The sequence below is a fragment of the Streptomyces viridochromogenes DSM 40736 genome (assembly GCF_000158955.1).
GTDB classification, from domain to species: domain Bacteria; phylum Actinomycetota; class Actinomycetes; order Streptomycetales; family Streptomycetaceae; genus Streptomyces; species Streptomyces venetus.
This window is the reverse complement of record NZ_GG657757.1, coordinates 1,981,630-2,029,654: the sequence shown is the minus strand read 5'-3', so window position 1 is coordinate 2,029,654 and position 48,025 is coordinate 1,981,630. Positions and strand designations below refer to the sequence as shown.

Sequence of the window (48,025 nt, the reverse complement as noted above, 5' to 3'; positions counted from 1 at the left end):
GCGCACATCCTGTCCGTGGCGGACGGTGTGGTCGTGCCCTGCGCGGGCGGCACCGGCACGCTGACGCCGTTCGCCCGGCAGGGCAAGGAGGGCGCCGTCATCGCCGCCAACTTCCCCGTCGTCTCCGGCATGGGCGGCAGCCCCGGCACCCTCGCCGCCGACGCCACCGAGGCCAAGCGCCTCGGCGCCACCGAACTACGGCTGTACCACGCCGGGCTCGCGTCCGACGGCGACCTGCAAACGGTCCGCTCCGCCCTCGCCGGGCGCTGAGGCGGCGGGCCGCGCCGCCGTCGCCGGGGTCCTTGCAGGGGGCTGAGGCGGTGGGCCGCGCCGTCGTCGCCGGGGTCCTTGCAGGGGGCTGATGTGCCGACGTGGCGTCGCAGGGCCGGGTGCGCTTGGCTGTTGTGTCGCGCTGGGGTGGTGGGTTGGCGTTGCCGGGCGGGGCGGTTTGGGTCTTTGCCGGGGGCTGATGTGGTGGGGTGGCGTCGCCGGGCGAGGGCGGTACGGACCTTGCAGAGGGCTGATGTGGTGGCGTGGTGGCGCCTGTCGGGGATGAATCCGGCCCTTGTGTCGCGCTTGGGCGTGGGTGCTTGTCGCCGGGCGGTGTGCGCTTGACTCTTGTGTCGCCGAGGCGCTGGGTCGGCATCGCCGGTCGGGGGCGGTTTGGGGGCTTGCAGGGAGCTGATGCAGGGGGGTGGCGTCGAGGGTGGGGGATGGTTCGGCCCTCGCAGGGGGGCCGATGCGGCGGGGTGTCCTCACCAGCCGGCGGTGGCCCCCGCCCTCGACGGGCGCTGAAGCAGCACTGCCGCCGTCACCAGCAGGGCCGCGCCCAGCGCCACCAGCACCAGCCGGTGGCTCACCAGCTCGACCAGGGCCGCACCGATGGCCAGCCCGAGCACGTTCGGCGTGTACACCATCGTGTGGGCCGTGGCGGTGACGCGGCCCAGCAGCGGGCCCGGCGTCTCGCGCTGCACCGAGGTCAGCGTCGCGATCAGCACCGCGGGCAGGCCCGCGCCGATCGCCGCGCCGCACACCAGCGCCGACGGGTCGGACGGCACCGCCCGCAGGGCCACCGCGACGGCCAGCAGCGCGATGCCGTACGCCGCGAAGCGCCGCTCGCCCAGCCGCCGCAGGGCGGTGCCGGAGAGCAGGCCGACCGCCACCGACCCCGCGCCCTGCACGGCGTACAGCACACCGGCGTACGCGGGGGAGTGCCCGAGGTCGTCGACCACGGCGTAGACCAGCGCCCCGTTCCCTCCGGCGCACAGCATGGTGGCGCCGCCCGCCACGACCAGGGGGCGCAAGCCCGGGTGCGCCCACAGGTGGCGGGCGCCCTCGGCGGTCTGTCGACGACGGCCCCCGGTCGGCCGCACAGGCCTCTCCTCCCGCACCCGCAGCACCGCGTACATCCCCGTGGCCAGCACGAACGTCCCCGCGTCCAGCAGGGCGACGCTCGCACCGCCGTACGCCGCGTACAGGCCCGCGCCCGCCAGCGGGGCCAGGAGCTTCATGCCCTCGGTGGCCGTCATCCGCAGGCCGTTGAAGTCGCCCAGCAGGGCCGGGTCGACGGCGGCCGAGACGAGGGCCGACTCGGCCGCGTCATGGACGACGCCCGCCGCGCCGTACACGAACAGCACCCCGTACAGCAGCCACAGCTCGCCCGCCGAGTCGACACCCACGAGGGTGAGCAGGAGGGCGGCGAGAAGCACGTTCACGCCGATCAGCACCGGCTTGCGGCGGTGCCTGTCGGCGACGGTGCCCAGCAGCGGCCCTGCCAGGGCCGGCAGCCACATGGCGAGCATGCACAGCGCGGCCAGGCCGTCCGAGCCGGTGAGGTCCTTCACCCACACGCCGGACGCCAGCCACAGGGCCGAGGTGCCGAAGCCGGAGACCACCGCGCCGGAGAGGTAGAGGCCCGCGTCGCGGTCGCGCAGGACGCGCAGGAGAGGCCAGGTCGTCTTGGTCGTCATGCCTGGCCATCGTGGGACTAAGGACCGTGCGGAGGGATCGGGAGGGTGCCTTAGTTCCAGCCGGAATGATCAATCCCACTGTGAGGCGAGCATTTCCCCGAGCTTGCCGAAGCTCTGGACCCAGCCTTCCTCGTGGAGGGCCCGCCGCCGCTCCGTGGCGAAGTCGCCCTGGTCGAGGGTGAGATGAGACTCTCTGACGTCGGTGTCGTACAGCGACAGCGTCACCACCGTCTCCCGGTCCTCGGGGTCGGGATCTTCCCAGCGGAAGGTGTACGACAGGCCCACCGGGGGATCGACGTCGATGTATTCGCCCACCAGGTAGAACAGCTCGCCTTCCGGTGGCTGCATCGCGATCCGGTAGGCACCGCCCGGGCGGAGGTCGATCTCCACACTCGGGGTGCTGAACCCGTCCGGGCCCCACCAGCGGGCCACTTCCACGGGGTCGGTCAGTTCTCGGAACACGCGCACGGGCTCATCCGCCAGCTCGAGCTCCAGATGCAGTCTCAGCTCGCCGTCCTGTGTCATCACGCACCACCTGACACTGAAGGTGCCTGGAACAACTCCTCTGTGCATTTTAGGTGGGCCGACCATGGGCCACGATTCCGAAGCGATGAGTTCCGCGGCCGGTGTCGGTCTACCTCCCAGGAACGGAACCAGGAGGAGCAGCCCGATGACCGACACGACCCCGACCCCGACCCCGACACCGACCTCGACCCCGGCACCGACTCTGGACCTCGGACCGCAGGCGGCGGTCGTCGCACGCCTGGCGGAACGCGTCACCGACGAGCAGCTGGCGGACCCGACCCCCTGCCCCGAGTACGCGGTACGCAACATCCTGGGCCACCTGGCCGGGCTGGCCGTCGCCTTCCGTGACGCCGGCCGCAAGGACCTGGGCGCCACGACCGACACCAGCCCGGGCTCCACCCTGCCCGAGCTGGGGGCCGACTGGCGCGAGGAGCTGCCCAAGGTGCTCGACGAGATGGCCGAGGCCTGGCGGGACCCGGCCGCCTGGACGGGCATGACCCGCGCCGGAGGGGTGGACCTGCCCGGCGAGATCGGGGGCCTCGTCGCCACCGACGAGCTGGTCATCCACGGCTGGGACCTGGCCCGCGCGACCGGCCAGTCCTACACCCCCGACCCGGCTGCCCTCCAGGCCTGCCACAGCTTCCTCGAGGCATCCGTGGACGATCCCGGCCGCGACGGCATCTTCGGCCCGGTCGTGACCGTCGAGCCCGACGCGTCCCTGCTGGCCCGGGCCGTGGGGCTCAGCGGACGGAATCCGGGGTGGACCCCCAGGTCGTAGAAAGCGATTGCTGTTTCCTCTGTCGAAAGCATTGACGAAACACACGCGCCCTCCTACCGTCATCGCGTCGTACTTCGTACGTCATATATGAGACGCGATACGCGAGATCCGATACGCGATCCACCGAGACGCGAGATCCGAGAGGCGCGCATGACCTCTGTGCCCACGCCGATCCCCTCCCGCACGCAGTACGTGCTGGAGGGGATCAAACACCGCATCCTCACCGGGCAGTTGACGCCGGGCCAGGCCCTGGTCGAGACCGAGCTCGCCGCGCAGTTCGGGGTGTCGAAGACGCCCGTGCGCGAGGCGCTCAAGACCCTCGCCGGTACCGGGCTGGTCGTGATGAGCCAGTACAAGGGCGTCACGGTGCGCATGGTGGACGCGGACATGGCGCGCGAGGTCTACGACGTGCGGCTGCTGCTGGAACCCGAGGCACTGAAGCGCGCGGTGCGGCGCGGTGCCTCCCTGGACGCCGCCCGGTCCGCGCTGACCAGGGCGGACGAGGCCACGGACACCGCCGAACGCTCCCTCGCCAACCGGGAGTTCCACCGCGCCCTGTACCTGCCGTGCGGCAACCCGCTGCTCGGCCGGATGCTCGACGAGGTCCGCGACCAGGCCGCCCTGGTCTCCGCCGTCGCCTGGGCCGCCTCGCCCTCCTGGGAGCGGGAGGCCGGCGAGCACCGCGAGATCCTCCGGCTCGCCCTCGACGGCGACGCCGACGGCGCGGCCCGCGCCCTCCACTCCCACATCGCGTCCTTCGTGCGGCGCGCGTTCCCCGAGGCAGGACTGGAACAGGAAGGTCAGGAATGAGCAGCGTGGCGTTCGAGACCCAGCGGGCGGCCCTGGCCGACGTTGTGGCGATCCCGGTGACCCCGTTCGCCGAGGACGGCTCCGTCGCGCAGGACACCTACCGGGCCCTGCTGCGCCGTCTGCTCGACGGCGGCATCACGACCCTCACCCCGAACGGCAACACCGGCGAGTTCTACGCCCTGACGCCCGAGGAGCGCCGGCTCGTCACCGAGCTGACCGTCGACGAGACCGGGGACCGGGCCGCCGTCCTGGTCGGGGTCGGGCACGACGTCCCGACGGCCGTCGCCTCCGCCCGGCACGCCCGCGAGCTCGGCGCCCAGATGGTGATGGTCCACCAGCCCGTCCACCCCTACGTCTCGCAGGACGGCTGGGTCGACTACCACCGCGCGATCGCCGAGGCCGTGCCCGAGCTGGGCGTCGTCCCGTACCTCCGCAACCCGCAGCTCACCGGGGCCCGGCTCGCCGAACTCGCCGACCACTGCCCGAACGTCATCGGCGTGAAGTACGCCGTGCCGGACGCCGCCAAGTTCGCGGCCTTCGCCCGGGACGCGGGTCTTGAGCGGTTCGTGTGGGTGGCCGGGCTCGCCGAGCCGTACGCCCCCTCCTACTTCTCCGCGGGCGCCACCGGCTTCACCTCCGGGCTGGTCAACGTCGCCCCGGCCGTCTCCCTGAACATGATCGAAGCGCTGCGCTCCGGCGACTACCCGGCCGCCATGAAGGTCTGGGAGCAGATCCGCCGCTTCGAGGAACTGCGCGCCGAGAGCGGCTCCGCCAACAACGTCACCGTCGTCAAGGAGGCCCTCGCCTCCCTCGGACTGTGCCGCCGCGAGGTCCGCCCGCCGAGCAAGCCGCTGCCTCAGAGCGAGCGGGCCGAGGTCGCCGCCATCGCCGCCGGGTGGTCGATATGACCGACCGGAAACGTCCCGAGGACCTCAGAAGCCACCAGTGGTACGGCACCGAAGGCCTGCGCACCTTCAGCCACCGTGCCCGCACCCGCCAGCTCGGTTACCTCCCCGAGGAGCACCTCGGCAAGCCGGTCATCGCGATCCTCAACACCTGGTCCGACATCAACCCGTGCCACGTCCATCTGCGGGACCGCGCCCAGGCCGTGAAGCGGGGGGTGTGGCAGGCGGGGGGCTTCCCGCTGGAGTTCCCGGTCTCCACGCTCAGCGAGACCTTCCAGAAGCCGACCCCGATGCTCTACCGCAACATGCTCGCGATGGAGACGGAGGAGCTGCTGCGGTCCTACCCCGTCGACGGGGCCGTGCTGATGGGCGGCTGCGACAAGTCCACGCCCGCCCTGCTGATGGGCGCCGCGAGCGCGGACCTGCCGGCGGTGTTCGTGCCGGCCGGGCCGATGCTGCCGGGGCACTGGCGCAACGAGGTGCTCGGGTCCGGCACCGACATGTGGAAGTACTGGGACGACAAGCGGGCCGGCGTCATCGGCGACTGCGAGATGCAGGAGCTGGAGAGCGGCCTGGCCCGCTCGCCCGGCCACTGCATGACGATGGGCACGGCCTCCACGCTGACCGCCGCCGCCGAGGCGCTCGGCGTCACCGTCCCGGGCGCCTCCAGCATCCCGGCCGTGGACTCCGGGCACGACCGGATGGCCGCCGCCGCGGGTCTCAGGATCGTCGAACTGGTCCACAAGGACCGCAAGTTGAGCGACATCCTCAACCCCGAGGCCTTCGAGGACGCCGTGACGACCGTGCTCGGGCTCGGCGGCTCCACCAACGCCGTGATCCACCTGATCGCCATGGCGGGCCGCGCGGGCGTCCGGCTCACCCTCGACGACTTCGACCGCATCGCGCGGACGGTCCCGGTGCTGGCCAACGTACGGCCCGGCGGACAGACCTACCTGATGGAAGACTTCCACTTCGCGGGCGGCCTGCCCGGGTTCCTCTCCCGGATCACGGACCTGCTCCACCTGGACCGGCCGACCGTCTCGTACGACACCCTGCGGGAGCAGCTCGACGGCGCCCAGGTCCATGACGACGACGTCATCCGGCCCCGGGACAACCCGGTAGCGCAGGAGGGCGGGGTCGCCGTGCTGCGCGGCAACCTCTGCCCGGACGGCGCCGTCATCAAGCACATCGCCGCCGAGCGGCACCTGCTCAAGCACACCGGACCCGCCGTCGTCTTCGACGACTACAAGACGATGCAGCGCACCATCAACGACCCGTCGCTCGGCATCACCCCCGAGCACGTGCTCGTGCTCCGGAACGCCGGCCCCAAGGGCGGCCCGGGCATGCCCGAGTACGGGATGCTGCCGCTGCCCGACTACCTGCTCAAGCAGGGCGTCCGCGACATGGTCCGGATCTCCGACGCCCGGATGAGCGGCACGAGTTACGGCGCGTGCGTGCTGCACGTCGCCCCCGAGTCGTACGTCGGCGGACCGCTCGCCCTGGTCCGCACCGGGGACTCCATCACCCTCGACGTCGAGGCACGCACCCTCCATCTCCACGTGGACGACGAGGAGCTGGAGCGGCGCGGGGCGGACTGGACGCCGCCGCCCACCCGGTACGAGCGCGGCTACGGCGCGCTCTACAACGAGCAGATCACGCAGGCCGACACCGGCTGCGACTTCGAGTTCCTCGCCCGCCCGGGCCGGGTCGCCGACCCCTACGCGGGCTGAACCACCGCACCACGCGCCACCGCACCGCCACGCGCCACCGCACCGCCACGCGCCACCGCACCGCCACGCGCCACCGCACCGCCACGCGCCACCCGCACGACCTGGAGGCCGTCGCCGCCAGGTTCCACGGCACCACCGCGCCGCCTCGGCGCGCCCACGCTCTCAGCGCTACCCGGCACGACCCGGCGCCACCCGGCACGACCCCGCACACCGAGAAAGCGCTTCCTGCGCCCGCACCGAAGCACGACGTACCACGACGTACTGAGAACGGAGAACAGTCATGGCCCAAGCCGCAGCCGTGGCGAAACCGCCCGCGCCACCCCGGCGGCGCCGTGCCTCCGCCACACCGCGCAGGCTCCCGTACCTGCTGATAGCGCCGGCCGCCCTGCTCATGCTGGGCTTCATCGCCTACCCGGTCATCAGCGTCTTCTACTACAGCCTGCAGAACTACAACCCCACCAAGCCGTGGCGGAACGGCTACGCGGGCTTCGACAACTTCGTCCACGCCTTCACCAAGGACCCGGTCTTCTGGGACACGCTGGTCTTCAGCGCCAAGTGGGTCGTCGTCGAGGTCGGCCTCCAGCTGCTGTTCGGCCTCGCGCTGGCGCTCATCGTCAACCAGACCTTCGTGGGCCGGGGCCTCGGCCGCGCCATGGTCTTCTCCCCGTGGGCCGTCTCCGGCGTGCTGACCTCCGCGATCTGGGTGCTGCTCTACAACTCCCAGACGGGCATCACCCGTTACCTCGCGGACATGGGCATCGGCTCCTACGGCACGAGCTGGCTGTCGGACACCTCCACGGTGTTCCCGGCGGCGGTCGTGGCCGACCTGTGGCGCGGTGTGCCGTTCTTCGCGATCCTCATCCTCGCCGACCTCCAGTCCGTCTCCAAGGACCTGTACGAGGCCGCCGAGGTCGACGGGGCCGGCCGCCTCCAGCAGTTCTGGCACATCACGCTGCCCCACCTGAAGGACGCGATCATCCTGTCGACACTGCTGCGGGCCGTGTGGGAGTTCAACAACGTCGACCTGCTCTACACCCTGACCGGCGGCGGCCCCGCGGGCGAGACGACCACCCTGCCGCTGTACATCGCCAACACCTCCGTCGACGCCCACAACTTCGGCTACGCCTCGGCCCTGACCACCGTGGCGTTCGTGATCCTGCTCTTCTGCTCGATGGTCTATCTGCGGCTGAGCAAGTTCGGAGGCGAGAACAAGTGAGCGTCAAGGAAGCCACCAAGGCGGCGCCCGCTCCCGTGCGCGTCACCCCCGAACCGCCCCGGCCCCCGAAGAAGAACCGCGCCTGGGACGAGGCCCCCCGCTGGCAGATCTACCTGCCCCTGGGCATCTACCTGCTCTTCACCCTCATCCCCTTCTACTGGATCCTGCTCTTCTCGCTGCGCCCGGCCGGCTCGACCTCGCTCGTGCCCTGGCCGATCACCTTCGAGCACTTCGAGAAGGTGTGGACGGAGCGCAGCTTCGGCACCTACTTCGCCAACAGCGTCCTCGTCGGCGTCGCCACCCTGCTCATGACGACGCTCGTCGCGCTGGCCGGCGGCTACGCCCTCGCCCGGTTCGACTTCAAGATCAAGCGCGGGTTCATGCTGGCGCTGCTGTGCTCCCAGTTCGTGCCGGGCGCGCTGCTGCTGGTGCCGCTGTTCGAGATCTTCGCCGAGCTGAAGATGATCAACTCGCTCGGCAGTGTCATCCTCGCCGAGACGGTCTTCCAGCTGCCGCTGTCGATGATCCTGATCAGCAACTTCATCAAGAACGTGCCGTACTCCCTGGAAGAGGCGGCCTGGGTCGACGGCTGCAACCGCATGACCGCCTTCCGGATCGTGGTGCTGCCGCTGCTGCGGCCCGGCCTGATCGCCGTCGGCTCGTTCGCCTTCGTCCACTCCTGGAACCACTTCCTGTTCGCCCTGATGTTCCTGAACAACCAGGACAAGCAGACGATCCCCGTCGGCCTCAACTCCCTGATGAGCGCCGACAGCGTCGACCTGGGCGCGCTCGCCGCGGGCGGCATCATCGCGGCCGTGCCGGTCGTGATCGTGTTCGCCTTCATCCAGAAGTGGCTGATCACCGGGTTCAGCGCGGGGGCGGTGAAGGGATGAGAACACTCCAGGTGGCACTGGCGGGCCTGCTGCTGGGGGTCCTGAGCCTCCCCGCCCAGGCCGAGACCCGCGACCTCGGCCGCGACACCCTCCCGGCGAACGACGGCTGGGCCGCCCACGGTTCGGGCACCACCGGAGGCGCCGCCGCCGAGGCCGCACACGTCCACACCGTCACCGACCGCGCCGGACTGGTCCGCGCCCTCGACGGCGGCTGGACCCCCGCCCTGCACGGACGGATCGACAGCGCCGCGGCGGGCGACCGGGCGGTGGCCCGCGGCGCGGGAGCGGGGAGGATCCGGTGACCGGTCGCATCATCGACGCCATGAGCGCACCCCTGAGCACCCCCCTGCCCGTCGTCCTCGCCGGCGCCCGCGGGCACGGCCGGTGGCACGTCGAGAACATCCGCCGCCTGCAGAAGAAGGGCATCGTGCGGCTGGCCGGCGTCTGCGAGCTGACGCCGCTGACCGAGGAGGAACTCGGCGACCTGGGCGCCCCCGAGCAGTCCGCCGACTTCGGCGCCCTGCTGGACTCCACCGGCGCCCGGATCGCCGTGATCTGCACCCCGATCCCGACCCACACCGATCTCGCGCTCACCGCGGCCGAGCGGGGCGTGCACCTCCTCCTGGAGAAGCCGCCCGCCCCCTCGTACGCGGAGTTCCGCCGCATGGCCGACGGGGTCGCCGCCGCCGGTGTCGTCTGCCAGATCGGCTTCCAGTCGCTGGGGTCGCACGCCCTGCCGGCCGTCCGCGAACTCATCGACCGGGGCGCGATCGGCCGGCTGGTCGGGCTCGGCGGGGCCGGTGCCTGGGTACGGGACGAGGACTACTTCCGGCGGGCGCCCTGGGCGGGCAAACGGCGGCTGAACGGCGTCGACGTGATCGACGGGGCGCTGACCAACCCGCTCGCCCACGCCGTCGCCACCGCCCTCGCCCTGGGTGGCAGCACCCGCGCCGAGGACGTCACCGGCATCGAGACCGAACTGCTGCGCGCCAACGCCATCGAGTCCGACGACACCTCCTGCGTCCGGATCACCACCGCGCAGGGCCACCCGGTCACCGTCGCCGCCACCCTGTGCGCCGAGGAGGCGGACGAGCCGTACGTCCTGGTGCACGGCAGCACCGGCCGGATCACCTTCTGGTACAAGCAGGACCGCGTGCTGCTCCAGCGCGCGGGCCACGGCCCTCAGGAGTCCGACCACGGCCGCACCGACCTGCTGGAGAACCTCGTCGCGCACCTCACCACCGGCGCGGACCTGCTGGTCCCGCCGGACGAGACCGGGGCCTTCATGAAGGTCGTGGAGGCCATCCGCACCGCTCCCGACCCGGCGCCGCTGCCGGACACCGCCTGGCGCCGGATCCCCGAGGAGAACCGCCGGGTCGTGCCCGGCATCGACGGACTCGTCGCGGCCGCCGCCGACACCCTCTCCCTCTACTCCGAACTCGGCGCCCCCTGGGCCCCGGAGCATCTGTCGAACGAGGTGAGCACCCGATGACCGGCAACGACACCGCGGTCCTGCGCGTCGCCGGCCGGCCGGTCGGCCGGTACGTCACCCGGCCCGAGCTGCCGGCCCGGCTCTCCCCGCGGCCGTACCTGCACCCCGTCACCACCCTGACCGGTACGGCGGTCACCGAGCTGAGCCCCGCCGACCACGCACACCACCTCGGCGTCGGTGTCGCCGTTCCCGACGTCGAGGGGCACAACTTCTGGGGCGGGCGCACCTACGTCCGCGACCGGGGCCCGACCGAGCTGGACAACCACGGCTCCCAGCGGCACGTCGCGTTCCAGCTGCGCGACCCGGACGGCTTCGTGGAGGAGCTGCGCTGGGTGGCCGCGGGCGGTGAGCTGCTGCGTGAGCGCCGTACCGTCGCGGCCACCGAACTCACCGACCAGGCCTGGGCGCTGGACCTCACCTTCTCCGTCACCAACGTCACCAGGATCCCGCTGTCGATCGGCAGCCCCGCGACCAACGGGCGCCCGGGCGCGGCCTACGGCGGCTTCTTCTGGCGGGCCCGCAAGGAGTCCTTCCCGCCGGAGGTCTTCACGGCCGCGGAGGAGGGCGAGGAGCGGATCCACGGCCGCCCCGCCGACTGGCTCGCCCTCCGGGGCGGCACCTGGACGCTGGTCTTCGCCGGCGCCACCGAACAGACCCGCCGCGACCCGTGGTTCGTGCGCACCGGGGAGTACCCGGGGGTCGGCTCCTCACTGGCGCACGCCGAGCGGCTGCCGCTCCCGCCCGGCGAGACGGTCGTGCGCCGGGTCGTCACCGTCGTCGCCGACGGCCGTCTCGACCGGGACGCCGCGGCCGCCCTCGTCCGCAAGGCGGTGAGCCCGTGACCGAGGAGACCTACCGCAACCCGATCCTCGACGCGGACTGGTCCGACCCTGACGTCGTCCGGGCCGGCGACGATTTCTACCTGACCGCCTCCAGCTTCGGCCGCACCCCCGGCCTGCCCCTGCTCCACTCCCGGGACCTGGTCAACTGGACCCTGGTCGGTCACGCCCTCGAACGGCTGGAACCGGCCGAGGAGTTCGCTGGGCCCCGCCACGACTGCGGCGTCTGGGCCCCGTCCCTCCGGTATCACGACGAGCGTTTCTGGATCTTCTGGGGCGACCCCGACCAGGGCATCTTCCAGGTCAACGCCCCGCAGATCAGGGGCCCGTGGACCCGCCCGCACCTGCTGAAGGCCGGCAAGGGCCTGATCGACCCCTGCCCGCTGTGGGACGAGGAGACCGGCGAGGCCTATCTGGTCCACGCCTGGGCCAAGTCCCGCTCGGGCGTCAAGAACCGCCTCACCGGCCACCGCATGCACCCCGACGGCACCGAACTCCTCGACGAGGGCAAGGTGATCGTCGACGCCGACCGCATCCCCGGTTGGTTCACCCTCGAAGGGCCCAAGCTCTACCGGCACGACGGCTGGTTCTGGATATTCGCCCCCGCCGGCGGCGTGGAGACCGGCTGGCAGGGCGCCTTCCGCTCCCGCGGCTTCTTCGGGCCGTACGAGGAGCGGATCGTCCTGGAGCAGAAGGACACCGACGTCAACGGTCCCCACCAGGGCGGCTGGGTGCGCACCCCGTCCGGCGAGGACTGGTTCCTGCACTTCCAGCAGCGCGGCGCCTACGGCCGGGTCGTGCACCTCCAGCCGATGCGCTGGGGCGCGGACGATTGGCCGGTGCTCGGGGACGACGGCGCCCCCGTCGCCGTACACCGGCGGCCCGCGCTGCCGCCGCAGCCGCCGGCGGCGCCCGCCACCGACGACGACTTCCCCGGCGGACGCTACGGACGCCAGTGGCAGTGGACCGCCAACCCGGGCGACGGCTGGGCCACCCAGCACTCCGGGGACGGACTGCGGCTGACCTGCGTCCGCTCGGCCGAAGCGCACGACCTGCGCAAACTGCCGAACGTGCTCACCCAGCGGATGCCCGGCAAGCCCTGCACGGTCGAGGTGGAGCTGCGGCTCGACAGCGACGAGCCCGGGGCCAGGGCCGGGCTCGCGGTTCTCGGGGACGCGTTCGGCTGGATCGGGCTCCAGCGGGGACCGGACGGGACCGCGCACCTCGTGCACCGGTTCGCCGAAGGGGTCGCGGACGCCGAGCGCGACGCCGCACACCCCCGGCTCGCGACCGACGGCCGGGCCCGGCTGCGGATCGAGATCGGCGCGGGCGCGCGCTGCCGTTTCTCGGCCGACACCGGTGACGGTTTCCGGCCGTCGGGCCCCGTCTTCACCGCCACCCCGTGGCGCTGGGTCGGCGCCCTGCTGGGCCTCGTCGCTCTCGCACCCGCCGGTCAGGGCCACGCCGGGGCGGCGACCTTCACCCGGTTCCGGATCAGCGCCTCGTAACGCACTCCAGTCGTAAGCCTGTTGGGAGCCGCAATGACGCACCTCCGCAGCAAGCGCTTGTCAAGACCGGGGCACGGCAAGGTCGTGGCCACCGTGCTCGGTCTCGTCGCCGCGCTGGGTCTCGGGGCGATCGGGGAGGCCCAGGCCGCCCCGCCCGCGCAGGCCGCGCCCGCCGCGGACCGCTGGACCGATCGCCCGCACGGCTTCGCCTCCCTCGCAGGCGGCACCACCGGCGGGGCGGGCGGCAAGATCGTCACCGTCACCGATCAGGCCGCGCTGGCGAAGTACGCGGCGGCCGAAGAGCCCTACGTCATCCGCGTCAAGGGCTCTGTGGAGATGGACCCGTTCGGCACGGAGATACCCGTCGCCTCCGACAAGACCATCATCGGCGTGAGCGACTCCGCCGAGATCGTGCACGGCGGCTTCACCCTCGACCCCGGCACGCACAACGTCGTCATCCGCAACCTCACCATCCGCGACACGGCCATCGAGGGCAACTGGGACTGCAAGGACACCGACTTCGACGGCATCCGGCTGGACACCGCCCACCACGTGTGGATCGACCACATCCGGTTCTCGCGCATCTGCGACGGCCAGCTCGACATCCGCAAGGACAGCGAGTACGTCACCGTCTCCTACAACCAGTTCACGAACAACAACAAGACCTTCGGCATCGGCTGGACGCCCAACGTCAGGACGCAGATCACCGTCGACCACAACTGGTTCCGCGGCACCAAGCAGCGCAACCCGTCCGCCGACAACTGCGCCTACGCGCACCTCTACAACAACTACCTGTCCTCGCAGCTGTCCGACGGCGACCCCGTGTGGACGTACGGCAACTGGTCGCGCGGCCGGACGAAGATGGTCATCGAGAACAGCTACTACGACGGAGTCCAGCACCCCTACCAGGCCGACACCACCGCCGAGCTGGTGCAGCGCGGCTCCGTCCTCAGGAACACCTCCGGCCGGCACGACGCGTGGGGCGCCGCGTTCGACCCGCGAGAGTTCTACGACTACCGGCTCGACCCGGCCGCCGCCGTGCCCGCGCTGGTGAAGCGCTTCTCGGGCCCGCAGAAGCGCATCGGCGGCCCGGTCGTGCTGCACGTCCCGGGCGCCTACCCGACCGTGCAGTCCGCCGTGGACGCGGTGCCCGACGGCAACGACACCCCCGTGGAGATCGCCGTCGCGCCGGGCACGTACCGCGAGAAGGTGTACATCCCCGCGAGCAAGCCGAACCTCCTCCTGCGGGGCACCGGACGCGACCGCTCCGACACCGTCGTCGTCTACGACACGCCCGCCGAGTACGGGGGTTCGACCGGGAGCGCCACCGTCCGCATCGCGGCGAACGACGTCACCGCACGCAACCTCACCTTCAGCAACGACTTCGACGAGGCCGCGCACGAGCTGAAGGGCGAGCAGGCGCTGGCGATGAAGACGACCGGCGACCGCATCGTCTTCGAGGACACCGCGTTCCTGGGCAACCAGGACACGCTCATGACCGACAGCCCCAAGCTCACCACCGTCAGCCGGGTCTACGTCCGCGACTCCTCCATCGAGGGCGACGTCGACTTCCTCTACGGCCGGGCCACGACGGTGATCGAGCGGTCGGTCATCCGGGCGCTGAGCCGGGGCTCGGACACCAACAACGGCTACATCACCGCCGCCTCGACGTGGACCGGGAACCCGCACGGGTTCCTCATCACCAGGTCGAAGATCGTGAGCGACGCGCCGGCGGGCTCCTTCCACCTCGGGCGGCCCTGGCACCCCGGGGGTGAACCCGACGCCGTCGCCCAGGTGCTGATCCGGGACACCGAGCTGCCGGCCGCGATCAAGTCCGCGCCGTGGACCGACATGAGCGGCTTCTCGTGGAAGGACGCGCGGTTCGCCGAGTACCGCAACCACGGTCCGGGCGCGACGGTCACCGCCGACCGTCCGCAGCTGAGCGACGAGGAGGCGCGGTCCCAGACCGTCGCCGCCTACCTCAAGGGCACGGACCACTGGGCTCCGTACGCCCGCCACCACTGACTACCCCCACCGTCACAGCCAGTTGGATCCAGAAGAAGAGAGCCGACCGATGAAGATCAGCATTCGCAGAAGCAGGCGCGCCGCCACGGCCGTCGCCCTGGGGGCCGCGCTCGCCCTGACCGCCACCGCCTGCGGTGACGACGGCAGCGGCGCCGGCGGGGACAAGGGCGCCGAGGGCAGCGGCAAGGGAAAGATCGTCTTCTGGGACAACAACGGCGGTGTCCGCACCGACATCTGGAAGGAGATCATCGCCGACTTCGAGAAGGCCAACCCGGACATCAAGGTCGAGTACGTCGGGATCGCCGCCACCGAGTACCAGTCCAAGGTGGACACCGCCCTCCAGGGCGGCGGCCTGCCGGACGTCGGGGGTGTGGGCGCGGCGATGCTCGCCGGGTTCGCCGCGCAGGGCGCGCTGGAACCGCTGGACGAGCGGCTCGCGGGGTCCTCGCTCGACGGCAAGCTCAACAAGGACATGGTCGAGTCGCTGAAGGCGGCCGGCGGGGGCGACGACAAGCTGTACTCGATCCCGACCTCCGCGAACAACGGTGTGCTGTACTACCGCACCGACCTGTTCAAGAAGGCGGGCCTCGAGGAGCCGACGACGTGGGAGCGGTTCTACGAGGCCGCGGACAAACTCACGAACCAGGGCAAGAACGAGTTCGGGTACACCATTCGCGGTGGCACGGGATCCATCGCCCAGGCGCTGGACGCCATGTACGGGCAGTCCGGGATCACCTCGTTCTGGAACTCCAGTGGTGAGAAGACCACGGTGAACGATCCGAAGAACGTGGCGGCGCTGGAGAAGTACGCGGCGCTGTACAAGAAGGTCACGCCCGCGGCCGACCTCAACAACGACTTCACGAAGATGGTCGCGCAGTGGGACTCCGGCACGATCGGGATGCTGAACCACAATCTCGGCTCGTACCAGGACCATGTGAAGGCGCTCGGGGTCGACAAGTTCCGCGGTATTCCGCAGCCGACCGGGCCCGGGGGGAAGCGGGTCCAGGTCTCCAACCCGGTGGACGGGCTGGGGCTGTTCAAGAGCGGCAAGAACAAGGAAGCCGCGTGGAAGTTCATCGAGTTCGCCACGTCCAAGGCGGAGAACTCGAAGTTCAACGAGACGGCGGGGCAGGTGCCGGCGAACACGGACGCGGCCGGGGATGCGTGGATCTCGAAGGCCGAGCCGACGAAGCTGGCCGCTGACGCGTTGTCGGACGGGTCCACCACGATCGTGCAGCTGCCGTACTACCTGCCCGACTGGAACACGATTTCCAAGGCAGACAATGAGCCGAACTTCCAGAAGGTGCTGCTCGGGAAGATGAGCGCGAAGGAATTTCTGGACGCGTTGGCTGAGCAGCTGAACAGCGCGCAGGCGGAGTGGGATCAGCAGAACGGTTAGTTCGGGTTGCTGGATTTCGCCGTGGGGCGGCCTGTGGATTGCAGGGTGCGGGCCGTCCCGTGGCTTGTCGCGCCCACGCGGCGGAGCCGCATATCAATACTGCCCCGCGCCCCTGAGGGAACCACCATCCGCATGTCAGAAAGGAACACGCGTGTCTCTCAGCCGAAGACAGGTCGCAGTCGCCGCTGTCGCTGCCGTGCCCCTCGCGTTCTCCGCCAGCGGTGCCGCACAAGCCGCCAGTCGCCGAAGTCGCACCCTCTACATCGCCGGTGATTCCACCGCCGCCCAGAAATACGCCGACGCCGCGCCCGAGACCGGGTGGGGTATGGCTCTTCCGTTCTTTCTGCGTGAGGGGCTTTCGGTCGCCAACCATGCCGTGAACGGGCGTAGTTCCAAGAGCTTCGTCGACGAGGGTCGCCTCGATGTGATTCTCTCCGCGATCAGGCCCGGGGACTTCCTGCTCGTGCAGTTCGCCCACAACGACGAGAAGGCGGAGGACCCCACCCGGTACACCGAGCCCTGGTCGACGTACCAGCAGTATCTGCGGACGTACCTCGACGGGGCCCGGGCGCGTGGGGCGCGGCCGGTGCTGGCGACCTCCGTGGAGCGGCGGCGGTTCGACACCGCCGGCAAGGCCCTGCCGACGCACGGTGAGTATCCGGCGGCCATGCGGGCGCTGGCCGCCGAGGAGCGGGTCGCGCTGCTCGATGTCCAGGCCCTGTCGCTCGCCCTGTGGCAGCGGCTCGGGGTCGAGGAGACGAAGAAGTACTTCAACTGGACCGCGACCGAGCAGGACAACACGCACTTCAATCCGCCGGGCGCGATCGCCGTGGCCCGGCTGGTGGGCCAGGAGCTGCTCAAAGCCCGGGTGCTGGGGCCGCGCGATGTGCGCCGGCTGGATGCGGCGATTCCGGAGTCCTGGATCACCTGGCCGGAAGCCGCCTCGTAACACCCCCGACGATGAAGGAAGAGAGCCGCACCATGAACGTTCGTAAGTGTCATGATCATGCCATTCAGCGGAGAGTCGCTGTCGTGGTCGGATGCGCCGCGCTCGTGCTGTCCCTGAGCGGCACCGGCGCGCAGGCCCAGCCCCGGGACGTGGCGCGCCAGACCCTCGGGGCCGGCGACGGGTGGGGTGCGTACGGCACCGGCACCACCGGCGGTGCCGCGGCCGATGCCGCGCACGTCTACACCGTCACCTCCTGGGAGCAGTTCAAGGCCGCACTGAAGGACGGCGGGTCCGCACCGAAGATCATCAAGGTGAAGGGGATGATCGACGCGGTCTCCCAGGGGTGCGAGGCGTTCGAGGCCGAGGGGTACGACTTCCAGAAGTACCTCGCCGCCTACGACCCGGCCGTCTGGGGGCACGACAAGCCGGTCAGCGGTGAGCAGGAGGAACTGCGGGCCGCGTCCGCCGCCCAGCAGGACAAGACGATCAAGGCCGCCGTGCCCGCCAACACCACCGTCATCGGTGTGGGGAAGGACTCGGGGATCCTCGGCGGCAGCCTCCAGATCAAGGGCGTCGACAACGTCATCGTCCGCAACCTCACCGTCGAGGCCCCGATCGACTGCTTCCCGCAGTGGGATCCGACCGACGACAACAAGACCGGTGCCTGGAACAGCGAGTACGACGGTGTCGTGGTCTACGGCTCCACCCATGTGTGGGTCGACCACAACACGCTGACCGACGGCCGTCACCCCGACAGCGCGTTGCCGTCCTACTTCGGCAAGACCTTTCAGCGGCACGACGGGCTGCTCGACGTCGTGCGCGGCTCCACCTACGTGACCGTGTCGTGGAACTCGTTCGACGACCACGACAAGACCATGCTGATCGGCAACAGCGACAGTGCCACCGCCGACGACACGGGCAAGCTGAAGGTCACCCTGCACCACAACCGCTTCGAGGGCATCGTGGAGCGGGCGCCCCGGGTGCGGTTCGGCCAGGTCGACTCCTACAACAACCACTTCGTGGTCACCAAGGCCCAGAAGTGGGGTTACGTCTACGGCGTCGGCAAGGAGTCCCGGCTCGTCGCCGAGCACAACGCGTTCACGCTGGCGCAGGGCATCAGCCCGGCGAAGATCCTCAAGAAGTGGAGCGAGGCGCCGGTCACCGCGGGAGCCAACCTCGTCAACGGCAAGGCCGTCGACCTGATCGCCGTGCACAACGCGGAGATCCCGGAGGAGACGCTCCAGTCGGGTGCCGGCTGGACACCGACCCTGCGGGCGCACGTCGACCCGGCGAAGGCCGTCCCGGGACTCGTCGACGCCCGCGCGGGCGCCGGCCGCGTGCGCTGACCCTGCCCTGAGCCGGCCGGGGCGGCCCGCATCGCACCCCTGCCCCGGGGTGCGTCCGCCCCGGCTTCTCCCCATCCGCACCGGCCGCACCGCGAAGGAGCGGCCGCATGCTCGCGCAGCCCGTGCCGGAGAACCGGCCCCGACTCGACGCCGAACAGGCCGCGTCGCACACCCGGGACACCTGCCTCGGCGACTGGAGGCCCTGGGCGTGGCCGGGGCTCGGCCACGTCTTCGTCCGCGAGACGCAGGACGAGGTCTTCAGCTGGCTCGACGACGTCCTGTGAGGCTCACCGCCGTACCGGCTTGACGCCCTCCAGGGTCGGCACCACCGGCTTGACGGTGCCGTCCGCCGCGAACTCCATGCGGTCGACGGTGGTCTCCCGGTGCATGCCGTCGCCGCCCGGCAGACCCGGGCCGTTGAGGGCGAAGCGGTGGTAGACCATGTACCAGTCGTCGGTGCCGGGAGTGTTCACCACCGAGTGGTGACCGGTGCCGAGGATGCCGTACTCGGGTCGCTTCTCCAGGATCGTCCCGCGCTTGGTCCACGGGCCGAGCGGGGACGGGCCCGTCGCGTACGCCACGTGGTAGTTCTCGCTGCGGGTGTCGTCCTCCGACCACATGAAGTAGTACGTGCCCTTCCGCTTGATCACGAAGGAGCCCTCGCGGAAGTTGTCCGGGGTGATGTCCTTCACCTTCGACGCGTCGAAGGACACCATGTCGTCGCCCAGCGGCACCACGTAGCCGTGCCCGTTGCCCCAGTACAGGTACGCCTGGCCGTCGTCGTCCGTGAAGACCGCCGGGTCGATCATCTGGCCCTTCAGCGAACCGCCCTTGGCGACGAGCGGCTTGCCGAGCGCGTCCTTGAAGGGGCCTGCGGGGGAGTCGGCCACCGCCACGCCGATCTGCTGCTCGGCGCAGAAGTAGAAGTAGTACTTGCCGTTCCGCTCGGCGATCGCGGGTGCCCAGGCGTACTTGTCGGCCCAGCTCACGTCCGGCCCGAGGTCGAGGATGACGCCGTGGTCCTTCCAGTTCACCAGGTCCTTCGACGAGTACGCCTTGAACTTGGTGCCGCTCCAGCCCTGGAAGCCGTCCGTCGTCGGGTAGATCCAGTATCTGCCGTTCAGGTAGTGGACGTCGGGGTCGGCGTTCAGGCCCGGCAGCAAGGGGCTGCGGGTGCGGACCGCCTCGACCGTCCAGGTGCGCCTGGTGCCGTCGGCGGCTGTCACCGTGTACTTCTGCGGCGTGCGGAAGTCGCGGCGCGTGCCGGACCTCGGGCTGAGCTTCGCACCCTCACCGACCCACAGCTTCGGGGCCAGGCCGCGCGGATCGGCGTCCGGCTCCATCGGCAGGACGACCTTCGAGGCGCTCTCCGTGACGATCGAGTAGCCCTTCTGGTGCCGGGCCGTCGCGTCCACCACCGAGGTGGAGGTGCTCGGGTAGGCCGCCAGCAGCCGGTCGTACTCCTGCTGCGTCACCGGGAGGACCGTGCCGTGCCGGGGGCTGGCCGGGAGCTGGTAGTTCGTGGACGGCGTCCACGTGCCCGAGGCGAGGTCGGTGGTCTCGAACGGCACGTAGCCGCGACCGCCGTACTCGTCGATGAACAGGTACCACTTCTTCTCGGTGTTCGACTTGAACACCGTCGGGCCCTCGCCGCGGTCCATCGCGCCCTTGCCGATGCAGTCGGCCACGAAGTCGTACTTCGTCGAGGTCAGCGAGGCCGACTTCTCGCCGGTGATGAACTTCGAGCAGGGGCTGGAGGAGCTGGGGTCCCGCTCGTCCTTGGTGTAGCGGTAGTAGTCGTCCTTGTACTTCACGACCGTGGAGTCGATGACCGAGTAGCCGGGGTCGTTCCACACCTTGGGCTCGCTGAAGGTCCGGAAGTCCTTCGTGGTCGCGTACATCATCTTGTTGTACGTGTCGCCCTTGTGGTCCGGGTCGTCGTCGGCGTACAGCTTCGACGCCCAGAAGACGACGTACTCGCCGAGCTTGTCGTCCCAGTAGGCCTCCGGGGCCCAGGTGTTGCCCGCGCTGTCGGGGGAGACCTTCACCAGGCGCTGGTCGGTCCAGTGGACGAGGTCCGTGGACTCCCAGACCATGATCGACTTGCTGCCGTGCCGCTGGACCTGGTCCCAGCTGCCGCTGGAGTTCTGGTACATCCGCAGGTCGGTGGCGATCAGGTAGAACTTGTCGCCCTCGGGGGAACGGATCACGAACGGGTCGCGCAGGCCCTTCTCGCCGGTCGTCGACGTCAGCACCGGCTTGCCGGCGTTCAGCTCACGCCAGTGCAGGGCGTCGTTGCCCCGGCTGAGGGCGTAGCGGATCTGCTCGCCGTCGGCCGTGCCCTCGCCCGTGAAGTAGGCGAAGAGATAGCCGGCGTACTTGGAATGCTTCACGGGTGGTGCTCCGGGGTCCGCGGTGCTGGGCGGCGCTGTGAGAAGGGTCAGGAGGAGCCCCGTCAGGGCCAGGAACGGAAGCAGGAGCGTGCGGGGGCGCATGACACTTCCTGTCGGAGTCTGGGGGATTCTGTTGGATAGCGGCTCTCGGAGTTTCACCGGGCGGGGACAGGGCGTCAACGGGTGTGCATGAGGCCCGTGGTTCCGAAAGTTTCGGATCCACGGGCGGGGGAGCGGCAACCCTTTCCCGGCGCGGCGGCGACCGGCTCCAGGACCATCGGCTCGACGATGAACCAGGGCCTGTCCGACGGCGTTCCGGGACTGAAGGGCGGCCGCCTCGGGTGCCGTGGAGGATCAGGCCGCCGACGGCCCGACCGCGGCCGGGCGGGTAGGTGCCCGAGTGCGACCACACCTCGTCCGCCGGCTGCGGGCCGGGCCGGTCGCCCGTGACCTCGTGCACCGAGGTGGGCGCGGCGGGCAGCCTCGCCGGCAGCCGCAGCGCACGGCGGGCCGGACCGCCGCGGCTGCGATGCCCGTCAGGCACACACGGCGACGCCCCCGCCGGTGCGATGCGGCGGGGGCGTCCCGCGAACCGGCCGAGGGGGGCTCGGCCAGTGCGTTCGACCGCCCGGAGAGGGGCTCCGGAAGGTCGTGGTGCCGGGTGGTCCGACTGGGGGCCCGGACATCCGGCGTCCGGCCGTCCCGAGGGGGGTTACGGGACCGGCCGGAGCTCAGGCGGCGTGCGGCCTCACTGGTAGCTGATGTCGGAGGCCTTGAAGTTGCAGGTCTTGCCGTCGGGGCCGGGCGGGGTCAGCTCCTTGGGCTCCTTGCCCGTGTTGTTGCCCTCGAAGCGCACACACGTCTTGATCTTCTTCTTGCTGTCGCCGTGTACACGGATCTTCGACAGCGTGGCGGTGTCGCCGTAGTTCTGGTTGACGCCGACGATCGCGTTCATCGGCGCCGTCACGTCGATGTCGTTCAGCACGATCGTGCGCTTGTACTGCGTCGAGCAGTTGCCGCAGGAGCGCACCAGCTTGCCGGCGTTCTCCACCTGGAAGCCCGAGACGTTCAGCGTGCCGGCGCCGTTGAACTGCAGCACCTTGTCGTCGGCGTTCTTCGCGCCGCCGCCGATCACCTTGTACACCGCGGACGACGACTTGCCCTTGAAGCTGGCCGCGTCCTCGCCGACGTCCAGCCACCACACGTTCTGGATCGTGCAACTGCCCTTGCAGTGCACGCCGTCCGCGGCCGGGCTGCCGATGATGACGTTCTTGAGGGTCGCGCCGTCGGCCAGCTCGAAGAGGGGGTCCTGGCCCTCGTCCTGGTTGTCCTTGCCGAGCGCGCCGGTGCCGTAGAACATCTTCATGCCGCCGTCGCGGACACCGGAGACCGGGATGGTCTTCGACACGGGCTCGCTGCCCGTGTCGGAGGGCCAGGAGGACGCGGCGCTGGCGGTGGACAGCATCGACGTGGTGACGATCGCGGCTCCCGCGATGCCGAACGCCGACAGCCCGGAGATCACCGCCCGCCGCCTGGTGACCCGACGGCGATGGCGGACGCGCTGTTCTGCTGGTGCAGTCATGTACCGATTCCTCAGATGGGGGGTGGTTCTTGCGCGTACTGGTCGCCACCGGTGAGGAAGGGGTTGCCGCGCCTTCAAGGTTTTTTCACGCCAGTGCGTCAGGGCTCGTCGACGGCGCCCCTACCCGCTGGAGGCCGGCACGCATCCGTGTCCACCGCACCGCGGCCCCGCGACGCGCGCGAGCCGGCCGCGGCCGAACGGCCGAACCACCGCGACCGGGCCGCCGCTGAGCGGTCAGCCGTTCCCGGCGTCGTCCACCGCGGCGAAGCCGCCCCCCACGGACAGCCGGTCGGAGCCCGCGGCGGCCGTCACCGTGTAGCGGTCCGCGCCCGCGTCCCGCCCGCCGCGGGCGTGGTCGAACTGCCCCGCGAACACCCACTCGCCCGCCGGGACCGTACGGCCCTCCTTGAGGGTCCAGGTGTAGACGAGGAAGCCGTCCCGCTCGTCGACCGTGAGGGTGAAGTCCTGCTCGGGCAGGGAACGCCAGGCGCCCGCGTCGGAGACCCCGCCGGTCTGGGCGACCCGCAACCGCACGGACAGCGCGGTCAGTTCCTCACGGGTCTTGAGGGTGATGTTGCTCTGCGCCCAGAAGTCGTTGCTGTGCGGGTCGACCGAGCCGTCCGACCACAGCGGCCCGTCCTCGGTGGCGGCGGGCGGCCGTACGGAGACGGAGCTGCTCGGCTGCCGCGAAGGCGGCCGGCCGGACTCGCGGTGCTCCGGTGCGCGGCTCGGCGTCGGATCCGCGGGCGGCACGGGAGCCCGGCTCGACGCCTCCGGTGACGGCGTGGGCGTGGCCTCCGGTGTCGGCGACGTCGCCACCTCCTGCTGCGGCGGGGGCGGCCTCCTCCTTCACGGCGGAGGCGACCGCGTACCCGCCCACCGCCAGCACACCGGGCCACCGCGGCCGTCGCACCCGTCACCCGGAGCCAGCCGAACACCGGCGGACGCGTGAACCGGTGGCCGGAACCGGCCGGGCCGGCCATGCCGCGCTCGACCCGGGCCAGGATGCGCTCCCGGTCGGGCTCGTGCGCCCCGGCCGCCTCGTGCAGCCGGGTGTGCAGTTCCTCCCGCACCTCTCGCGGCATGGTCATCGGTCCCTCCCTCCGCCCTCACCGGTGCGCACGCCCTCCACGGCGGGTGAGCAACGGGGCGCGCCCAGCGCCGCGTGCATGCGCTGCGGTACCCCCGGTGTGCCCAGCAACCGCTGGAGTTCGGCCATTCCCTTCGAGGTCTGGCTCTTCACCGTACCCACCGAGACGCCGAGGGCGAGCGCGGTGTCCTTCTCCGAGAGGTCGAAGGCGTGCCGCAGCACCACACAGGCCCGCTTGCGGAACGGCAGCCTGCGCAGGGCCTCCTGGACGTCGACCACGCCCGCGACGTCCGGGTTCTCGGTGTTCTCCTCGCGCTGCGACCAGAACAGGGCGATGCGCCGTCGCTCGCGCACCGCGCTGCGGATGCGGGTGCGGGCCAGGTTGGCGACCACCCCGCGGGCGTACGCCGCCGGATGGTCGGCCGCGCGCACCCGGTCCCAGCGGTGCCACAGCGCCAGTAACGCGTCCGCCGCCAGGTCGTCGGCGGTGTCCGACTCGCCCGTCAGCAGATAGGCGAGGCGGGACAGTTCGGCGTAGTGGCGCTCGAAGAAGGCGTGGAACTCCACGGAGGCGGCGTCGTCGACGACAGTGCCCACGGGCGACCTCTCCTCGCAGCGGCTTCGGGCACTCCCGGGCGGGGGCCCCTGTGAGTGTCATGTAGATGACATGTGAGTATCCGGGGGAGGCCCGGACGAGATCGGGAAGCGTAGCAGCGATCGTCAGGATGGTTCGTACGGAGCTTCGAACAGCGGTTGGCGGGCCGGGCTCTGATTCCGTAACACGAAGAAAACCTGAACGTGGTTCAACGCGAGGACAATCCAGCCAGCATCCGCACACCGATCACCCCGGCACCGAGGAGCACGCGTCATGTCCGAACCGCAGCAGGTGACCGACCGGCCGCCCACCGCACCACCCCCGGTGAACAGCGTCGACCGGTTCTTCAAGATCTCCGAGCGGGGCTCCACCCTCGGCCGGGAGATCCGCGGCGGCTTCGCCACGTTCTTCACGATGGCCTACATCCTTGTCCTGAATCCCCTCATCCTGGGCAGTGCGAAGGACAAGTTCGGGCACCAGCTGGACGCCGTCCAGCTCACCACCGCCACCGCCCTGGTGGCCGCGGTCATGACGATCATCATGGGCGTGGCCGGCAACCTGCCGCTCGCGCTCGCCGCCGGACTCGGTCTCAACGCCGTGGTCGCCTTCCAGATCGCCCCGCTGATGAGCTGGGACGACGCGATGGGCCTGATCGTCCTCGAAGGCCTGCTGATCTGCGTACTGGTGGTGACCGGTCTGCGCGAGGCCGTCATGCACGCCATACCCCAGCCGCTCAAGCAGGCGATCAGCGTCGGCATCGGCCTGTTCATCGCCTTCATCGGCTTCGTCGACGCCGGGTTCGTCAGCCGCATCCCCGACGCCGCGAACACCACCGTGCCCGTTCAGCTGGGCGGCACGGGCACGCTCGCCGGGTGGCCGATTCTCGTCTTCTGCCTGGGCGTCCTGCTGACGATCGGCCTGCTCGCGCGCAAGGTCAAGGGCGCCATCCTGATCAGCATCGTCTCCATGACGGCGGTGGCGATAGTGATCAACTCCATGGCCGACATCAAGTCCTGGGGCCTGACCACACCGTCCTGGCCCGACAAGCTGGTCGACACCCCCGACTTCGGCCTCATCGGCCACTTCGACCTGTTCGGGGCGTTCAGCGCCCCCGGCGTCGGGATCATCACCGTCGTCCTGCTGGTCTTCACCCTGATCCTGTCCGACTTCTTCGACACCATGGGCACCGTCGTCGGCATCAGCGCCGAGGCGGGCCTGCTCGACGAGGAGGGCAAGGTCCCGAACCTCGGCCGGGTACTGCTGATCGACGGTGCCGCGGCGGTCGCGGGCGGCGCCGCCTCCGCCTCCTCGGCGACCTCCTACATCGAGTCGGCGGCCGGCGTCGGCGAGGGCTCGCGCACCGGCTTCTCCAACCTCGTCACCGGCGGCCTCTTCGGCCTCGCGCTGTTCCTGACCCCGCTGCTCACCATCGTGCCGCTGCAAGCCGCCGCCCCGGCCCTGGTCGCCGTCGGCTTCCTGATGATGACCCAGGTCAAGCACATCGACTGGGACCGGTACGACATCGCCATCCCCGCCTTCCTGACCATCGCCGTGATGCCGTTCACCTACTCGATCACCAACGGCATCGGCGCGGGATTCCTCGCGTACGTCGTCATCAAGACCGTGCTCGGCAAGGCCAAGGAGGTCCACTGGCTGCTGTGGGGGACCTCGGCGCTGTTCCTCGTCTACTTCGCGATCGACCCGATCGAGCAGCTGCTCGGCGCCAAGTGACGCCGGACGGCCGTACGGAGACATAGGGCAACGGGCCGCCCCCGGGGGGAAGGGGGCGGCCCGTCACGTGTACAGACGGCTTTGACGCGGCCGGGGTTCAGTCCTTCAGCGCCGCTTCCATCATCGCCCTGGCCACCGGCGCCGCGAGCCCGTTGCCGCTGACCTCCGAACGGGCCGCGTTCGACTGCTCGACCATGACCGCCACGGCGACCTCCTTGCCCGAGGAGCCGGACTTCCCGTACGAGGTGAACCAGGCGTACGGCACCTGGCTGTTGTTCTCGCCGTGCTGCGCCGTACCCGTCTTGCCGCCCACGGTCGCGCCCGGGACCTTGGCGTTCGTGCCCGTGCCCTGTTCCACGACCGTCTGCATCGCGGACTGGAGCTGCTCGGCCGTCGAGGAGCTGACGATCTCCTTCGAGTCCGCCTTGTCGTCGTAGTCCTGCAACACATCACCGCCGCTGTTGGTGATCTGCGAAACCATATGCGGCGAAACCAGCTTGCCGCCGTTGGCTATGGCCGCCGACACCATGGCCATCTGCAACGGGGTGGCGGTCACATCGAACTGGCCGATGCCCGTCAGAGCCGTCTGCGACGGGTACATGTCGGAGGGGTACACGCTCGTGTACGCGCGCACCGGCACATCCAGCCGGTCGTCGTTGAAGCCGAACTTCTCGGCCATGCCCTTCACCTTGTCCTGGCCCAGCTTGACGGCCAGCTTCGCGAAGACGTTGTTGCACGAGTACTCCAGAGCCGTACGGATCGTGGCGTTCGTGCAGGGCGCGTTCGGGTTCTCGTTCGACAGGTCCTTGCTGGTGCCCGGCAGCCGGTACGGGTCCGGGCTGTCGGTCTTCTCGTCCACCGACGAGTACAGCCCGTTCTCCAGCGCGGCCGCCGCCACGACCAGCTTGAACGTCGACCCCGGCGGCAGCGGCTGGCGCAGCGCGCGGTTGGTCAGCGGCTTCTCCGGGTCGGTGGTGAGCCTCTTCCAGGCGGCCCCCGCCGTGTTGGCGTCGGTCAGCTCCGAGGGGTTGTACGACGGGGTGGACACGACCGCCAGGATCTTCCCGGTCTTCGGGTCGATGGCGACGGCCCCGCCCTTCTTGTCGCCGAGCGCCTCGTACGCCGCCTTCTGCACGTCCGGGTCGATCGTCGTCACCACGTTGCCCGGTTCGGCCCGCTGGTTGGTGACGGTGTCCATCACCGACTTCAGCCGGGTGTCCGTGCCGTTGAGCAGGTCGGTGTAGATGCCCTCCAGCTGGGTCGGGGCGTAGGCCTGCGAGGCGAATCCCGTCACGGACGCGTACAGCTCGCCGTCCTTGTACGTGCGCTTGTACTTGAGGTCGCTCGACTTCGTCGCGGCGGAGCCGGTGACCGACCGTCCGCCCACGATGATGTTCCCGAGCGGCGCCGAGTACGTCTCGATGGCGTTCCGCCGGTTGTCCTTGTCGTCTGCGAGCGCCTGGCCCTCGTAGAACTGCACCCAGGTCGCCCTGCCCAGCAGAGCCAACACGAGCAGCAGCGTGAAGACCGATGCGCGCCTGATCGTCTTGTTCATCCCGAACATGAGGACGAGCGAGGCCGGGCGGATCGTTCCCTCCGTCCGGATTTCTCATCCGGCGGCCCGGTTTTCTCACCTCCCGTTAAGAAAGCCCGCCTCGTACGCCGCGATGACCGCCTGCGTCCGGTCCCGGGTGCCCGTCTTGGCCAGGACCGCCGCCACGTGCGACTTCACCGTGGCGGGGCCGACCTCCATCCGGCGGGCGATCTCCGCGTTGGTCAGCCCGTCCGCCATACGCCGCAGCACCTCCCGCTCCCGGCCCGTGAGCTTCGCCACCCACGCGGGCGGCGCCGGGTGCGCGCGGGCGTGCGCGGTCGCGAGCGTGCGCACGGCCGCCGGGAACAGCAGGCTGTCGCTGCGCGCCACCAGCCGGACCGCCTGCACCAGCGCGTCGGCGTCCGACCGTTTCAGCAGGAACCCGGCGGCGCCGACGCGCAGTGCGTCGTAGACGTAGGAGTCGTTCTCGAACGTGGTCACGACGATGATCCGGGGCGGCTCGTCGAGTGTGCCGAGGATCTGCTCGGTGGCGCGGATGCCGTCGGTCTGCGGCATCCGGACGTCCATGAGGACGACGTCCGGCCGCAGCTCCCGCACGACCGACACGGCCTCGGCACCGGTGGCCGCCTCGCCCACCACCTCCAGGTCCGGCTCGGCGGAGAGGATGGCGCGCAGCGCGGTGCGGACCATGCGCTCGTCGTCGGCGAGGACGACACGGATCGGGGCAGGGCGGGTCATGCGGGTCCTTTCATCGGCAGGTTGACGTGCAGCCGCCAGGTCCGGTCGGGCGTCGGACCGGCCGCCGCCGTGCCGCCCAGCAGCCTGACCCGGTCCGCGATGCCGCGCAGTCCGTGGCCGCCGCCGGGCCGGGAGGAGGGCGTGCCGCTCAGCGGGTTCTCCACTGTGATCTCCAGCTGCCCGTCCGCTGCCGCGACGCATACGTCCACGGCGACCCGCTCCCCGGCGTGCTTCAGGGCGTTGCTGAGCCCCTCCTGAAGGATCCGGTAGGCCTCGCGGGAGAGCAGCGGGGGCAGCGCCTCCGGGTCGGCCTCGACCCTGGCCGTCACCCGCAGCCCGCCCGCCCGGGTGCGGCGCAGCAGACCGTCGAGGTCGGCGGCGAGGGTGGGCGCCGGGGCGGTGCCGGGGGCGTCGCCCTCGCGCAGCACGCCCAGGACGGCGTCGAGTTCGCCGACGGTGCGCCGGGTCGTCTCCTCGATCGCGGCGAGGGCCTCGCGGACGAACTCCGGGTCGGCGTCGAGGACGCGGCGCGCGGCGCTCGCCTGGAGACCGACCGCGCTCAGCGCGTGGCCGACGGAGTCGTGCAGCTCCCGCGCCAGCCGGTTGCGTACGGCCAGCTCCGCCGCGCGTGCCTCGGCGGCGGCGAGCCGGTCCTCGGGCGTCGGGCCGAGCAGCACCGGCGCCCAGCGGGCCAGCAGCGCGCCGCACCCCGCCGCGCAGCCGGCCAGGGCGACGAGCGACGCGACTCCCGCGACCGGGGCGAGCGCCAACGCCCAGGAGTGGTCGAACACTTCGGGAAGGCCGAGCCGGGTGCCGCCGAGCCACGCGAAGGCCGGCAGCGCGATCAGCACGGCGGCGAACGGCGGCAGCGCCAGCGACATCCCGGCGATGATCCCGCCGATCCCGAGGTGCAGCGTGAACCAGGCAGCCGTGCGGACCCTCTCGCCCCACGTCCGGGCCGGTCCCGAGGCGATCCGGTCCGTGTCCACACCGCACAGCCAGCGCGCGTTGGCGGCCTCCAGAGGGCGGGCCGTCGGGAACAGGGACGAGACGGCGGCGATCGGCAACCCCACACCGAACGAGGCGAGTTGGAGGGGAAAGGACCCGAAGACGTCCGTGCTGCCGGTGGCCGGTCCGATGATCACCGAGCCGACCAGAAAGTACGGCATGGCGAGCGCGCCGCCGAGGATCAGATGGACCCAGCGCAGGCGCGCCCGCCGGCCGATCAGGAGCCGGACGGCGTCTCTCACACCGCCCGCCGCACGGCCCGGGCCGAACGCTCCGCGAAGCAGTAGGCGCCGATGGCGGCGACGAGCAGGCCGACGAGCATCTGCCCAGCGTAGGCGAGGTTCATCAGGGGTGTCGGACGATCCGCGAGGTCCTCCACGCCGCCGAGGGGCGCGAGCGACAGCCAGCCGCCCCAGCAGGCCACGGCACCGGAGCCGGTCCAGGCCAGCCCGAGCGGCACCCACACGGGCAGGGCCGGCAAGCTCCGGAAGGCCAGCAGGTGGCCGCCCGCGACGGCCGCGACGAGGAACGCCACGAACACGGCCTCCAGGACGTAGAAGTCACCGCCCCGGTCCGCCGCCCGGCCCGCGCTGAGCCCGGCATCCACACCGCAGGCCCACAGGACGTGGAGGGTGAGCGGCGGCAGGGCGAGCACAGCCGCGGCGACGGCCAGGGCCCGGTGGGCCGGCCCGACGACACCGACGGGCAGCTCCCACACCCGGCCGCGCCACACGTGCCCCCAGCGGTCGCGGGCGTACAGCACGAACAGGGCGCCCAGGGCGAGCCCTTGCAGGATGAACCCCGAATACACGACGGTGAACACCCACCCATGAAGGAAGGGCTCGTGTTCCGCGCCCGGCGCGCTGCCGCCTCCGAACGCCTTCACGACCAGCTGCGCCGGGAAACCGGCCATGATCGGCGCGAGCAGCCCGGTGGCGACCCACACGGGGAACGCCGGCAGCCAGGCCGGCACCCGCAGCCCCCACGGCCTGGTCAGCAGCAGCGCCAGCACGATCACCGCGCTGTCCAGCAGCACGGAGAGACCGTTGATCACGGCCATGCCCACACGGTCGTCGAGCAGCCCGCTCCCGTGGGGGATCCCGACATGACTCCCGGCGACCCAGGCGGTCTTGAGCCCGAGGTAGGGCAGGCAGGAGAGGACGGCGACGGTACGCAGGACCCGCCGGGGGCGGCTGAGACGGACGGCGGGGCGGCGAACGGCCGTGGGCGCGAGGGACTGCGTCATGCGAGCAGCCTCCCGCGCGCCAGCCCTACGGCACGTCCTGCACGGCGACGATCCGCCTCCGCCGGACGGGGGAGAAGGGCGCACCCCGGGGGAGAGAAGGACACCTCCCAGGGGGTGTCTAGCCCACCAGGGTCAGCACCGTCTCGTCGATCTCCGCGCCCCGCGCGTTGGCATACCCTCGGGCCGACGCGACGGCGCGGAACCCGCACTTCTCCAGGACGCGCAGGGACCCCGCGTTGTCCGTCGCCGCCCGGGCGTACAAGGGACGCTCGGGTACCTCCGTCACGAGCGCCCGGAGAGCCGCCGTGGCGATGCCCTTCCCCCAGTACGCGCGGTCGATCCAGTACGTCACCTCGCGTTCGCCCGCCACCCCGTACACCGCGGCGCTGCCGACCACGTCACCGTCGGCCAGCACCGTGCGGACCACGTCGGCCGAGGAGCGGATCCGGGCCCAGTGGGCGTCGAAGGTGTCCCGGTCGGACGGGTCCTCGGGGGTGAACGCCGCCATGTGGAGGGCCTCGGGGTCGTTCATGTGCCGGTAGAAGACCGGCAGATCGCTGTCGTGGACCTCGCGCAGCTCGACATTCATGCCTCAGAGCCTACGGGTGGCCAGTGTCAGCCGGTCCCGCGCGTCGAACAGGGCGTCCTTCACCAGTTGCTCGTGCGCCGGCGTCAGCCGGGCCACCGGCACCGAGCAGCTGATCGCGTCCCGCGCCGGAGTGCGGTACGGAATCGCCACCCCGAAGCAGCGCAGCCCCAGCGTGTTCTCCTCGCGGTCCACCGAGAAGCCCTGCTCCCGCACCTGGTGCAGCTCCTCGATGAGCTTCTCCCGGTCGGTGATCGTGTGCTCGGTCAGCGCCGGCAGCGTCTCCGGGAGCATCTTGCGGACCTGCTCGTCCGAGTACGTGCTCAGCAGCGCCTTGCCGAGGGACGTGGAGTGCGCGGGCAGACGGCGGCCGACCCGCGTGAAGGGGCGCAGGTAGTGCTGCGACTGGCGGGTGGCGAGGTAGACGACGTTCGTGCCGTCCAGACGGGCCAGGTGGATCGTCTCCGTCGTGTCGTCGGAGAGCCGGTCCAGGGTCGGCCGGGCCGCCGCGACCACCTCGTCGCCATCGATGTACGACGTGCCGACCAGCAGTGCCCGCACCCCGATGCCGTACCGCGTGCCGGTCGCGTCCGTCTCCACCCAGCCCAGCTCGACGAGCGTGCGCAGCAGCATGTACAGGCTGGACTTGGGGTATCCGACGGCCTCCTGGACCGCCGCGAGGGAGTGCATACCGGGCCGCCCGGCGAAGTATTCCAGCAGTTCAACGGTCCGTACCGCGGACTTGACCTGTGCCCCGCCGCCTGTCTCGGCTACCGACATCGCCCTTGACCCCTTCGTTCGACGGGAAATAGTCTCCGACAGCCTATTCATCATCAGAGACAGCGTTCAGTATATCGAACATCCCTGGTGAATGACCCAGATACACGTGGAGGGACCCGCGGTGGCAGCAGCACCAGTCTGGAGTGTCGACCCCCGAACCGGGAAGCAGCGTGAACAGGTTGCGGTGGAGGCCACAGCCCAGGAGGTGGACGCCGCCGTCCGTGCCGCCGAGGAGGCGCGCGGCGCGCTCGCCGACCGTGCCGTCCGCGCCGCCTTCCTGCGCACCGCCGCCGACGAGCTGGAGGCGGCCAAGGACGGGCTCGTCGAGACCGCCGACGCCGAGACCGCGCTCGGCCCGGTCCGGCTGACCGGCGAGCTCGCCCGCACCTGCTACCAGCTGCGGGCCTTCGCGGACATCGTCGACGAGGGCGCCTTCCTCGACGTCGTCATCAACCACCCCGACGACACCGCGACCCCGCCCATCCCGGACCTGCGCCGCTACAAGGTGCCCCTGGGCGTCGTCGCCGTCTACTCGGCGTCGAACTTCCCCTTCGCCTTCTCGGTCGCCGGCGGCGACACCGCGAGCGCGCTGGGGGCCGGCTGCCCGGTCGTCGTCAAGGCCCACCCCGACCACCCGGCCCTGTCCGAGTACGTCGCGAAGATGCTGCGCCGGGCCGCCGCCCGGCACGACATCCCCGAGGGCGTCGTGGGCCTGGTCCACGGCTTCGAGGCGGGCGTCGAGCTGATCAAGCACCCGCTGGTCGCGGCGGCCGGCTTCACCGGGTCCGTGCGCGGGCGGGCGCGCGCTGTTCGACGCGGCCGCGGCCCGTTCCCGTGCCGATCCCCTTCCACGGCGAGCTGGGCTCCCTGAACCCGGTCGTGGTCACCGAGGCCGCCGCCGCCGAGCGGGCCGAGGCGATCGGCTCCGGCCTCGCCGGTTCGATGACGCTGGGAGTCGGCCAGTTCTGCGTGAAGCCGGGCCTCGTCCTCGCCCCGTCCGGTGCCGCCGGTGACGCCCTGCTGAAGTCGCTGACCGACGCCGTCAGCGACACCGACGCCGGGGTCCTGCTCGACCACCGCATGCGCGACAACTTCGTCGCGGGCGTCGCCGAGCGGGCCGCACTGCCCGACGTCGACTCGCCCGTCACGCCCGGCGCGGGCGGCGACCACACCGTCAGCGCGGGCTTCCTCACGGTGCCGGCGAGCAGGCTGGCGGCTAAGGGCGAGCACGACCTGCTGCTGGAGGAGTGCTTCGGCCCGGTCACCGTGGTGGCCCGCTACGAGGACGAGGCCGAGGTGAAGGCGGTGCTGTCGCGTCTGCCGGGCAACCTCACGGCGACGGTGCAGCTCTCCGAGGAGGAGGCCGCCGGCCAGGGCCGTGGCGCGGAGCTGCTGCAGGAGCTGACGCCGCTGGCCGGGCGTGTGCTGGTCAATGGCTGGCCGACGGGGGTCGCGGTGGCTCCCGCCCAGCACCACGGGGGGCCGTACCCGGCGACGACGTCGACGTCCACGTCGGTGGGTGGGACGGCGATCGAGCGGTGGCTGCGGCCGGTGGTGTACCAGAACACGCCGGCGGCGTTGCTGCCGGCGGAGTTGCGGGACGAGAACCCGTTGGGGCTGCCTCGTAGGTTCAACGGGGTTCTGGAGCGGTGAGCGCCGTAGGGGCGTGGCGGGTTGCCCGCTTGCGGTTCGCTGTGGCTCGTCGCGCCCACGCGGCGGAGCCGCAAATTGACACAGTCCCGCGCCCCTGAGGGTCGGACCTGAAAGACTTGGTCGAATGGATCTCGAACTTCCCGAACTTCCTTTCGGGCTGCGCATTTATGGGCCCGACGGTCACTGGTCCTACGAGGACGGGGTGCTCACCGGGTGGGCCGGGGCGCGGCAGGATCGGTTCGTGCCGCCCACCGGGGAAGCGCTGGACCCCGCCTCCGACGCGCCCCGGTTGCTCGGGGCGCCCGAGGGGGACTTCCAGCTGATCGCCCGGGTCACGGTCGGGTTCGGCGCGGCCTTCGACGCCGGGGTGCTCTACGTCCACGTCGGGGAGCGGGCCTGGGCCAAGCTCTGCCTGGAGTACTCCCCGGACGTCCCCACGGTCTGCACGGTCGTCACCCGGGGCCACTCGGACGACGCCAACTCCTTCACGGTGGACGGCAGTTCCGTCTGGTTGCGGGTCAGCCGCACGGGCCGGGCCTTCGCCTTCCACGCCTCCCGAGACGGCGAGCGCTGGACCTTCGTCCGCCTCTTCACCCTGGGCGACGAGAAGGAGACCGGAGGCGCCCTGGTCGGCTTCATGACCCAGTCCCCGATGGGGGAGGGCTGCGTGGTGACGTACGACCACATCGAGTTCCGTCCGTACTGGCCGAACGATCTGCGCGACGGCAGTTGAGGACGCGCCCGGCCCGGGAACCGCACCCCGGCCGGGCACGTCCTCCGTTCCATGATCGAGGAACGAGTGACCCCGGGGCGTGTGATCCGTACCGTCCTGCCCGCCGAGGTGGCGGACGTCGTGGCGCTGCACGCCCGGGCCCGGGCGACGTACTACCCCGACGGGGTGCCGCAGGACGGCACCGACTGGCTCGCCGCCTGGCGGAGCGCCCTCGCGCGGCCCGACGGCCGGGTGCTGTGCCTCGTCGAGGGGGGCCGCATGATCGGTCTGGCCTCGTTCCGCACCCCCGACGGGGCTCCCGGGGACACGGTGAAGCTGTTCCAGTTCCACGTGGACCCCGGCCACTGGCGCCGCGGCGCCGGCACCGCGCTGCACACCGCCTGCGTCGAGGAGTGGCAGGCCGACGGCAGGCGGACGGCCGTCCTCGACGTGCACGTCGACAATCTGCGCGCGCAGGCCTTCTACATCCGCCAGGGCTGGGTCCCGGACCCGGCGAATCCGCCCGCCGAGGGCGACCACCATCGGTGTCTGCGCCTGACGGTCCCCGGGGAATGAACGCCGCTGCTTGAACGTTCATGCACTCGGCGGAGGGAGCGCCTCCGTGTCCCCGTACGAGCTGGAGAGAGCCGAAGACATGCGCGTCGAGATCTGGAGCGACATCGCCTGCCCCTGGTGCTACGTGGGCAAGGCCCGCTTCGAGAAGGCGCTGCGGGACTTCCCGCACCGCGACGACATCGAGGTGGTGCACCGCTCCTTCGAGCTGGACCCGGGCCGCGCCAAGGACGACATCCAGCCCGTGATCACGATGCTCACCAGGAAGTACGGGATGAGCGAGGCGCAGGCCGAGGCCGGTGAGGACAACCTGGGCGCACAGGCCGCCGCCGAGGGGCTGGACTACCGTACGCGCGGCCGTGACCACGGCAGCACCTTCGACATGCACCGGCTGCTCCACCTCGCCAAGGAGCAGGGCCGCCAGGAGCAGCTCCTCGACCAGCTGTACCGGGCCAACTTCGCCGAGGAGCGCTCGGTCTTCGGCGACGACGAACGGCTGGTGGAGCTCGCCGTGGCCGCCGGACTCGACGGGGAGGCCGTCCGCGCCGTGCTCGCCGATCCGGACGCCTACGCCGCCGAGGTCCGGGCCGACGAGCGGGAGGCGGCGCAGCTCGGCGCGAGCGGTGTGCCGTTCTTCGTGCTCGACCGCAAGTACGGCGTCTCCGGCGCCCAGCCCGCCGAGGTCTTCGCCCAGGCCCTGACCCAGGCGTACGGTGACCGCGCCCCGCTGACGATCGTGGACAGCGGTGACGCGGACGCGTGCGGCCCGGACGGCTGTGCGGTGCCCCAGCACTGAAACGCGCAGGCCAGGGACCATACATAAGCGCTGCTTGGCCGCATCACGCAGAAAACGGCAATGGACGGGGAGATCCATGGGACGCAGAGTGGTCCCATGGAGACCTTCGAGAACCTCGTCCGTGCCGAGTTCGCCCCGAAGCACACCTACCTCAACACCGCGAGCAACGGGCTGCTGCCCGCCCGTACCGTCACCGCCCTGCAGCAGGCGGTGCGGATGCGTGCCGAGGGCACGCCCCTGGGTCCCCTGTACGAGCACGTGGAGGCCGCCCGCGCGTCCTTCGCCCGGCTGGCCGGGGTGCCGGCCGAGCGGGTCGCCACCGGAGCGTCGGTCGCCGAGTACGGGGGCCTGATCGCCGCCTCGCTGCCCTCCGGGGCCGAAGTCCTCACGGTGGACGGCGACTTCGCGTCCCTGGTGAACCCGTTCCACGTGCGCGGCGACCTCAAGGTGCGCTCCGTGCCCCTGGAGCGGCTCGCCGAGTCCGTCCGCCCCGGTACCGCGCTCGTCGCGGTCAGCACCGCCCAGTCGGCCGACGGCCGGCTCGCCGACCTGTCTGCCGTGCGCGAGGCGGCCCGGGCGCACGGAGCGCGCACCTACGTCGACGCCTCCCAGTCGGCCGGCTGGCTGCCGATGGACGGCGATGCCGACGACTTCCTCGCCGCCGTCGGATTCAAGTGGCTCCTGGGACCGCACGGAGCCGCGTTCTTCATCGTCCCGCAGGACTTCGGCGGCCTCTCGCCGCTGCTCTCCGGCTGGGTCGCCGGTGAGATTCCCTGGGACAGCTGCTACGGCCCGGTCGAGGAACTCGCCCACTCCGCACGGCGCTTCGACATCAGCCCCGCCCTCTTCACCTACGCCGGGCTGCGAGCCTCCCTGGAGCTGCTGGAGGAGATCGGCGTGGACGTCGTGCACGCCCACGACCTCGCTCTCGCGGACCGCTTCCGCGCCGGGCTCGCCGGGCTGGGCCATGAGCCGGTGCCCGCGCCGGGCTCCGCGATCGTGTCCGTGCCGGGGCTCGGTCACCGCCAGGGCGAACTGAGCCGGGCGGGCATCGAGGTGTCGGACCGGGCGGGGAACCTGCGGGCCGCGTTCCACCTCTACAACACCCCGGAGAACGTCGACCGGCTGCTGGACGTCCTGTCCGCCTGACCACCCGGACAGCACACAACCGGGTGGGGCCTCCCGTCCCACACGAGGAGGCCCCACCCGGCAGTCCTGTCACACGGTCACGTCACCGCTGAGCGGCGGTCACCGCACCGGAGTGAATCCCGCGCCCCGATGCTGTGTCCTCCGAGGGTTGGTCACCGCACCGGAGTGAAGTCCCGCGCCCCGATGAACTCCGGCCGCCGGACCGGCGCGGCGAACGGTTCCACCGCCGTGTTCTCCACGCTGTTGAACACGATGAACACGTTGCTGCGCGGGAACGGCGTGATGTTGTCGCCGGAACCGTGCATGGCGTTGCAGTCGAACCAGGTCGCCGACCCGGCCTTGCCCGTGAACAGCTTGATGCCGTGCTGCGCGGCAAGCTGGGTCAGCGCCTCGTCGGACGGCGTGCCCGCGTCCTGCATCTGCAGCGACTTCTTGTAGTTGTCCTTCGGCGTTTCCCCCGCACACCCGAGGAACGTCTTGTGCGACCCCGGCATGATCATGAGCCCGCCGTTGGTGTCGTAGTTCTCGGTCAGCGCGATCGAGACCGACACCGTGCGCATCCGCGGCAGACCGTCCTCGGCGTGCCACGTCTCGAAGTCCGAGTGCCAGTAGAAACCACTGGCCCCGAACCCCGGCTTGACGTTGATCCGCGACTGGTGGACGTACACGTCCGAGCCGAGGATCTGCCGCGCCCGGCCGACGACCCGCTCGTCGCGCACGAGCCGGGCGAACACCTCGCTGATCTTGTGTACCTCGAAGACCGTGCGGATCTCCTTGGACGCCGGCTCGACGATCGACCGCTCGTCGGCACGCATGTCCGGGTCGTTCACCAGCCGGTTCAGCTCGTTCCGGTAGACGGCGACCTCGTCCTCGGTGATGAGCTCGTCGATGGCCAGGAAGCCGTCACGCTCGAAGGAGAGCAGGTCGGCCGGGGCGACCGGGCCCGGGGCGTCGGGGGCGCCCCAGACGACCGGGTCCTGGCGCGGGGTCAGTGCCTCGACGGCACCGCGACTGGGATAGAGGTCCGGGATACCGGTGGCGGTGTCGGTGGTGGCGGTCATGGAAACGTCACACCTCCTCGGTGAGCAGCGGGTAGACGCCGTTCTCGTCGTGGTCCTCCCGTCCGGTCACGGGCGGGTTGAACACGCAGAGGCAGCGGAAGTCCTGCTTGACCCGCAGCGTGTGCCTCTCGTGCCCGTCCAGGAGGTACATGGTGCCGGGCGTGATGGTGTGCGTCAGCCCGGTCTCGTGGTCGGTCAGCTCGGCCTCGCCCTCCGTGCAGACGACGGCCTCGATGTGGTTCGCGTACCACATCGACGTCTCCGTACCCGCGTAGAGGACCGTCTCGTGCAGGGAGAAGCCCACTTTCTCCTTGGCGAGGACGATGCGCTTGCTCTCCCACGTACCGGACGCCGCCTTCACGTGCCGGTCGGTACCTTCGATCTCCTTGAACGAACGGACAATCACGGTGCTGCGATGCCTCCTAGATGAGTGGTGCTTGGTCGGTCAGGCGGTCTCGCGGACGGCGCGGGCCAGCGTGCTCAGGCCCTCGTCCAGTTCTTCGGGGGTGATCGTGAGCGCGGGGAGCAGCTTCACGACCTCGCTCTCGGGGCCGGACGTCTCGATGAGCAGTCCGAGCTCGAAGGCGCGCTTGGCGACCTTGCCGGCGCGGTCCTTCTCGTGGAACTCCAGGCCCCACACCAGGCCGCGGCCCCGGTACTCCTTCACGTCGGCCAGGTTCTCCTCGGCGATGGAGATCATGGCCTGTTCGACCTGCTCGCCGCGCTTGCGGGTCTGCTTCTCCATCGCGGAGCCGTCGGCCCAGTACGTCTCCAGGGCCGCGGTGGCCGTGACGAACGCGGGGTTGTTGCCGCGGAAGGTGCCGTTGTGCTCGCCGGGCTCCCAGATGTCCAGCTCGGGCTTGAACAGGCACAGCGACATGGGCAGGCCGTAGCCGCTGATCGACTTGGAGACGGTGACGATGTCCGGCGTGATGCCCGCCTCCTCGAAGGAGAAGAACGCGCCGGTACGGCCGCAGCCCATCTGGATGTCGTCGACGATCAGCAGCATGTCCTGCCGCTCGCACAGCTCGGACAGGGCACGCAGCCACTCGGGACGCGCCACGTTGATGCCGCCCTCGCCCTGGACCGTCTCGACGATCACGGCGGCGGGCTTGTTGAGGCCGGATCCCTGGTCCTCCAGGAGCCGCTCGAACCACAGGAAGTCCTCGACGGTGCCGTCGAAGTAGTTGTCGAACGGCATCGGCGTGCCGTGCACCAGCGGGATGCCGGCGCCGGCCCGCTTGAAGGCGTTGCCGGTCACGGCCAGCGAGCCGAGCGACATGCCGTGGAAGGCGTTGGTGAAGGAGACGATCGACTCGCGCCCCTTCACCTTCCGCGCCAGCTTCAGCGCGGCCTCCACGGCGTTGGTGCCGGTCGGGCCGGGGAACATGACCTTGTACGGCAGGTCACGCGGGCGCAGCAGCAGGTTCTGGAAGGCCTCCAGGAACGTGCGCTTGGCGGTGGTCGACATGTCGAGCCCGTGCGCGACGCCGTCCCGCTCCAGGTAGTCGATCAGCGCGCGTTTCAGGACCGGGTTGTTGTGCCCGTAGTTCAGTGAACCGGCTCCGGCGAAGAAGTCGAGGTACTCATGGCCGTCCTCGTCGTACATGCGGCTGCCCACCGCACGGTCGAAGACGGTGGGCCAGCCGCGGCAGTAGCTGCGCACCTCGGACTCCACGGTCTCGAAGACACTCAGGTCGGGCTGGGTGATGGTCACGACGAATCGCTCCTCGGTGCGTGGGGGAAGTCTGCGGGGTCGGGCGGGGAGTCAGGGAAGTCAGTGGGGCAGCGGGCCGATGCGGTACAGCACCTCTGCGTCGTGCGGCCCGTCGGGGAACAGGCCCGTGTCGAACAGCACCTCGCGCTCCAGCCGGGCGCCGTGACGCTCGGCGAACGACGTGAACAGGCGCTCCGAGGCGGTGTTGCCCGGGGTGATGGTGGTCTCCACCGTCGTCACTCCGCGCTCGGCGACCGTGCGCGCGACCAGACCGTCGAGCAGCGCGGCGGCCAGGCCGCGCCCGCGGTGTGCCTCGTCCACCGCCACCTGCCACACCAGCAGGGTGCGCGGGCTGTCAGGCCGCAGGTACCCGGTGATGAAGCCCATCGGCTCGCCGTCCTGGTCACGGGCGACGGCCGACGTGGCCGCGAAGTCGCGGCACCACAGCAGATAGCTGTAGGACGAGTTCAGGTCGAGAACCTTCGAGTCCTTCGCCATCCGCCACAGCGCGGCTCCGTCGGCCGTCGTGGGGCGGTCGATTTGCGGATCTGCTTGTACGGCAGTCATGCGAATTGAACTTACCCAGGGAAATTCAAAATTGCATCGCCGATCGGGGTTACGTATGAGCGATGTCTGTGTTATCGCGCGGGCGCGAGGGTTCGCGCGCAGAGGCGGCAGAATGCCCGGTATTGCACGGATAATACCGGGCAAAGTGGTCACTGTGTGTAACGCGTCACAGCCGTGCAACCCTCACGAGATCCCGCCGAATTACCTCGCTGAATGTCCTCAAAATCTCTGTGTTTAGGACCGAGGAAAGCGGGCAGAAGAATACGGGAAGCTGTTCTTGAAAGTATTCTTAATTGTGTGCCAGCTTACATGTGAGATGTTGCGGAAAGCGCGTGTAATTCAAGCCCCGGTCACTCCGTCGATGCGTTCCCGCAGGAGATCGGCATGACCGTTGTGCCGTGCGTACTCCTCGATCATGTGGATGAGCACCCAGCGCATGCTGACCTCCATCCCCGGGACCGGGCCCTCGGCGACCCGCCCGACGTGGTCCAGCGGCAGCCCTGTGGACAACTCACGCCCCCGGGCGATCTCCCGCCGCCAGATCGCGAGCGCCTCGTCGAGCCCCCGCCCGGGATCCAGCGCATAGCCCGTCCCGTCCTCGAACACCGGCGGTACGTCGAGCCCGGCGGCCACGCGCTGGAACCAGTTCCGCTCGACCTCGGCGAGATGCTGCACCAGCCCGAGCAGCGTCAGCGTGGACGGCTCGGCCGACGCGGTCCGCGCCTGCGCGTCGTCCAGGCCCGCGCACTTCAGCTCCAGCGTGGCCCGGTGGAAGTCCAGCCAGCTCTCGAGCATGGCCCGCTCGTCACCGGTGAGGTGGGGGATCGGGCGCCCGTCGGGGAGGGTCTGGGGGGCATCGGTGGGGATGCCGGAAGGTGTGCCGGCAGGTGTGTCGGTGGTCATACGGGGAGCATGGCACGGGCCACTGACACCGGCGTGGGCCCCTCAGCGCCGCCACGCGCGCTCGACGGCCCGCAGCGCCCCCTCCACATCCACGGTCAGCCCCTGCTCGGAGAGCGCCACCCCCAGCGCCGCCAGACTCGCCCGGACCGCCCCCGGCGTCGCGTCGGCCCCGTAGTGATTGACCCGGATCATCTCCTTGGCCAGCGCGCCCCCGCCGGCGGCGAGCGGCAGCGCCGGATCCGACTCCAGTGCCCGGGCCACCAGCTCCGCCGCCACCACCCCGGACGGTGTCCGCAGCGTCGTGGCGACCGGCGCCGCGTCGCCCGCCTCGTACACGTACGGCTCCAGACCGCCACCGAGCGCGACCGCCCCGGCCCGCGTGGCGGCCGCAGCGGCGGCGTGCCGGGCCATCACGGCGTTCGGCCCGGTCGCCTCGATCCGCTCCACGCACGCCTCCAGCGCGAGCATCTCCAACTGCGCCGGAGCGTGCGGCAGAGCCTTGCGGCCGCCGTCGATCCACCGCTCCTTCCAGTCGAGGAGCGACAGGTACGAGCGGCGCGGCGCCCGCGGGTTCGCCGCCATCCGGGCCCAGGCCCGCTCGCTCACCGACACCGCCGACACCCCGGCCGGTCCGCCCATCGCCTTCTGCGCCCCGATCACGCACAGGTCCACGCCCCACGCGTCCGGAAGCACCGGCTCGGCACCGATCGACGCCACCGCGTCCAGGTAGAACAGGGCCCCGTGCGCCCGCACCACCTCGCCGATCGCCGCGACCGGGTTGGTGTTGCCGGTCGCCGCCTCCGCGTGCACCAGCGACACGAAGTCGATCTCCGGGCGCTCGGCGAAGGCCTGCCGGATCTGCTCGGCCGTGACCGCCGTGTGGAAGGGCACCGCCAGGTCGATCACCGTGGCCCCGCAGTCGCGCAGCCAGTCGCCGAAGGTCTGCCCGTACGGGCCCGTGATCACGTTCAGGGCCGTCGTGCCCGGACCGGCCGTGGCGCGGATCGCGCCCTCCAGGGGCAGCAGCGCCTCGCCCTGCATGATCACGACGTCCTGCTCGGTGCTCAGCAGCCGCGCCACACGGTCCTCGATCGCGGCGAAGCGGTCCGCGCCGAGCGGGGCCAGGTCCAGAAACGGGTGCGTCACGGTGGGGCTCTCTTCACTCACGGGTTCGACGGCAACGAGGGTAACCGCCGGGTACCACCCACCTGCGAGCCGAGGCCCGCGACAACCGGCCCCCTTCGGACCGCGCCCGGCGTCTCACTAAGGTGCGGTGCATGAGCGATCACGCGGTGCTGCACGTGAAGGGTCGGGTGCTCGTCGGGCCCGAGGACGTCCGGGACGAGCTGTGGGTGGTCGACGGCCGCGTCTCCTACGACCGTCCCGCCGGCGCCCGCGACATCCGCACCGTCCAGGGCTGGGCCCTGCCCGGCCTCGTCGACGCACACTGCCACGTGGGGCTCGACCGGCACGGCGCGGTCCCGCAGGACGTCGCCGAGAAGCAGGCGCTGACCGACCGGGACGCGGGCACGCTGCTGATCCGCGACGCGGGCTCGCCCTCCGACACCCGGTGGGTCGACGACCGCGAGGACCTGCCGAAGATCATCCGTGCCGGGCGGCACATCGCCCGCACCCGCCGCTACATCCGCAACTACGCCTGGGAGATCGAGCCGGAGGACCTGGTCGCCTATGTCGCCCAGGAGGCCCGGCGCGGCGACGGCTGGGTGAAGCTGGTCGGTGACTGGATCGACCGCGACCTCGGCGACCTGTCGGCCTGCTGGCCCCGCGGGGCGGTGGAGGCGGCGATCGCGGAAGCCCACCGCCTGGGCGCCCGCGTCACCGCGCACTGCTTCGCGGAGGACTCCCTCCAGGACCTCGTCGAGGCGGGCATCGACTGCGTCGAACACGCGACGGGCCTGACCGACGAGCTGATCCCGCTGTTCTCCGAGCGGGGCGTCGCCATCGTGCCGACCCTGGTCAACATCGCGACCTTCCCCGAGCTCGCCGACGGGGGCGAGTCCCGGTTCCCGCGCTGGTCGGCACATATGCGCCGGCTCCACGAACGCCGCTACGACACCGTCCGGAACGCTTACGACGCCGGGATCCCGGTCTTCGTCGGCACCGACGCGGGCGGCGGCCTCGCCCACGGCCTCGCGGCGGCGGAGGTCGCCGAACTGGTCACCGCGGGCATCCCGCCCGTGCAGGCACTGGCGGCGGGCACCTGGACGGCCCGCTCCTGGCTCGGCCGCCCCGGCCTGGAGGAGGGGGCTCCGGCGGACCTCGTGGTCTACGACGAGGACCCGAGGACGGACGTCCGCGTGCTGGGTGCGCCGCGCCGGGTGGTGCTGAACGGCCGCGTGGTCGGCTAGCCGCGAGGGTGCGTGGGGGACCCCTCGTGGCCGCCGAAGCAGGACGTGGCCGAGATGGGCGGCCCGCTCATGCCGGCCGAGACGTCCTGCGAGACCCGGGCAGTCGTGTCCGCTGCCGGGCCACCGGCCGAGCGGTCCGCCGCACCGCCGAGGTGGGGCTCGCCGAGACGGGCGGCGGCTCGACAACGCCGTACCCGGGAGCACCAGTCCTGCTCGCCGCGGGCGGGGGGGGGACACCAGCGCGCGCTGACCTCGTGTGGGTGAGCCCGCCGGGTGGCGCCGGAGTGCGACCGGCCGTGGCCAGGTGCCTCGTCGGCGCCGCGCGGCGTCGCCCTTGCCCGCGTAGGGGCGGGGCCGGATCGTGCACATGGCCCGCGCCCGGTGTGCGGCGCGCCCGGCAGGCGTTCTGTTACGGGGCCACCGCTCGCTCCAGCGCCCGCAGGAACCCGTCCGTCGTCCTGCGGTCCCGCACCGCCAGCCGCAGCCACTCCTCGTCCAGGCCGGGGAACGTGTCCCCGCGTCGCACGGCGTAGCCGAGGTCGCGCAGGCGCCCGCGTACGGCGGCCGCGTGCGGCAGACGGACGAGGACGAAGGGGCCCTCCGCGGGCTCCGCCACCCGCAGCCCCGCCGGGGCGAACCCGGCGAGACCCGCCAGCAGGTGGGCCCGGTCCGCCGCGATCCGGTGGGCCGCGTGGGCCGCCTCCGCCACCGCCCGTGGCCCCACGCACGCCTGCGCCGCCGCCAGCGCCGGAGTGGACACCGGCCACAGGGGTTGCGCGTGTTCCAGGGCCTCGACGGTCTCCGGCGCCGCCAGCACGTACCCGATCCGCAGCCCGGCCAGGCCCCACGTCTTGGTGAGGCTGCGCAGCACCACGAGGCCGGGCACGTCCACACGGTCCGCCAGGGCCTCCCGCTCGCCCGGCACCGCGTCCATGAATGCCTCGTCCACCACCAGCACCCGCCCGGGACGGGCGAGGGAGGCGATCGTGTCCGCCGGGTGCAGCACCGACGTCGGGTTCGTCGGGTTGCCGATCACCACCAGGTCCGCGTCCTCGGGGACGGCCGCCGGGTCGAGCCGGAAGCCGTCCTCCTCCCGCAGCAGCACCCGGTCGACGGTGTGCCCGGCGTCCCGGAGCGCCGCCTCCGGCTCCGTGAACTGCGGGTGGACGACGACCGGCCGCCGCACCTTCAGTGCCCGCGCCAGCAGCACGAACGCCTCCGCCGCTCCCGCCGTCAGCAGCACGCGCTCCACCGGCAGCCCGTGCCGCGCCGCCACGGCCGCCCGCGCGGGGCGCCCGTCGGGATAGGCCGCGAGCCCGGACAGGGACGCGGCGATGTGCTCCCGCAGCCACACCGGGGGTGTGTCCGCGCGGACGTTCACGGCGAGGTCGACCAGCGAGCCGCCGCCGTCCCGGACCTCGGCGTCCCCGTGGTGGCGCAGATCGTGCCCGCTCTCCGTGTGCATGGGGCCCTCAGTGCGCATGCGAGTGCGCGTCGTGGTGAGGGTGGCCGTGCCCGTGGTGGTGGCCCTCGTCGTCCGGGTGGAAATGCGGCTGCTGCGGCAGCCCCACCTTGTCCTCGAAGCCCGGCAGGGCCACGCGGTAGACGCACGAGTCGCAGTTCATCCGCAGATCGCCCCGGACGGCCTCCTCGTACCGCTCCCACACCAGGTCCAGCAGCTCCGGCTCCGGCCCGATGACACCGGCCGAGCGCACTTCGACCTCCGGGTGCGCCTCCGCCCAGCCCTCCGTCTGCATCCGGACCCGGTCCGGCAGGATGCCGGTGAACAGGAAGTAGGGGAGCACCACGATCCGGCGGGCGCCGAGCCGCACGCACCGGTCGAGCCCGCTCGGCACGTCCGGCGCCGCCAGCGACACGAACGCCGTCTCGACACCGGCGTACCCGCGCCCCTCCCACAGCAGCCGCGCCGCCTTGTACACCTCGGCGTTGGCGTCCGGGTCCGTCGACCCGCGCCCCACCAGCAGCACCGTCACATCGGCCCGGTCACCCGGCGTACGCCCAGCGCCGCCCAGCGCCTCGTCCAGCCGCCGCTCCAGCACGTTCAGCAGCGCCGGGTGCGGGCCGAGCGGGCGCCCGTAGGTGTACGAGACGCCGGGGTGCCGCTCCTTCTCGCGGGCCAGCGCCGCCGGGATGTCGCCCTTGGCGTGCCCGGCGGACACCAGCATCAGCGGTACGGCGGCGAACCGCCGTACGCCCTGCTCCACCAGTTCGGTGACGGCCTCGCCCAGCGGCGGCGGGGACAGCTCGATGAAGCCGCCCGCGACGGGCAGTTCGGGGTGGCGGCGTCCCAGCTCCCGTACGAAGTCGCGGAACGCCTCGGCTCCCGCGTCGTCACGGGTGCCGTGGCCGGCGATGAGCAGCGCGGGCGGGGTGGTCACGGTTTCTCCTCGGCGGAAGTGGGGTGGTGCGGCGGGGCGTCGAGCGTGCGCGAGCGGTCCTGGCGGGTGTGCGGCCGTCGGCCGGGCTTCCGCCGGACCGGGTGGGCTTCCCGGTTCACGCGGTGCCCTCCTGCCAGCGGTAGCCGCGCGGTGTCACCATGCGGCCTGCGATCTCGCGAGTCGCCGTGTTGCCCACCGTCACGACCGTCATCATGTCGACGGTCGCCGGGTCGAGCGCGGCCAGTGTCGTGACCCGGGCGGACTCGTCCGGCCGCGAGGCGTTGCGCACGACACCGACCGGGGTCGACGGCTCCCGGTGCCCGGCGAGGATCGCCAGCGCTTTGGGGAGCTGCCAGTCGCGGCCCCGGCTGCGCGGGTTGTAGAACGTCACGACCAGGTCCGCCTCGGCCGCCGCCCGCACCCGCCGCTCGATGACCTCCCACGGCGTGTGCAGGTCGGACAGGCTGATCGACACATGGTCGTGGCCCAGCGGCGCCCCCAGGATCGCGCCGGCCGCGAGCGCCGCCGTCACGCCGGGCACGCCGACCACGTCGATGTCGTCCGAGGCCTCGGCGAGCGCGGGGGAGGCCATGGCGTACACCCCCGCGTCCCCGCTGCCGATCAGTGCGACGGCTTGCCCCTTGCGGGCCTCCTCGACGGCCGTGCGCGCCCGCTCCTCCTCGGCCCCGAGCCCCGACTCCAGGATCCGGGTGCCGGGCCGCAGCAGATCGCGGATCTGGTCGACGTACTGGTCGAGACCGACCAGCACGGAGGCACGGCGGAGTTCGGCCTTCGCCCGCGGCGTCAGCAGGTCCCGGGCGCCCGGTCCGAGCCCGACCACCGCGAGCCGCCCCCGCCCGGGCCGCCGTACCACGGCACAGGTGGCCATCGCCGGGCTCGCGGCGGACTTCCGCTTGGGGACGAGGAGTTGGCACCGCGCAGCATCGCCGCGGCCTCCGCGACGGAGGGCGTGCCGACGGCGGCCAGTGGCGCGTCAGGACGTGTTGGGTCACTCTTCGACCGCGGCCAGATGCCCCGGCGTGCTGTTACGTCACCAGCGGCACGGCACGCCCAGCCGCCGCGCGGCCTCGACGAGGCCCTGCTCCCCTGCCTTGGCGTCGAACGGTGGCCAGCTCGGCCACGGACGCGGCGGACAGCCCGGCCTCCCGCAGAGCGTCCTCGACCAGGGCGAGCACCTCTTCGGCGGGGGCGCCCCTCGACGCCCCGACCCCGACGACCAGGGACGGCGGCCGCAGCACCACCTCGCCCTCGGCCGGCTCGACCAGACGGTCGGTCAGCCGGACCGTGTATGCCCCCTCGGCCGCCACCGGCAGCGGCGGCAGCGGCCAGGCCACCTCGGCCCGCAGCGCCACCACCTCGCCGTCCAGCAACGCCCGCGACACCCCGGCGACATCGCCCTCCACGGGCAGGCCGAGCGTGTCCAGGCCGGGCAGTCCGACGGCGTCCGTCGCCGTCGTCACCACCGGCTCGGCCCCCAGCAACTCCCCGACGTCGAGGGCGAGTTCATTGGCGCCGCCCGCGTGCCCGCCCACCAGGGACACCGCGAACCGGCCGCCCTCGTCGACGCACACCACACCCGGGTCGGCCGCCTTGTCGGACAGCAGCGGAGCCACCAGGCGCACCACCGCGCCCGTCGCCAGGAAACACACCAGCTGCTCGCACTGCGCGAACGCGGCCCGTACGGCGTCCCCGACGGGACCCTCGTACACCCGCGTGCGGTCCGGCCACGCGGCGGCCAGCCGGTCCCGCGCAGCCGCTCCCGCCGCGGTGGCGGAAATGAGGCCGATCACTGAGCGACTCCTTCTTCGACGCGTTCTGTGACGTGTTCTGCTCCACGCACCGGGACTGTGGTGATCATGTACTGGCACCCCGTTCGCGCAGGGCCCTGCGGGCCTCGGGGTCGGCCTTGCGGTAGCCGTGGAAGTGGCCCGGGTGGTACAGGTGCGAGCGCGTGCCGTGCGCGTCGAGGGCCGGGCCGACCAGGAACAGGGTGTGCTTCCAGAGCTTGTGCTCCTTGACCGTCTCCTCCAGCGTGCCGACCGTGCACCGCACGACCAGCTCCTCCGGCCAGGTGGCCTGGTACGCGACCACGACCGGGGTCGTCGTCGGGTAACCGCCCTCCAGCAGCTCCCGCACGAGCTGCCCGCTGCGGGCGGCGGAGAGGAAGATCGCCATGGTGGTGCCGTGCCGGGCGAACTCGCGCACCTCCTCCCCGGGCGGCATGGGCGTCTTGCCCCCGCCGAGCCGGGTGAGGACGACGGACTGCGCCACCTCGGGAATCGTCAACATCGCGCCGGGCGAGCGCGGCGACGGCGGAGAACGCGGACACCCCGGGCACGACCTCGGTCGGGATGCCGATCTCGGCGCACCGGTCGAGCTGCTCCTGGGTGCCGCCCCACAGGGCGGGGTCGCCCGA

General features: G+C 71.5%; 41 protein-coding genes and 5 pseudogenes. 23 read left to right on the top strand and 23 right to left on the bottom strand.

All coding sequences use genetic code 11. The features are described from left to right. A pseudogene (locus SSQG_RS08880) lies at positions 1 to 270 on the top strand (hypothetical protein); the annotation flags it as partial. A 485-nt stretch (positions 271 to 755) separates the two neighbouring features. Here the strand turns inward: SSQG_RS08880 and SSQG_RS08875 are convergent. Together SSQG_RS08875 and SSQG_RS08870 are read right to left on the bottom strand one after the other, a co-directional pair. Continuing rightward, positions 756 to 1,970 (bottom strand): MFS transporter, encoded by a 1,215-nt coding sequence (locus SSQG_RS08875; protein WP_003989398.1) that lies wholly within the window; start codon positions 1,968 to 1,970, stop codon positions 756 to 758. Between the two features lie 69 nt (positions 1,971 to 2,039). Next, positions 2,040 to 2,495, bottom strand: a complete 456-nt coding sequence (locus SSQG_RS08870) for an SRPBCC family protein (protein WP_106434154.1) — start codon at positions 2,493 to 2,495, stop codon at positions 2,040 to 2,042. Between the two features lie 145 nt (positions 2,496 to 2,640). Between SSQG_RS08870 and SSQG_RS08865 the strand changes: the two genes are divergently transcribed. The 15 genes from SSQG_RS08865 (at position 2,641) to SSQG_RS41315 (ending at position 18,669) form a co-directional block, all read left to right on the top strand. After that, positions 2,641 to 3,273 (top strand): TIGR03086 family metal-binding protein, encoded by a 633-nt coding sequence (locus SSQG_RS08865; RefSeq protein WP_052310251.1) that lies wholly within the window; start codon positions 2,641 to 2,643, stop codon positions 3,271 to 3,273. A 150-nt stretch (positions 3,274 to 3,423) separates the two neighbouring features. Further along, positions 3,424 to 4,083 (top strand): GntR family transcriptional regulator, encoded by a 660-nt coding sequence (locus SSQG_RS08860; protein WP_003989395.1) that lies wholly within the window; start codon positions 3,424 to 3,426, stop codon positions 4,081 to 4,083. Then, positions 4,080 to 4,991, top strand: coding sequence for a dihydrodipicolinate synthase family protein (locus SSQG_RS08855; RefSeq protein WP_003989394.1), 912 nt, complete (start codon positions 4,080 to 4,082; stop codon positions 4,989 to 4,991). Before SSQG_RS08860 ends, SSQG_RS08855 begins: the two co-directional genes overlap by 4 nt. Further along, positions 4,988 to 6,718 (top strand): L-arabinonate dehydratase, encoded by a 1,731-nt coding sequence (gene araD, locus SSQG_RS08850; RefSeq protein ID WP_003989393.1) that lies wholly within the window; start codon positions 4,988 to 4,990, stop codon positions 6,716 to 6,718. Before SSQG_RS08855 ends, araD begins: the two co-directional genes overlap by 4 nt. A 280-nt stretch (positions 6,719 to 6,998) precedes the next feature. Beyond that, positions 6,999 to 7,934, top strand: coding sequence for a carbohydrate ABC transporter permease (locus SSQG_RS08845; RefSeq protein WP_003989392.1), 936 nt, complete (start codon positions 6,999 to 7,001; stop codon positions 7,932 to 7,934). Next, positions 7,931 to 8,827 carry a carbohydrate ABC transporter permease gene (locus SSQG_RS08840; protein WP_003989391.1) on the top strand — a complete coding sequence of 299 codons (897 nt, stop codon included), beginning with the start codon at positions 7,931 to 7,933 and terminating at the stop codon, positions 8,825 to 8,827. The genes SSQG_RS08845 and SSQG_RS08840 overlap by 4 nt, the downstream gene beginning before the upstream one ends. Then, the gene (locus SSQG_RS08835) at positions 8,824 to 9,129 is read left to right on the top strand and encodes a hypothetical protein (RefSeq protein WP_425314984.1); all 306 of its coding nucleotides are present in this window, start codon (positions 8,824 to 8,826) and stop codon (positions 9,127 to 9,129) included. The genes SSQG_RS08840 and SSQG_RS08835 overlap by 4 nt, the downstream gene beginning before the upstream one ends. Before the next feature lie 20 nt (positions 9,130 to 9,149). Beyond that, on the top strand, positions 9,150 to 10,319 hold the full coding sequence (locus SSQG_RS08830) for a Gfo/Idh/MocA family protein (RefSeq protein ID WP_039934891.1): 1,170 nt from the start codon (positions 9,150 to 9,152) through the stop codon (positions 10,317 to 10,319). After that, the gene (locus SSQG_RS08825) at positions 10,316 to 11,161 is read left to right on the top strand and encodes a PmoA family protein (protein WP_003989388.1); all 846 of its coding nucleotides are present in this window, start codon (positions 10,316 to 10,318) and stop codon (positions 11,159 to 11,161) included. Before SSQG_RS08830 ends, SSQG_RS08825 begins: the two co-directional genes overlap by 4 nt. Further along, the gene (locus SSQG_RS08820) at positions 11,158 to 12,666 is read left to right on the top strand and encodes a glycoside hydrolase family 43 protein (protein ID WP_003989387.1); all 1,509 of its coding nucleotides are present in this window, start codon (positions 11,158 to 11,160) and stop codon (positions 12,664 to 12,666) included. Before SSQG_RS08825 ends, SSQG_RS08820 begins: the two co-directional genes overlap by 4 nt. Before the next feature lie 33 nt (positions 12,667 to 12,699). Continuing rightward, positions 12,700 to 14,691, top strand: a complete 1,992-nt coding sequence (locus SSQG_RS08815; protein ID WP_003989386.1) for a pectinesterase family protein — start codon at positions 12,700 to 12,702, stop codon at positions 14,689 to 14,691. A gap of 49 nt (positions 14,692 to 14,740) precedes the next feature. After that, on the top strand, positions 14,741 to 16,090 hold the full coding sequence (locus SSQG_RS08810) for an ABC transporter substrate-binding protein (RefSeq protein WP_003989385.1): 1,350 nt from the start codon (positions 14,741 to 14,743) through the stop codon (positions 16,088 to 16,090). Positions 16,091 to 16,241: 151 nt separating this feature from the next. Beyond that, positions 16,242 to 17,039 carry a rhamnogalacturonan acetylesterase gene (locus tag SSQG_RS08805; protein WP_003989384.1) on the top strand — a complete coding sequence of 266 codons (798 nt, stop codon included), beginning with the start codon at positions 16,242 to 16,244 and terminating at the stop codon, positions 17,037 to 17,039. Positions 17,040 to 17,071: 32 nt separating this feature from the next. Further along, positions 17,072 to 18,385 (top strand): pectate lyase family protein, encoded by a 1,314-nt coding sequence (locus SSQG_RS08800; protein ID WP_039932176.1) that lies wholly within the window; start codon positions 17,072 to 17,074, stop codon positions 18,383 to 18,385. A 107-nt stretch (positions 18,386 to 18,492) separates the two neighbouring features. Continuing rightward, positions 18,493 to 18,669 (top strand): hypothetical protein, encoded by a 177-nt coding sequence (locus SSQG_RS41315; protein ID WP_003989382.1) that lies wholly within the window; start codon positions 18,493 to 18,495, stop codon positions 18,667 to 18,669. 3 nt (positions 18,670 to 18,672) lie between these two features. On the opposite strand, the gene SSQG_RS08795 is transcribed toward SSQG_RS41315, so the two are convergent. The 4 genes and pseudogenes from SSQG_RS08795 to SSQG_RS08780 form a co-directional block, all read right to left on the bottom strand. Then, positions 18,673 to 20,880, bottom strand: a complete 2,208-nt coding sequence (locus SSQG_RS08795; protein ID WP_039932175.1) for a family 43 glycosylhydrolase — start codon at positions 20,878 to 20,880, stop codon at positions 18,673 to 18,675. A 646-nt stretch (positions 20,881 to 21,526) separates the two neighbouring features. Continuing rightward, positions 21,527 to 22,360 carry a pectate lyase gene (locus tag SSQG_RS08790; RefSeq protein ID WP_003989380.1) on the bottom strand — a complete coding sequence of 278 codons (834 nt, stop codon included), beginning with the start codon at positions 22,358 to 22,360 and terminating at the stop codon, positions 21,527 to 21,529. A 234-nt stretch (positions 22,361 to 22,594) separates the two neighbouring features. Continuing rightward, positions 22,595 to 23,451: pseudogene (locus SSQG_RS40885) on the bottom strand (hypothetical protein). Further along, positions 23,448 to 24,047 carry a SigE family RNA polymerase sigma factor gene (locus SSQG_RS08780; RefSeq protein ID WP_003989378.1) on the bottom strand — a complete coding sequence of 200 codons (600 nt, stop codon included), beginning with the start codon at positions 24,045 to 24,047 and terminating at the stop codon, positions 23,448 to 23,450. Before SSQG_RS08780 ends, SSQG_RS40885 begins: the two are co-directional and overlap by 4 nt. Before the next feature lie 271 nt (positions 24,048 to 24,318). On the opposite strand from SSQG_RS08780, the gene SSQG_RS08775 reads away from it, so the two are divergent. Next, positions 24,319 to 25,776 (top strand): NCS2 family permease, encoded by a 1,458-nt coding sequence (locus tag SSQG_RS08775; RefSeq protein WP_003989377.1) that lies wholly within the window; start codon positions 24,319 to 24,321, stop codon positions 25,774 to 25,776. Positions 25,777 to 25,873: 97 nt separating this feature from the next. Here the strand turns inward: SSQG_RS08775 and SSQG_RS08770 are convergent, their stop codons facing one another. The 6 genes from SSQG_RS08770 to SSQG_RS08745 all read right to left on the bottom strand — a co-directional run bounded on the left by SSQG_RS08770 (position 25,874) and on the right by SSQG_RS08745 (position 31,689). Then, complete coding sequence (locus SSQG_RS08770; RefSeq protein WP_003989376.1) at positions 25,874 to 27,331, bottom strand: peptidoglycan D,D-transpeptidase FtsI family protein; 1,458 nt, start codon at positions 27,329 to 27,331, stop codon at positions 25,874 to 25,876. A gap of 75 nt (positions 27,332 to 27,406) precedes the next feature. After that, the gene (locus SSQG_RS08765; protein ID WP_003989375.1) at positions 27,407 to 28,069 is read right to left on the bottom strand and encodes a response regulator transcription factor; all 663 of its coding nucleotides are present in this window, start codon (positions 28,067 to 28,069) and stop codon (positions 27,407 to 27,409) included. Then, the gene (locus tag SSQG_RS08760; protein ID WP_039932173.1) at positions 28,066 to 29,319 is read right to left on the bottom strand and encodes a sensor histidine kinase; all 1,254 of its coding nucleotides are present in this window, start codon (positions 29,317 to 29,319) and stop codon (positions 28,066 to 28,068) included. The genes SSQG_RS08765 and SSQG_RS08760 overlap by 4 nt, the downstream gene beginning before the upstream one ends. Continuing rightward, a complete protein-coding gene (locus SSQG_RS08755; RefSeq protein ID WP_039932172.1) occupies positions 29,316 to 30,323 on the bottom strand; it encodes a hypothetical protein in 1,008 nt (335 codons plus the stop codon). The genes SSQG_RS08760 and SSQG_RS08755 overlap by 4 nt, the downstream gene beginning before the upstream one ends. Positions 30,324 to 30,441: 118 nt before the next feature. After that, entirely contained in the window at positions 30,442 to 30,912 is a 471-nt protein-coding gene (locus tag SSQG_RS08750) for a GNAT family N-acetyltransferase (RefSeq protein ID WP_003989372.1), read from the bottom strand. A gap of 3 nt (positions 30,913 to 30,915) precedes the next feature. Beyond that, complete coding sequence (locus SSQG_RS08745) at positions 30,916 to 31,689, bottom strand: IclR family transcriptional regulator (RefSeq protein WP_003989371.1); 774 nt, start codon at positions 31,687 to 31,689, stop codon at positions 30,916 to 30,918. Positions 31,690 to 31,873: 184 nt separating this feature from the next. On the opposite strand from SSQG_RS08745, the pseudogene SSQG_RS08740 reads away from it, so the two are divergent. From SSQG_RS08740 to SSQG_RS08720, 5 genes and pseudogenes are all read left to right on the top strand, one after another. After that, positions 31,874 to 33,342 (top strand): annotated as a pseudogene (locus SSQG_RS08740) (aldehyde dehydrogenase (NADP(+))). 124 nt (positions 33,343 to 33,466) lie between these two features. Next, positions 33,467 to 34,075 carry a DUF1349 domain-containing protein gene (locus SSQG_RS08735; RefSeq protein WP_003989369.1) on the top strand — a complete coding sequence of 203 codons (609 nt, stop codon included), beginning with the start codon at positions 33,467 to 33,469 and terminating at the stop codon, positions 34,073 to 34,075. Positions 34,076 to 34,126: 51 nt separating this feature from the next. Next, entirely contained in the window at positions 34,127 to 34,630 is a 504-nt protein-coding gene (locus tag SSQG_RS08730; protein WP_003989368.1) for a GNAT family N-acetyltransferase, read from the top strand. A gap of 79 nt (positions 34,631 to 34,709) precedes the next feature. Continuing rightward, on the top strand, positions 34,710 to 35,423 hold the full coding sequence (locus tag SSQG_RS08725) for a DsbA family oxidoreductase (RefSeq protein ID WP_003989367.1): 714 nt from the start codon (positions 34,710 to 34,712) through the stop codon (positions 35,421 to 35,423). 96 nt (positions 35,424 to 35,519) lie between these two features. Next, the gene (locus SSQG_RS08720) at positions 35,520 to 36,572 is read left to right on the top strand and encodes an aminotransferase class V-fold PLP-dependent enzyme (RefSeq protein ID WP_039932171.1); all 1,053 of its coding nucleotides are present in this window, start codon (positions 35,520 to 35,522) and stop codon (positions 36,570 to 36,572) included. Positions 36,573 to 36,724: 152 nt separating this feature from the next. Here SSQG_RS08720 and thpD read toward each other — a convergent pair whose 3' ends face one another. The 6 genes from thpD to SSQG_RS08690 form a co-directional block, all read right to left on the bottom strand. Continuing rightward, complete coding sequence (thpD, locus tag SSQG_RS08715; protein ID WP_003989365.1) at positions 36,725 to 37,633, bottom strand: ectoine hydroxylase; 909 nt, start codon at positions 37,631 to 37,633, stop codon at positions 36,725 to 36,727. A 7-nt stretch (positions 37,634 to 37,640) separates the two neighbouring features. After that, positions 37,641 to 38,039 carry an ectoine synthase gene (locus SSQG_RS08710; protein WP_003989364.1) on the bottom strand — a complete coding sequence of 133 codons (399 nt, stop codon included), beginning with the start codon at positions 38,037 to 38,039 and terminating at the stop codon, positions 37,641 to 37,643. Positions 38,040 to 38,078: 39 nt separating this feature from the next. Further along, positions 38,079 to 39,350 carry a diaminobutyrate--2-oxoglutarate transaminase gene (gene ectB, locus SSQG_RS08705; protein ID WP_003989363.1) on the bottom strand — a complete coding sequence of 424 codons (1,272 nt, stop codon included), beginning with the start codon at positions 39,348 to 39,350 and terminating at the stop codon, positions 38,079 to 38,081. Between the two features lie 60 nt (positions 39,351 to 39,410). Then, positions 39,411 to 39,917 (bottom strand): diaminobutyrate acetyltransferase, encoded by a 507-nt coding sequence (gene ectA, locus SSQG_RS08700; RefSeq protein WP_003989362.1) that lies wholly within the window; start codon positions 39,915 to 39,917, stop codon positions 39,411 to 39,413. A gap of 339 nt (positions 39,918 to 40,256) precedes the next feature. Further along, positions 40,257 to 40,820 (bottom strand): DinB family protein, encoded by a 564-nt coding sequence (locus tag SSQG_RS08695; protein WP_003989361.1) that lies wholly within the window; start codon positions 40,818 to 40,820, stop codon positions 40,257 to 40,259. A gap of 42 nt (positions 40,821 to 40,862) precedes the next feature. Continuing rightward, a complete protein-coding gene (locus SSQG_RS08690; protein WP_039932170.1) occupies positions 40,863 to 41,966 on the bottom strand; it encodes a pyridoxal-phosphate-dependent aminotransferase family protein in 1,104 nt (367 codons plus the stop codon). A 131-nt stretch (positions 41,967 to 42,097) separates the two neighbouring features. On the opposite strand from SSQG_RS08690, the gene SSQG_RS08685 reads away from it, so the two are divergent. After that, positions 42,098 to 43,189, top strand: a complete 1,092-nt coding sequence (locus tag SSQG_RS08685; RefSeq protein ID WP_003989359.1) for an amidohydrolase family protein — start codon at positions 42,098 to 42,100, stop codon at positions 43,187 to 43,189. A 409-nt stretch (positions 43,190 to 43,598) separates the two neighbouring features. On the opposite strand, the gene cobC is transcribed toward SSQG_RS08685, so the two are convergent. The 5 genes and pseudogenes from cobC to SSQG_RS08665 all read right to left on the bottom strand — a co-directional run. Continuing rightward, positions 43,599 to 44,654, bottom strand: coding sequence for an Rv2231c family pyridoxal phosphate-dependent protein CobC (gene cobC / locus SSQG_RS08680; RefSeq protein ID WP_003989358.1), 1,056 nt, complete (start codon positions 44,652 to 44,654; stop codon positions 43,599 to 43,601). Between the two features lie 7 nt (positions 44,655 to 44,661). After that, positions 44,662 to 45,588, bottom strand: coding sequence for a sirohydrochlorin chelatase (locus SSQG_RS08675; RefSeq protein ID WP_003989357.1), 927 nt, complete (start codon positions 45,586 to 45,588; stop codon positions 44,662 to 44,664). Next, complete coding sequence (locus SSQG_RS43400) at positions 45,585 to 45,707, bottom strand: hypothetical protein (RefSeq protein ID WP_276327068.1); 123 nt, start codon at positions 45,705 to 45,707, stop codon at positions 45,585 to 45,587. Before SSQG_RS43400 ends, SSQG_RS08675 begins: the two co-directional genes overlap by 4 nt. Further along, a pseudogene (gene cobJ / locus SSQG_RS08670) lies at positions 45,704 to 47,399 on the bottom strand (precorrin-3B C(17)-methyltransferase). The gene SSQG_RS43400 and the pseudogene cobJ overlap by 4 nt, the downstream one beginning before the upstream one ends. 64 nt (positions 47,400 to 47,463) lie before the next feature. Next, positions 47,464 to 48,025, bottom strand: a pseudogene (locus SSQG_RS08665) (cobalt-precorrin-4/precorrin-4 C(11)-methyltransferase); the annotation flags it as partial.

Bases quoted from the DNA above. Each gene is read 5' to 3' on its own strand.
- SSQG_RS08815 (WP_003989386.1), top strand. From the start codon at position 12,700: ATGACGCACCTCCGCAGCAAGCGCTTGTCAAGACCGGGGCACGGCAAG.
- SSQG_RS08865 (WP_052310251.1), top strand. From the start codon at position 2,641: ATGACCGACACGACCCCGACCCCGACCCCGACACCGACCTCGACCCCG.
- SSQG_RS08755 (WP_039932172.1), bottom strand. From the start codon at position 30,323: ATGACGCAGTCCCTCGCGCCCACGGCCGTTCGCCGCCCCGCCGTCCGT.
- SSQG_RS08725 (WP_003989367.1), top strand. From the start codon at position 34,710: ATGCGCGTCGAGATCTGGAGCGACATCGCCTGCCCCTGGTGCTACGTG.
- SSQG_RS08695 (WP_003989361.1), bottom strand. From the start codon at position 40,820: ATGACCACCGACACACCTGCCGGCACACCTTCCGGCATCCCCACCGAT.
- SSQG_RS08795 (WP_039932175.1), bottom strand. From the start codon at position 20,880: ATGCGCCCCCGCACGCTCCTGCTTCCGTTCCTGGCCCTGACGGGGCTC.
- araD (WP_003989393.1), top strand. From the start codon at position 4,988: ATGACCGACCGGAAACGTCCCGAGGACCTCAGAAGCCACCAGTGGTAC.
- SSQG_RS08835 (WP_425314984.1), top strand. From the start codon at position 8,824: ATGAGAACACTCCAGGTGGCACTGGCGGGCCTGCTGCTGGGGGTCCTG.
- SSQG_RS08730 (WP_003989368.1), top strand. From the start codon at position 34,127: ATGATCGAGGAACGAGTGACCCCGGGGCGTGTGATCCGTACCGTCCTG.
- SSQG_RS08790 (WP_003989380.1), bottom strand. From the start codon at position 22,360: ATGACTGCACCAGCAGAACAGCGCGTCCGCCATCGCCGTCGGGTCACC.
- SSQG_RS08825 (WP_003989388.1), top strand. From the start codon at position 10,316: ATGACCGGCAACGACACCGCGGTCCTGCGCGTCGCCGGCCGGCCGGTC.
- SSQG_RS08735 (WP_003989369.1), top strand. From the start codon at position 33,467: ATGGATCTCGAACTTCCCGAACTTCCTTTCGGGCTGCGCATTTATGGG.
- SSQG_RS08875 (WP_003989398.1), bottom strand. From the start codon at position 1,970: ATGACGACCAAGACGACCTGGCCTCTCCTGCGCGTCCTGCGCGACCGC.
- SSQG_RS41315 (WP_003989382.1), top strand. From the start codon at position 18,493: ATGCTCGCGCAGCCCGTGCCGGAGAACCGGCCCCGACTCGACGCCGAA.
- SSQG_RS08830 (WP_039934891.1), top strand. From the start codon at position 9,150: ATGAGCGCACCCCTGAGCACCCCCCTGCCCGTCGTCCTCGCCGGCGCC.
- SSQG_RS08810 (WP_003989385.1), top strand. From the start codon at position 14,741: ATGAAGATCAGCATTCGCAGAAGCAGGCGCGCCGCCACGGCCGTCGCC.
- SSQG_RS08770 (WP_003989376.1), bottom strand. From the start codon at position 27,331: ATGAACAAGACGATCAGGCGCGCATCGGTCTTCACGCTGCTGCTCGTG.
- SSQG_RS08685 (WP_003989359.1), top strand. From the start codon at position 42,098: ATGAGCGATCACGCGGTGCTGCACGTGAAGGGTCGGGTGCTCGTCGGG.
- SSQG_RS08800 (WP_039932176.1), top strand. From the start codon at position 17,072: ATGAACGTTCGTAAGTGTCATGATCATGCCATTCAGCGGAGAGTCGCT.
- ectA (WP_003989362.1), bottom strand. From the start codon at position 39,917: ATGACTGCCGTACAAGCAGATCCGCAAATCGACCGCCCCACGACGGCC.
- SSQG_RS08720 (WP_039932171.1), top strand. From the start codon at position 35,520: ATGGAGACCTTCGAGAACCTCGTCCGTGCCGAGTTCGCCCCGAAGCAC.
- SSQG_RS08860 (WP_003989395.1), top strand. From the start codon at position 3,424: ATGACCTCTGTGCCCACGCCGATCCCCTCCCGCACGCAGTACGTGCTG.
- SSQG_RS08775 (WP_003989377.1), top strand. From the start codon at position 24,319: ATGTCCGAACCGCAGCAGGTGACCGACCGGCCGCCCACCGCACCACCC.
- cobC (WP_003989358.1), bottom strand. From the start codon at position 44,654: ATGCACACGGAGAGCGGGCACGATCTGCGCCACCACGGGGACGCCGAG.
- SSQG_RS08855 (WP_003989394.1), top strand. From the start codon at position 4,080: ATGAGCAGCGTGGCGTTCGAGACCCAGCGGGCGGCCCTGGCCGACGTT.
- SSQG_RS08845 (WP_003989392.1), top strand. From the start codon at position 6,999: ATGGCCCAAGCCGCAGCCGTGGCGAAACCGCCCGCGCCACCCCGGCGG.
- SSQG_RS08870 (WP_106434154.1), bottom strand. From the start codon at position 2,495: ATGACACAGGACGGCGAGCTGAGACTGCATCTGGAGCTCGAGCTGGCG.
- thpD (WP_003989365.1), bottom strand. From the start codon at position 37,633: ATGACCGCCACCACCGACACCGCCACCGGTATCCCGGACCTCTATCCC.
- SSQG_RS08745 (WP_003989371.1), bottom strand. From the start codon at position 31,689: ATGTCGGTAGCCGAGACAGGCGGCGGGGCACAGGTCAAGTCCGCGGTA.
- SSQG_RS08750 (WP_003989372.1), bottom strand. From the start codon at position 30,912: ATGAATGTCGAGCTGCGCGAGGTCCACGACAGCGATCTGCCGGTCTTC.
- SSQG_RS08765 (WP_003989375.1), bottom strand. From the start codon at position 28,069: ATGACCCGCCCTGCCCCGATCCGTGTCGTCCTCGCCGACGACGAGCGC.